We start from the raw sequence: 56,855 nt of genomic DNA, 5'->3' as shown, positions 1-56,855 counted from the left end.
CCGCGCTCGATTCGAAGTGGATCGGTTACACCCCAATAATTATCATTCGCATCAAAGAGCAGTCGATTATACCCTGAGACCTGCACGATCACTTTGGTGTGTGGCCATCCAAAGAAATTATTTTGGTTCATGTGGATATTGGGAATCCCGCCGTCCCCATAGTCACCTCTTACAGTCAGATCATTATAAGAGTCGATTGGATTCATAAAGGTATTATTTTTAACAAAAATTTCCCCTGGTCCATTCGCAACACTTAAGTCCGCCTTTTCACTAAAAAAGTTATATTCAATAGATGAGTTCAATTTTGATGAGGAAATAGAAATCGAGCCATTTTTGTATTGGTTATGGCGAAGGATGGCATTTTTGCCAATCGTCGTCACAAGAAACCCGCCATTGTACCTTGATTGACGATAATGGTCCGCATATTCAATCTGAACAAAACTTCCCTCAAAATTACTGCCTTGTACATACACATCCTGCAAACGGATGCGTTCTTGCTCGGTCCCAACCGCCTTCAATTGGCCGCGCACAGAAATCCATGACCCATTTTGACCAATCAACTCGACCCCCGGCTCCATCGTAAGGGTTACTCCCGAATTAATTTCTATCATACCCGTTTGATAATAGGGCGAGCCGTCTTTGGTCAACACTCGATCTTCACTAATCACGCCGGATATCGTGCTGCCGCTAGTAGCGGTTTCCGCGTGGTTCTTCATTGGGAACATTGTCAATAATAAAAGAGTAGATAGAAAGATTTGCAGAAATTTATTATAAAAAATCATCCGATTCTTCTCCATTAATAGATTTATCATATTTATTATCGTGGCTGACATCCCATATTTCAATATCTTATTTCCACTTTCTATTGGTAAAAACCAACAAAAAACCCCTGATTTTTTGGTGCCTGACACCGTATTGAGGGCGAATAATTGTCTTCCTGGTTTACTTATGTGGCCCGCTGAATTGTCCAGGTGGGTCTCTCTGAAAATTGAAGCATGGTCGGTGAGTTGGACAGTAAATAGGTATTCCCGCAAACACCCCCAACTAAAAATTAACTCAAAACAAAGAAAAACACCTAGCCGCCTAGGTGTAATCCCAAATCTATTTAAAAGTCCACATGGTGGTGCCTGACACCAACCGATCCACCCTCCATTTACCGTACCAACTCAAATACCTTCTTCACTTTCTTCACCGGCACCAGCGAACCGCCCCGGCCCTGGACGTTCTCGACCATCATCGCCACCATCAAACTTGGCAACTCTGTGTTGTAACCAATAAACCAGCCATTTTCCGTGCCCGTTTCGCCCTGTTTCTGTTTTATCTCCGCCGTCCCCGTTTTACCAGCCAACGGATACCCCAATATTTCGGCAGCATGGGCCGTTCCGCCAGTGTCACCAACGACCTTCCGTAAATCTGACGCAATGACGCCGGCGTGTTCAGGTGAAACGACCGCCTCTTTCAGCACCTGACCCTGCTGCTCATCCGCCAAAAGAATTGGCCTAATCATATTGCCATTGTTCACAAATGGCGTATACGTCGACAGCAAATGAACGATACTCATCTGAATCTGCCCTTGGCCATAACCAGAATCGGCCAGCGCAATATCCCGATCCAACGCACCAATCGTTGATTTTTCGAGCGGGAACGGAAACGCCAAATCTTCCTCAAAGTCAAATTTCTTCAGCCCATCCGCAAACGCATCCTTCTCCGTTTTCAACGCTGCCTGAGCAAAATAAATATTATCGGAGAACACCAATGCTTTTTCAAGATTAATCGGGCTTCCTCCATGGACCCGCGTCACAAAGTAGCCGCCCCACGATTTATCCTTTTGCCACTTCGACCCTAGAATCGGCACCGCCAGCTCCGGCGTGATCGCTCCGCTCGACAACGCCACCGCTGCCGTAATCGGCTTCATGACCGAACCCGGCGCATAGGCCTGTTTAAACCGCGTTGAGAGCGGCTGTTGCTTATTATCCTGCAGCGCCTTCCACTCAGCCGCCGAGAAGCCAAGCATCGCTTGATTCGGGTCAAACGACGGCGTGCTGACAAGCGCCAGCGTTTCACCCGTCATAGGGTTGATGGCCGCACCCGTGCCGGCTTCCTTGCCAAGTTCATCAAAAATCGCCGCCTGAACATCCGCATCGATCGTCAGCTTGATATTTTTCCCATCTTCGACCGGTTTTTCAGCAAGCACCTCGGCTTCACCATTCTTCTTTTTAATCGTAATCTTCACACCGGGCTTCCCTTTTAACTGCTCGTCATAGACTTGCTCGAGCCCTCTTTTTCCAATCATATCATTGCTCGTGTACCCTTTATCCTTCAATTTTTCCAACTCATCCGCCGTAATCGCACCCACATAACCAATCAGATGCGCCGCAGCCTGATCATACGGATAAATCCGTGCCTCCACCTTCCTCGTCTGCACTGGCTCGAGCGCAATCAACTGGGCAATCCGCTCCTCATCCTGCATCGACACCCGCTTCAACGGCACAAACAACTCCGGCTTAACCCAGCTCGCCGTAATCGCCTTCTTGATTTGATCCGGGCTCATTTTTAACAGAGAGGCTAACGGTTCCAACACTTGGTCCGTCACCTTCCCCGCAACCACCCCAACCTCGTACACCTGACCATTCACCGCCAGCCCGATGTCATTGCGATCAAGAATCTCCCCTCTTTGCGGCGCATCCGTACTAATCCCGATCTTATCGCCTTCCTGCAATTTTGGAAAAATGAACTCAGTATTCCAGTCTACATACCAATTCTTCTTGTCGTCTCTTTCTTCTTTTTGCAACTTAGCCTTCTGGGTGAATTGAATAGACCCAGCAATGCTATTCATTTTGGCGTTAAAAGAATATTGGGCTTGCTCTTTTTCTGCCTGCTTATCCTCTTTCGGTTTTTTGAAGTCAATCTTGAAGTCAGTAATCTGAAGGTCTTTGTAGATTTTATGATAGCGGTTCGTAAATTCTTCTTTAGTGATTTTTTTCTTGGCATCCGTTGAAAGATAATCATACATCTGATCAAACTTCTGCTCATTCCACAAAGCTATGTACTTAGAAAATCGATCCTGTGGCGTCGGTTCCTTACTACAGCCAGCCAAAGCTACCCCAAACAGCAGCATCACCAGCATGGTCCCTACCAACTTCTTCAAGCAAATCCCTCCCTTAATATGAATGGTGTCAGGCACCACAAAAAGACACTTCTAGTAATTTGTCCGCGGTAAGCGGACACTAACCGGGTGTCAGGCACCAATATTATTAATTATACCGTTAATATACATAAAATGGGTAATTGTGAAAATAAGGACAAAAAAAAGAGGAAAGAATTCCCCTTCCCCTTTGTAACGATATTATGAATTTGTATTTTTTGTAGAAGTAGATGATTCTTCGTCCACATTTGTTTCTTGGTCGGAAGAGTTTGCTGGGTCTTCAATCTTTTGTTGTTCTTCCTTCATTTGTGGAGTCTCTACTGATTCGCTTGCTTTATCATTCGAAAGTTCTGCTTCCTGTAACGTGCTTAACGATTTGTTAAAATAGTTAGTGGGATTTACAGCAATTCCATCTTTACGAATTTCAAAATGTACATGTGTTCCAGCTTTTTCATTGAACAAGCTTTGTCCAGCCGTGGCAAGAACTTGTCCCTGCTTTACTTCGTCGCCAACCTTGATCTTTATGTCTTTTACGGATTGATATTGTGTTACAATACCTTTGTCGTGTTCCACTTCAATGACATTCCCAAGGACTGCATCTTCATCAACTCGTGTGACCGTACCGCTTAATGCTGCAACGACATTAAAGGACTCATCATCTTTCATGGTAACGTCGATTCCAGTGTTTGGTTGGTAGGTATTGTTATAAAATACCAATGCCGCTTCCTGGTCTTCTGTTTTTCCATTGAAATCATAGAATTTCGTTTTAACGACGGCTGCATCCGCATTTTCCACTGGCATTTTGAAGTTTTCAAGTGTTTTGCTAACTTCAATCGCTGGTTCTTGGTTCTTTTTACCGGCAATATCAGTGGATTTGTAATCGTATTTGTCTGTCGCACTGTTGCTCGATTGATACCATAGTACTGCGGTCAGAATGAGTGCTGCACTTGCAATATAGATGGCTGGAAATACCCAACGCTTTTTGAAAAAGCGTTTTACGCTGGAACTTTGAGAAGATCGTTTGTTTTCTTCCTCTCTCATTTTCATCACCTCAGCAATCATTCTGAACAGATAAGTAGAATTATATACACGAGCGAAAAAAATTTTTTTGAACTTATTTTTTAACAGTGTTTATGTTTTTATGCATGAAGGGTGAAAAATTATTTTAAAAGTGTTTTTACGATATAGGAGGAAATTTTCATGAAAATCATAAAATGGGTGTGGCGGGTGCTCCCGTTTGCCTATATGGCGGCCATTTGGATTATGTCGAGTCTGCCAGCGGATCATTTTGTAAAGCTGCCCGATTCCCAAGTCGACCACTTTATAAAGGAATCGTTGCATTTAATAGAGTTCGCGATTTTGTATGTTTTGCTCGTGCTAGCGATGTTAACTCGCCGCCACGCCTTCACACCGGCGTTGAATATAGCCTGCGCAGTCTTCGCTGCCCTCTACGGCATTAGCGACGAAATCCACCAATCATTCTATTCCTATCGCTCTTCATCGCTATTTGACCTTGTAAAAGACTTCACAGGGATCTTGGTTTGTTTTTATTTTATCAGAGGGGCATTGTTTAAAGGGAAGTTTACGCGGCTTAGGAAGGTACTGGGGCGTGTGTAGCCATTGCAACTTTTGCGGTGGTTATTTTTGATTGTTTGGTGGTTGATGATAGACCCGGTTTCTATATGTTCCTGTAAAAGGTAATTTCATTGAGGTTAAGAATTTACTTGCGATACTAGTCGAATCAATTTGAAGGAGCTCCCGCAGCTCCGCATTCGTGATTGAAGGCTTTACCAGCAGAAAATAATCGTTGATTGTTGGTATATGGGCGGTTTTGGATTTCAGTTTACATTTTGGACAGCACCATGTTCCATGGTGTAAGTTCATAGGTACATAGATACAGATGGGACATTTTACGCCCGGGAGGAGTTCTGATGGAGATAGGTTGAATTGTTTAAGAATATCTGGATTTTCGGGAGTGTGTTTTGCGAGGAGAAGCCGTTTTATTCTTTTCATCTCTTTACAATCTAATTTCTCCTGCTTATTAAAATTTGCAATTTGATCTATTTTGTCTATTAAATCCTCACTATTGCAAATATGCCGAGTGATCTGTTCGTTTCCCGAGGATGATGTGATCGTGGTTTTTTCATTACTGTTTACAACAATATAATGAATTGGTATTTCCGTACAATTATGCTCTTTTAGCCATCCTTTCAGTTTCTTCGCCTGGAGCTTTGCTTGTAATACAGGGTTTTTGATTCTTTCCTCATTCCCGTTCTTTTTACAAGTAGTCTGGTTAAAGTCTTTTTCAAATTTCAACTCCCCGCTAATATTTTTCACTTCAAGAACTAAGGCAAATGCTGAACAAAGGATTAAGTAATCAATTTGAAAATAGTAACCATGATATAATAGTCGTATACCGTGGAAAATGTAGTATTTTTCATCGGGAAGCATGCTTAGGTGAAAGACCAGGGACTTTTCCCCCCGATAGCCAGCCATCCTACTTTTATATTCCGCCACTACTTCAGGATAAATCGGATGGTTGTATGGCAGCCTCCCGCCTTGAAGGAGAACTTCTAGTTTCTGGATTCTTAATGACATCGTGCACTCTTTACAAAACAAACGCATCATTCCTTTCCTTTTTTTTCTATATTTCTTTTCTTCCTCCTCAAATTCCTGCAAAAATCGACACTACTTTGAAAATTATTTCTTCCTTTTTTTCGAAAAACTGGTTTACTGTCGACTTTGAAAAGTTTACTGTCCGGTCCAAGGATTTACTGTCGACTTTCTAACCTTTACTGTCCACTTTCCAAGGTTTACTGTCCACTTTCCCACTATTACTGTCGAACCACATCAAAACCACAAAAATTTCCAATTTCCCTTCTAACCCAAGCTCCTTTATTTAGAAGGAACACTTTTTAAAGCTATTTTCCTTTTCGTAAATCCTATTTAATTACACTTTTTAGAAAAAGCTTTCGATTACTGTCCACTTTGAACAGTTTACTGTCCGGTTCCAAGGATTTACTGTCCACTTTCTAACCTTTACTGTCCACTTCCCTAGGTTTACTTTCCACTTTCCCTCTTTTACTGTCGAACCCACCCAACCTCAACTCCTCCCACCTAAAATCCCATCAAAAAAAGCCAGGCATCTTCCCAACCCAGCCTGGCTCCCCACATATTCACTTCTTCGCAGTAACCGTTTCTAGCATTTGATCCGCCGACGTAATCTCGACTCCCTGATAATAATGCTTCACAATTTCCTTATAATTCTTCCCTTCCATTGCCATTCCGTTAGCCCCGTATTGGCTCATTCCGACGCCATGACCGAATCCCTTGGTGGTAATCACAATATTATCGCCCTTACGCTTCCAGGCAAAGTCAGATGACCGCAGATTCAGTTTATCGCGGATATCGCGCCCGCTCAAAACCTTTCCATTAAATTCAACCTTGCCGACACGTTTCCCCTCTGTCCGGTCGACAATTTTTCCAATCGTTGACCCCGAACCGAGCTTCACTCCAAGCCGCGCTTCAAACTGATGAACCGTCATTACCTTTTGACTGTTAAATTTCGGGGAATTTTTATCCCATGGACTGGATACACTTCTTAAGTATGGGATGTTGCCTGCCCAATAATCTTCCGAGTTTTCCGTATAACCATTACTAGTGGAGAAGAACAATGCATCAATCGGCTCACCATCATAGGCCAAAATTTGCCCAGCCGTTGCTCGAACAGCATTTAAAACCTTCTTCCTTTTCGCGTCGTACTCCATTCCCCATTCCCTTCTTAGTTCATCATCATTCATGTAAACCTGATGGATTTGGGTGTCCGTTACCTGCGCACCTTTAGGGACGCCGAGCGTATCCTTACTTAATAACCTTTTCACGATATATGTTCTCGCTGTTAGTGCCTGGGCCTTTAGGGCTTCTTCCTTAAACTCTGTCGGCATCTCAGCTGATACCACACCAACGAGGTAATCTTCTAATTGTACATTCTCAATTTGGGATTTTGAGGTACGGAACACCGCAACTTCGACGGCCGGATCGGAAGAAGTGGGCACCGCTTTGGTTTCTTTGGCCGGGGTCTTGGTTAAATCCTCCCCTAACTTTCCACTCGCCCGATGCTCATCCGAGAACGGTAACACGAGAACTGCGGGAATAATTAATGTCAAGGCAATGAGGACTGCTGCTAGTACGACGAAAGGTTTGATTTTTTTCATGATAGTGCCTCCAGTTTGCAAATTCACAACCCCGCCTACAGCACAGGCGGGTTGCGTCTCAATTAATACATATGGAGGTGGACAAGCATTTATTACGGTTTTTTTATATAAATAATGAACCTGGTGTCAGGCACTGCTCGTGGACAAATGTCTTTCCATGGTGTCAGGCACCATCCAAACACAAATGTCCACACTACACGTACACTCACACCACACGCACCATACGCGCGCCACGCCACGATTCCCGTAAAATATAAAAAAGGCCCTGATTCTACATCAGGGCCCGTTGTTTTGAGTTTGTTCAACTTTATAGTTAAGATTTGGTCCTAGGCTAGACATATCTGTCCCACCAAATCCGTGCTAAGCTTCCTACTAGAAGAAACTAAGCGTTCATGTCCGATACGTAGTCTTGGACTTCTGTGAATATTTCGTCTGCTTCAGTAATACGCTCGATGTCGGCTCCCAGGCTTGCTAGCTTGCCGTGGAAGTCCACGTAGCCGCGGTCTAAGTGTTTCAACTCGGTCACGCGTGTCATGCCTTCAGAAACCAAACCAGTCAAAATTAATGCGGCAGCGGCACGTAGATCTGTTGCAGATACTTCCGCACCTTGTAAATTGGAAGAACCATTTAAAATAACAGAACGGCCTTCAATTTTGATGTCGGCATTCATGCGGCGGAATTCCTCAACATGCATAAAACGGTTTTCGAACACAGTTTCTGTAATCATCGAGGTGCCGTTTGCGCGAAGCAATAACGCCATCATTTGTGATTGCATATCGGTTGGGAAACCTGGATGCGGCATCGTTTTGATGTCGACAGCCTTCAAACGATCGGTTCCGATGACACGAACACCATCTTCTTCCTCACGGATTGTGATACCCATTTCAACCATTTTTGCAATCAAAGAAGATAAATGTTCAGGAACTGCGCCCTTTACCAATACATTTCCGCCTGTAATCGCGGCAGCTACCATAAAGGTTCCCGCTTCGATTCGGTCAGGAATAATATGGTGTTCTGCGCCAAATAACACGTCCACACCTTCAATACGAAGGGTCCCAGTGCCAGCGCCGCGAACCTTAGCGCCCATTTTATTCAAGAAGTTTGCAAGGTCAACGATTTCTGGTTCTTTTGCCACGTTCTCAATAATGGTCGTACCAACCGCAAGAGTTGCAGCCATCATAATGTTTTCGGTAGCCCCAACACTTGGGAAATCCAAATAAATCTTTGCACCTTTTAAGCGGCCATTAACCTCCGCTTCAATAAAACCGTTTCCTACCTTAACTGACGCTCCCATGGCCTCAAAGCCTTTGAGATGCTGATCGATAGGACGGGATCCAATAGCACAGCCACCCGGCAGGGCCACACGTGCACGGCCATTTCGAGCGAGTAATGATCCCATGACAAGCACAGACGCGCGCATCTTTCGAACATATTCGAACGGCGCCTCATCCTTTAACACTCTGGATGCATCTACTACGACTGTATTGTTTTCAAACGACACTTCAGCGTTTAAGTTGCGTAAAACTTCATTAATTGTGTATACATCGGAGAGTGTAGGTACATCACGAATTACACTTTTTCCGTCACTTGCTAATAATGTTGCAGCGAGTACAGGCAAGACAGCATTTTTTGCGCCTTCTACTTTAACAGTTCCATCAAGCCTTTTTCCGCCGCGGACGATAATCTTTTCCAAGAGTATTCCCCTCCGCGTCCATTTTCTCTATATTAATATTCAATCGTAATGATTGGTGTGCCAACTACGATGGTAGTCTTACCGCCCAATCCTTCGGAGCGTATGCCAATTTGTAAATTCATGTTATCTCTTTGATCATCTATGGAGCCTTTAAACATCGGCGAGTTCGCCGAAACAGACATGAATGTCTCCTCTTTTAACGCTTCGATTTCTTTTGCCTTAAATACGGACAGCAAATGATTCGCTGTCTTGGGTAAAGCCGTATCCATCTTATCACCGACCGTACCTTTCATACAAGAGAAAATTGTTGGTTTCCCTCGAAATATGTCAGACAGCCTAGATTTAAATTGACGGGTCGTGAAATAGGCCTCGGTAGACTTGTTCCACTCTTTACCACTGATACTATATACTATATACGCATTAACCGGTTGTTTTGTGTGGGTTGCCATCATTTGAAGCTTTTCTATGCGGTGTTTAGTCGTTGGAGATACTGCCGTTACTTCCCACTTTTCGCTGGTACTTTTTACAGACCATTCCCAATCAGGAAACTTCGTTTGAAGCTCTTTAGCATATTCCTTAACTTCCTGCTCACTTTTTAGGCCATCCAAATGCTCTCTTGCATAAAAAGTCCAATCATCGAGCAAAATATCTTCGGCTTGTAAAATAGAGCCGATTTTCGTTAAGTCCATTTCTTTTTGAAAAATAGAGCAGATTCCGCCACCGTTTGCTTCAGTTTGGTTCCCAATAACAACCAGGATTAAACTGATGATTGTTATCACGCTCAAAAGGATCTTACGATTTCTCTTCATCTCTACTCCCCCTCATTACCATTGTTACCATGTAGAGGAGTAGCATACTTGGGAAATGTCGTCACTTTTAGACAAGTTCCAAACTTTATGACAATTCATTTAGTTATTTTTCCACATAAAGACGATTGTACTCAATTTATTAACAAATTGGAACATGTACGAAGACCTAAATTTTTACCAATTGTATATTTTGCATGATCAAAGGTAGTTGTCTAGACCATTGGAGATAATCTAGGAAAAAGTTACTAACAGATGATCCGACGAAAATTGCTAATAATATGTAAAGTAAGCGCGCCTGAAATACATGGTTGGGTTTCAGCAATTTTTCTAAACGGATTGCTTGTAGGGCCCACCAGGAAATCGTTATAAAGATTAAATGAGACAGGATACTTAACACGGCAATTTGCCCAAAATCATTTATCACTCGGTAACCTCCTTTTTTCACACAATGTTTATTCTATCACAAAGAAGGTCAGAAAAGTTTCCTTTTGTATCCATTTTTAAAAAATAAACACATTTTCTATCTTTAAAAAAAAATTCACCTTCCTAATGACTCGATTCGAAGGCGAATTTTTATTGCTTTATCTGGTCTCTTGATACGACCTCGGTTTCTAATACCGTACAAAAATACATAAACCACGCACTTACCATTAATTTACCTGATTCCAAACCCTGCCTAGATTTAATGGGACATATACTTTCTCGCCCTGTATTTCCTTGTGTATGATCGGATTTTCAAAATTCGAATCCCAACTATGATCTACTCTAACTTTGCGCCGGGCTCTGATGTTTCCTCCAAAAAAATCACCTAAGTTCACTCTTGAAAATTTCATCCACCTTACCCCTTTCTTCATATGATAAGGGATAGGAAACAAAAGGAAAGTTCCTTTTTGTTTCCTATCATTATACTAACCTAGTAAAACTGTGTTACTTTTATTTTGCAGCGACCACCAATACGCGTCCCCTGTCCAATTCTTTTTCAAATTGTTGTGCTTCTGTATCGGTTAATCCTAAGGATTCCATTTTAGAGCGTAGTTCGTCCCCGCGTGAGCGAAAAACATTTGCGATTGAATCAAAGACGCCTTGCTCGTTTACCCCAATTTCATTGGTATCCAGTGCATCTGACAAATCTTCTGAACGTTCTTTGCCGTGGGCCAATAAGTAGACCTCATCTTTTTCGAACCCTTGATTTAAAAATTGTTCAATTTCCTTTTTTGCTTGAAGTCCATTTTCTACTATTTTTACTTGTGTCATTTTAACTTCCTCCTCAATTTTTAATGTGTGACCATCTTGATTTTGTAAGTAAGTTGAAATGCATCTTGTTGTTCTATTTGATATATAACCCTTTTTAAAAAGTTGAAACCTTTTTTATGAAAATTAGCTGTTCTCCCTAACGATTTTCCCGTCAGTTAAGACGATGAATTGCCGTGCAGGTACTGGAGCTCATCCGCTGTTTGAATGCGTTTATCTCCTCTTTCATCTTCCTTCGGCGTGGAAAATGACTGATCTCCCTGACGACTTGGGATGGTCTCGTCCTCCAGTTTTTCTTGCGCTTCCACAGTTCGTTTCGCATAAGGAAGGGCTTCAAGTCTGTCATAAGGGATATCCTCACCTGTTTCGACACAAACTCCATATGTTCCATTAGTGATCCGTTCTAACGCCTCATTCACTTCTTCGAGGCGACATTTTGCATTTTCAATTAACAGCATTTGTTTTTCTCTTTCCTCTAATTCAGTGGCGGTATCAGCAAAATGATTGTCATAGCTGGTTAACTCCCCAAAATCTTCAAACGTTAATGGCGGGTTGGACTCTAACATTTCGATTGTTTCGTTTTTGATTTTGATTAATTTATCTTTTAAAAAAAGCAGATCTTTCTCTGACAACATGTTTTTCCCTCCCTTTCTTTTCTTAATGGTACATACCCTTTAACGCGAAATTCTAAAACTATAGCGGATAGAATTTTTTTACCAAAAAAGGTTTGTCCATTGAAATAACGGGTACTTACATTAGTAGATTCACATTAAAATTTGAAAGGGATGAATTTTCATGGGATTTATTTGGTCTTTAATTATCGGAGGAATCATCGGGTGGTTAGGTGGTCTTGTCATTGGACGTGATATACCTGGAGGTGTAATTGGAAATATCATCGCCGGATTTATTGGTGCTTTTCTCGGATCGTTCCTATTAGGAGATTGGGGACCTGAAGTGGGCGGTTTTTATCTTATTCCAGCCATCATAGGAGCCATTATTCTCACACTAATCGTTGGCTTCATTTTTAAAAGTATGAGACATACAGCATAATTATAATTGGATAACTTTCACTCAAGAGGCTGCTAATCATGCAGTCTCTTTTTATGTAGCATTTTTTAGACAAAGGAAAACACCTTAAAACAATAAGGTGCTTTCCTTTGTGATTCTTATTTTAAAATAGCAACTATTCCTCGGCTTGTTCAGAATGAGCCCAAACCGAGACACTGCCACCGTTAACAAAGAAGGTGGCAAATCCATCTTCTTCAATTATAATATGATCCTCTCTCGTTCCTGTTAGGTCGACCCATACTTCTCCAGCCCGCTCTTCTCCGACAAACATTCTTTTTTCGCCCTTATCCTGATTGGAAATGAGGACGGCGCAGCCTGAAGACTCCATTTCCTCAAGCCCCAGACGAACCCATCCAATCAGATGGGGGTCATCGAAATAATCCTCTTGTTCACCATAGGCTTTATGGTAACGAGCATAAAGGAGCGGATCCATCGCTGCCTGTTTCCCTTTGATTGGTTCTTCTCCCCCAATGCCAAAATAATCTCCGTAAAATATACATGGCTGTCCATCTTGGCGAAGCAGGATAAGCGCATAAGCACTCTGCTTAAACCAATCCTCCACCCATGATTCAAGGGCTTCGTTTGGTTGGGTATCATGATTGTCCACAAAAGTGACCGCATGTTCTGGATTCACATTCACTAATGTATCATCGAAAATCGTTGTCAGATCAAAATCAGCACCCGCTTTAGACGCTTCATGTAATTTATAATGAAGCGGAACATCAAATAAATTCAGTTTGAAATCAACATTTTCCAAAAATGTTTGGCATGCTTCAAGTTCCGGGACCCAAAACTCACCTAGAACATAAAACTCTTCTCCTCGCTCCTGCCTTACATTATCTACAAAACTTTTAATAAAATGATAATCAATATGTTTAATCGCATCTAAACGGTAACCATTGCATTGTAAAGTATCGGCTAGCCAGTTCCCCCACTGGATCATTTCCTCTTGCACATCTGGATGATTGAAGTCAATATTAGCAAACATTAAATAGTCGTAATTTCCAAATTCATCATCGACATGGTCATTCCACTTTTTACCCTCCCCTACAATCCGAAAAATCCCGGTTTTATCTGTCATTGCGTCGTAGTCTATTCCATTAAAATGTTCAAATCCCCAGTTGAAATTAGAGTACTTGTCCTTTCGATTTGGGAAGGTGAATTTCGTATACCCCTCTATTTCAAACGGCTCAGAAATATCTTCAGTTCGGTCATCCTGGTCCACTTCAATGACTTGAAAAACCTCTGTTTCATCTGCTCCCCCTTTATGATTCATGACCACATCCACATAGACATCCATCCCGCTTTCATGACATGCGGCAATCGAATCCAGCAATTCTTGCTTCGTCCCATATTTCGTGCGGACCGTCCCTTTTTGATCAAATTCACCTAGATCATACAGATCATATACACCATATCCTTGGTCTTCTCCTGATTGACCCTTTGTTACCGGTGGAATCCAAACCGAATCGATTCCTTTCCTTTTCAGTTCGGGAGCCAACTCCTTCAGGCGGTTCCAATGCGAACCATCTGGCTCTACATTCCATTCAAAAAATTGCATCATCGTATGATTTCTCTCCATGAGTGTTTTCCCCTTTTATGATTTTTTCTTCTATTGATTGTTCTTTTCTAAGCTTCCATAAACGATAAGTATGATGGACAATCACCTTCAGAACTGCATACACTGGAACGGCTAGGATTAACCCGAGAACGCCTCCCATACTTCCAGCTGCAAGTAACAACGAAATAATAGTGAGAGGATGAATTTCTAGCTTTCTTCCCATCACCTGTGGTGAGATAATATGCCCTTCAATTTGTTGGACAACCACCATTACGATAAGAACTTTTACGACCATCATCGGTGAATCTAAAATCCCAATAATTAAGGCAGGGATGATTGCAATTATCGGACCGAGAAATGGGATTACATTTGTTAACATGGCGACAATGGCAACAAGAAGCGAATAGTCGAGGCCGATCATTAAATAACCGATGAAAAGCATTGTCCCTAGACAAAAACTGACAAAAATTTGTCCATGAATATAGGAGCTGAGTGCCTCATCCAAATCAGCTAAAATCTTTCGTCCATTTTTCTCCTGCCCTGCTGGTAATATACGAAGAATCAGCCGGGGGGCCTTTTCTCCTTCTTTTAACATATAAAATAAAATAAACGGGACAGTGACAAAGACTGTCACAATCCGTGCCATCATACCGATAAAATTCATAATATTTGATCCAATAACGGCGAGACCCGAGGGTACATTTTTGGAAATAGAATCGGTGCCCTTTTCAAAATTAAAACTTTTATTGTCATATAAACGGTGGACCCATTCATTATCTTGAAGTTCCGTTAATTTCTCCTTGATCGACTCGATAAAAGCAGGTGTAGTATCAATTAAACTATTGATTTGCTTCTGCAAAATCGGTCCAACAAAAAAGACTAATAAACTTATCATGGCAGCTGCCATTAAATAAATCAGGAGGATGGAAAGTGCCCTTGGAACCTTTTTCAATTGAAGAAAATTCACCAGAGGGCGAAATAAGTAATATAATACCCCTGCAATCAAAAAAGGAAAAAAGAGAGTTTGGACTAGTATACCAATGGGCCGAAAAACAAAATTGATTTTCATCCCTACAAATATAATTAAGAAAATAAGCAAAAGTCCGCAGCCCACTCGAAACGCTTTCGTTACCGGCATGTCATCCCCCCGTTCTATTAGATTTTCAAAAAAGCCTTTCATTATAAAATTCCCGAAAATAGACGAGCAAATGATTCTTTTGCCTTTTCAGTAAATCCTCTTTTGTAAAATTCGACTGGGCGAATTCTCAGGCAATCCTCTAGGTCTTCCTCATAATGGGCCACTAGGTCTTGGATGGAATCTGTGCCTATTAAAAATAAATTCACTTCAAAGTTGAGACGAAAACTGCGCATATCCATATTGGCTGTTCCAATTGTGGCAAGGTCCCCATCAACAATCATCACCTTTTTATGGAGGAACCCTTTTTGGTACGCATAAATTTCAATTCCAGAACGCAGAAGTTCAGGTAAATACGACCGTGAAGCATATTGGGTGAGAAAACCGTCATTGGTGTCAGGCACCATGATTCGTATTTGAATCCCTTTTTTGGCAGCAATCCTTAGTGCTGTTCGAATTGCTTGATTAGGGACAAAATACGGCGATGCAATCCAAATCGATTTTGTTGCACATGAGATCAACGCATAATAATGATCACTCATCCGTTCGGTTTCGGGGCCGGTGGCGACGACATGAACCAAACCATCTCCAGCGGCAGGTATGGGTTTCATATAGCGTTCGTCCATAACCAACATTTCCCCACTAACATACCTCCAATCTAATAGAAAAACGGCATGCAATGTTTGGACAGCTTCCCCTTCCAGGACGACATGTGTATCACACCAAAATCCGATTTCCTCGTCTTCACCAAGATATTCGACCCCAATGTTCAGTCCGCCGACAAATCCTACCTTCCCGTCAATGACAACGATTTTTCGATGATTACGGAAGTTAAACTTTTGATTATAAAGGCCGCTTTTAATTGGCAAAAAAGGATGGACCATGATTCCGGCCTCCTTCATTTTTTTAATAGCAGCACCTGAAAGTGTGATACTTCCCATCGCGTCATACATAAGGCGAACTTCTACTCCTTCTTGCACTTTCTTGATTAAGATGTCGATGATCTCACTGCCTAATCGGTCATCTCGGAAAATATAGTATTCCATATGGATAAAATCGTTTGCTTTCTTAAGCGCACTTTTCATTTCTCGAAAAGTTTCCTCGCCATTTTTTAATATTTTTGTCTTCGTGTTGGTATTCGTTGGTGTGCAGGTCGCCCGATCCAAATAGTGAGCGAAATGATGCTGGTGATGATTAAGCTGCGAAAACTCGACTTTCTGTTTTTCCCTACTAATTGTTTCAAACACTTCACGATCTTTGATGCGCTTACTTTTAAAGAGGTAGCCTTTTAAAAATAATTGCCCGGAATAGACATAGATGATATATCCGAGTACCGGTAAAAACACTAATATATGTATCCACAAAAGCGTGTTTTGCGCCGTCCGATTTTCGAGCATCAAGGAAAACACTGTAATCAAGATAATTACGCCGTAGAATGCCATTGATATCATTTTCGGCAGGAAAGGAACGTCTGTAAAAAACACCAAATATGCTAGAGCAATCATCATAATGACAAAAACAAATTCCATTCTCCGTTTTTTCATAACGTTGTTCTCCCCCATAATTTAATTAGATACCCTTATGGGGTAATACCCGATTTATACGAAGATTAATCCTGCTCCTAAAAAAAAGATGCCCGCCCCCCGCAATTGAGGGAACAGTCACCTACGCCTTTCGATAAACTTTCTTGGAAAAATTTATTATATGGTTTCAAACGATGTAGTACGGGGTATGGAATAGATATCAACACTATTCCACTAAACGGAGGTAATGAAGATGGCAAAGGTAAAAGATAAAAATAGTTTAGTAACAGAGACTCTCAACACACAGGTAGCTAATTTCTCAGTTCTTTATATGAAGCTGCACCACTACCACTGGTATGTAAAAGGTGAAAATTTCTTCACCCTGCATCCTAAATTTGAAGAATTGTATAAGGAGTCGGCACTCCATCTTGATACCATCGCTGAAAGAATGCTGTCACTAGGCAATTTACCAACGGCGACACTAAAGGAGCAATTACAGGTCTCTTCCATCAAGGAAGCCACAGGCGACGAAAATGCCGCGGGAATGATCCAGACACTGGCTGATGATTTTAACACCGTCTGCACCGAGCTTACAGATGGAATCACCTTAGCCGAGGACAACGATGATCAACCTACGGCCGATCTGTTCATTGCGATTCGCACGTCCTTAGAAAAGCACCGATGGATGCTCGAAGCCTATCTGGCAGAATAAATAGAAAAGCGTAAGCGCCTTGCTCAGGGGCGACAGGCATAAGACGAGCCGGCGAGAAGGTTGCTCTTTAACCTTCTTGACGGATTGGCTTATGACCCCGAGCCCCTAGGCGCTGAAGCTAGACAGTTATCTATGTTCAAAAAGTTTCTTATCTTTTAAAAAGGGTGTCAGCTTTACAGCTGATGCCCTTTTTCTCTCTCACAGGCACTGTGAACGAAAAAAACAAAACACGTATCCAAAAACGGTTGGATACGTGTTTTGTTACGCTTATAATAGTAGGTTACAAGAGTTGACCGATAATATAGGTTAAGTCATCATTCCGTGTTTTGGTATACATTTTTAAATGATTCGACATCTCCTCAATCGATCGAATACTTGATAATAAATGTTTAATGGCGGGAATATAAATCCCGTCCGTATGCATAATAAACTTCGCATCTTTTTCATACGTAAACGTTTCAATTCCATATTTTTGCGGCTTTCCAGATAAATATCCATAGACAGGGACTGGATTGAAAAATTGACCTGAGGGCGAATAAAGAACAAAGCGAATGTTTCCTACGGAGCTATAAGTAATTTTTTTAAGTAAAAAGTCTACCTTAAAAAGAGATACGGTTGCACCTCTTTTATCCTTAAGGACTTTATTACAATAATCGATTAATACATCGACCTCTTCATAATGGTATTGTTCTACCACTTCCCGAATCGCGTTAGACGAGGCATGTGCGTATATCCCGCTTCCCAAACCGTCCGCAACGGCACAAATGAAGTAATTATCCGTTGTCTTAATAAAAAAACTATCGCCGTTACACACATTACCTTCCTTTTGAATCTGATACACTAAGGTTTGAATATATTGATTTGATTCAAGTTCAAGCATTTGTTACTCCTGTATTGGCATCCTCTTTGTTTAGTGCCTGTCGTAATTTTTGAATCGCCTTTTTTTGAAGTCGAGATACATGCATCTGAGAAATCCCCAAAGACTCTCCTGTTTCTTTCTGACTCTTATTATCGATAAATGTATAACGGAGAATTTCTATTTCACGTTCTGATAGAACATGCAGAACACTCTCAAGCAAGAGCCTTTGGTCGACTCTTTTGAAACCATCGTCATGCGATCCGATGGTGTCGAGTATTGTAACCGTGCTGCCGTCTGAGCCCGTCTCAATCGAACGATCCACAGATACAGCTTGATAACTTTTACCCATCTCCATTGCTTCTAATACTTCTTCTTCCGAAACGTCCAAATGCTCGGCAATTTCATGGATCTTTGGTGACCTTTGATGTTTATTGGTCAGTTCATCGACAACTGTCTTTATTTTCGTCCATAATTCCTTTACCCGCCTCGGGACATGGACTCCCCATGTTTTATCCCTTAAGTAACGTTTGATTTCTCCAATAACGGTCGGTATTAAAAATGTTTCAAAGGATGATCCAAGTTCCGGATCATATCTTCGTATTGCACCCAATAGACCGACGATTCCTATTTGCATGAGATCCTCATGAAAGTTTCCGCCTTTTGAATATTTCATCACAAGGCTTCCGACTAGCGGAGTATAGTGGTCTACTAATATTTCTTGAGCTGACTTACTCTCATTTAGCTGAAAGTCTTTGATTAGGGCGTTGATTTCTTCCTTAGTTCTCTTCATAGTTTGAAATGGTTGTGTCATGATTTACACGCTCCCCACTTAAATACTTCACCATGAAGACCGTAACTCCGGAATGATCAAATACATGGACTTCATCCATAAGCGTTTCCATCAAATATAGACCCAACCCTCCCTCCACTAGTTGGTCGGTTGTAGTTGAGGCGGAATATGGGCCTAGTTTGTCCCTTGTCTGTTCAAAATTAAAACTCTCTCCATTATCAGTGATCATAATTTCTAGTTTATTTTCATAAATTCCAAATCCAACAATTGTTTCTCCGCCGGCGTTATCTTTGTAAGCATGTTGAACGGCATTCGTACATGCCTCACTGACGGCAATCTTTAAATCTTCAATCTCCTCATATGCGTATCCCATTCTGCTGGCAATTCCTGATAACGTTAATCGGATTACCCCTACATATTCCGGCTTAGCAGGCATTTTCACTTCAATGTAGTCAACTAATTGTTTCATTGTACCCCACCTCTGAGTTCGTAGAAATATCAATGATATTACTTAAACCTGTAATTTGAAAGAGCCGTTCCAAGCGATCCGACAAGTCCACGAGCTTTAATTCACCATCATTTTTCATTATTAGTTTGAATAAACCAATAAATACACCTAGGCCAGTACTATCAATATATGACACATCTTTTAAACTGACGATCAGTGATTGGTTTTGCTCTTCAGCGAGTGGTAATAATTCCTCTCGTAGCTTTGGTGCAGTGTATGCATCTATTTCTCCTGCAACAAAAACGAATGTCTTCCTATTATTTTGGTGTTTATCAACTTTTAAATCCATTCATTATCACCTCAGGAATTTAATCTATTTTTATGTACTTACCCGCACCCATGGAAGATTAAACCTTTCTTCGAAAAATAATTAGCGTAAAATCATCATTCATTTCAAAGTTCTGCATCTTTTCCAAATCTCGATAAATTTGTTCAACCATTTCTTGAGCGGTTAATTGCTTATATTTTTGAATTAAGTCAGTTATCACCGAACGTTCGATAAAACCATCTTCTGTTCTTACTTCCGTCACTCCATCCGATAATAAGACAATCATATCCCCGGGTTCGACTTGTTTTTGATACTGCTCATATGTAAAGTTCTGGTCCACGCCTAATACTAGACCTTTTGTCACGAGATCCTCAAATGAATTCGTAACGGAATGATAATAGAATCCTTGTTCATGCCCTGCTGCACCATAGGTAAAGGAATGGTTAACTGTATCGTACATCCCATAGAACATGGTAATAAACATACCTTCATCGAGATTATCTTCTACGACTCTATTTATACTTTCTAAAACAAAGTGAGGACTTTTCCTAGACTCTGGTAAACTATCGATTGCATACTTGATCATCGACATACAAATGGCTGCAGGTATTCCTTTACCAATTACATCTGCAACGGCTATATGAATACTTTGCCCCTCTTGAATAAAGTGATAAAAATCCCCATTCATTTGTTTGGCAGGAATACTTGTTGCCCCAATATCTAACTCGTCCATTTGAGGAATAGATGTTTCTAGTAAATTTTCTTGAATGCTTGCTGCAATCTCAATTTCTGATTTTATTTCCAGCTGTTGATCCCGCATGCATTGATGCTCCTGGTAGGCTAAGCCATAGTCTATCATCACCTCTAAAAGAAAATCAAAGGACAATAAGACCTCTTTTTGAATATCCGGAAAAATTTCTTTCAACGCTTCACTATGTAAACTGACAATTTCCTCAGGAGAAATTTGCTGTAAAATCGATTTTCTACTAAATAGTTGTGCTTGGTACAAAGCTTTTTCGGATGATTCTTTCAGATAACTGCGAAGCAAATGCCGATACCTTGATTTGAAAATTTCCATAGCAAGCATCCTCCTAACGAGTCCATTTTACCGTCTTAATAATTGTACCTTCCTCTAGTGAAGAGGTAATATCAAATTCATCCATTAAGCGCTTAACCCCCGGTAATCCCGCTCCTAACCCACCTGATGTGGAATATCCATCTTCCATCACTTTTCTAATATCCTGAATTCCTGGTCCATTATCAGCAGCGATCACCTTTATCCCACGTTTATCACGTCCATCTATGCGTTCAATCCGTATTTCACCTTGCCCTGCATATAAATAAATATTACGTGCAAGCTCAGAAATCGCTGTCGTGATTCTTGCCTGGTCAACTGTACCAAATTCAAGCTCCTTGGCAATATTTCTTCCTAGTTGCCTAGCTGCAACGATATCCCATTCGTTAAAAATTTTCACATAGGATTCGTTCTCCATGCTTTCTCCCCCAACTCCCGTTGTAGTGTTTCTAACCCCTTTTCTAAATCTAGTGCTGTAAGCACCTCTTGAAGATGGATTCCTAGTTCAACTAATGTAATGGCTACAGCTGGTTGGATGCCCGTTAAAACTACTTTTGCCCCCATCAGTTTGGACATACTAATAACATCGCCTAGTACTTTTGCAATAAACGAATCAATCACATCTATAGACGTTAAATCGATGACGACACCATTCGATCCTGTTTCATGGATTTTATGAAGCAAATCTTCTTGAAATTGTATTGCCGTTTGATCATCAAGTTCCCACTGAATAGAAATAAGCAGGCAGTTATATAACTTTAGTATAGGTATTCTAGCGACCATTATTATTCCTCCGTTGATATGACCTTTCGATTCGTCATTTCCAAGGCAGCCTCAATTCCTTTTTGTAAGCTATTTTTGGTGATGACTTGAGTTAAATTAATTCCTAAATTAACGATTGTTTGTGCAATCTCTGGACGAATCCCAACGATTAAACATTTTGCTCCTACTAATCTTACGGCTTCGGATGCCTGAATAATATGGTGGGCAACCATCGTGTCTACGACAGGAACTCCTGTGATATCAATTAAGACAACTTGGGCGTGATGCTTAACAACCCCTTGTAATAAATTTTCCATAATCGACTTTGCTCTTTCTGTGTCAATGGTTCCAACTAACGGCATGATCGTAATATTATCAAAAATCGGGATAAGCGGTGCAGATAGCTCTTGAAGCGCAATTTTTTGTAAGGATACAGTTCTTTGCCAAGTTTCCGCATACTGATTAAACACTGCAACGTTGATCGGACTAATCCATTTGTCATAATCCAAAATAAATTCAACTTGTTCTTTTTCTGAAGTCTTATCTGCCATGGGAAAGAAAACAATTTTTCCAAATTCACTTAAACTGTCCATAATAAAACCTAATGTCCAGCCGAGTTGAACTATTTTTTGAGTAAATTCAATTATCTTGCTTTCACTATTTTTCTGTTGATTGGTAGAACTATTAATTAGTAAATTTATATAATCATTACAAATATTGATATAGACTTTCTCTGATATCACATTAGCTGCTCTTTGTTCATCCATAAGGATTAGTTTTTCTGACCACTCTTTTAAAATTTGCTCCCGGTTTGTTTGAATATATTCTACTATTTGATTTGCTTTTTTCATCATTTCCCACCTAAACTTTTCTTCGCTATTCGAAGAATTACTTATTATGTAACATTATACCAATTTATGCTAGCTAAATAATGAATAAAATAGCATAGGTTCATAGCCCTAATATCTTTGATGTTTCAAATGAAGAAAAAGGGGTACACACAAGGTAGAACTAAATTTCAGGGAATATGGGTTTGTTGTTAATTGACCTAAACTCATTTTTTCAAATAGGAGGAGACGCAATGGATAAAGAGAAAATGCTCCAACAGTTTAAGGATTATGGATTTGAACAAGTGGAGTATTTAGGGAACTCCACGTTTCGATTGCATATCATGAGTGATGTGACAGGAGCTTCCTACCCACTGTACGTAAAAACAGCCACTTCTGAAAAAGGCGGTATGTTCGTTCATTTTGAGGAAGCCGACTTTGAAGAAAATGACACCGTCCCGCTCCAGGTCCGTAGTGCAGCACTCGATATGCTGAAAGAATTAAAGCTATTATCCGTACCCCCATCAGTAGAAAAAAACAATAATGGCTCTATGGCACGGGATTTAGGCGAAATGAAGAAACTCGGCAAGGAAATGAGCCATATGAAAACCGGTACTCAGCAACTGGAAGAAGAAAATCTGATTCCTGATCCGCTCCAATAGCAGCAACATCCTCGTAACGGTCCTCTATAGGGGGCCGTTACTTTTGTTTGGACAATCACATGAAAGAAACGAGGCCTGGCACAAGTCGAATTTAAAACGCGAACATGACGAGTGATTATTCACTCGTCATATCCTTATTATTCAATTATATTTTTATAGTTCCTTACAAGTTAGGCCGACTTATAGGTTCGATTTTGTTTCCTGATTGTTAGAATTGGCGTTCTTATCCTTTTTCTCAGTCTCTTGATAAGGTTCTTGCCTATAATTCTTGGAATTGAGATCGTCCCCAGGCTGTCTCATCTCTTGAGCGTTGTAATTTCTAGACTCAGCCTCTCTTCCTGGCTGTCTTATCTCTTGATTGAAATTCCTAGAATCGCCCTCTCTATCTGGCTGCCTCATTTCTTCATTAAACTGCCTAGAATTGGATTCGTCACTTTGCGGATTTTCAAATTCCTGATATGCATCTTGTTCGGGTTTCTTAAAAGTAGTATCATCTTTACGGCCTGCTTCTTCCCTACTGATTGTCTCACTAGTATTCTTTGCCATTTGATTTTCCTCCTTTTAATTTTTAAAATTTTACTTCAGGTTAACTTGTAACCTTAATTATGTTGTACCACCCTTTGTAGGAACCTAAACTCTTTTTGATAGATTTGTTACTTCTGAACTATCTATCATCTATCGAAATCCTTTTCTATCAAGGCAATCATTCCATTATTTAAAAAACGATCCTTTCTTTTTCCCTCTTAATAGGTCACCTGTCCAGCCATTAAATTTCAAAAATCCATAAAGCAGGATGGTTGAGACTCCAATTAGAATGACGGACATCGTATAGCCGAACTTCCATTCTAGTTCCGGCATATGCTTGAAATTCATCCCCCATAATGACCCAAACGCCATGACTGGGGTAAAGATCGTTGTGATGACCGTTAAGGTTTTCATAATTTCATTTCCACGATGGGAGGAGATGACTTCCTCCAAATTAATGATTGAATCAAGCTCATGTTCATATTCATTGAGCAATTCAACCGCCCGGTCAATCCGTTTACACGTCGTCTTAAAAATATCTCCCGTGCTTACCTCATTTAGATTGATCTCCTCTATCCCCATTTTTAACTCTTTTATCGGGATTAATAGATTCTTCCAGACTAATAGTTCATGCCTTTGCGTATAGATTTTTTCAAGAATACTCGTTTCATTTCGTTTCCGCACACTCCAGATTAGTGTTTTTAACGCATCTTCAAATTGATCGATCTCATACAACATTTCATTCATAAGTTCTCCCAAAAAAATTAAAAAGCCATCAACCGGGTTTTCCGTTCGATCAATGAGCCTGAGAAGGTCCTCCGTATGGATATGTTTAAAGGAAGACAGCCTAAGATCAACTGTAATCAACTGTTCCGTACTAACATAAAAATGAAAGATTTTATAATCTAGTTCCTCTTCAAAATTTTGCTGATAAATAAGTGAACCGGTCACAACCTTACTTCCATTATCAAGTGTTTTAATCCGTAAGAAGTTTGTTTTATGTTCCTGCAGCTGTTCCAGCCATCCGGTGCTCCCGCAGTTAACATTTTCAATAATTGGTCCTATTCGTTCCCTGTCGTTTTTGTCAAATTGATACCACTTCCATTTGTTCGGTCCGATAGTTTTCTCCATAGACTCTCCTTTTGATAAAAGTTTTCCTAATTAAATCCCCTAATTTTTAATAAATGAAACATTAAAAATAGGTTTTAAATGTAAGGAAACGGGTATGAAAGGATAAATAGAACTTAGTTGAAATGAAGTCCTATTTTAAGAGATTGTTAAAATCTAAAGGAGGTCTTGATATGAAACGAGTTTTGCCTATTACATCATTGGTTGTGGTTGGAATGGGGGCATCTGCAGCGATGTGGTTATCTTCTAAACCAAACAGAGTAAAAGCAGAAAGTGTCTTAAGAGACTGGAAACGTAAAATTAAACCTTCTCCTTTTGATAAAAGTGAAACACTCCCGATTGAAAAAGGAGGACACCCACACCCACATGATCTAGAAGACAATAATATGGTCAGCGAAGGGGCTATGTATTCGGTTCAATTTTTTAATGAGAAAATGCAGTGATAATCGGTTGGGGCACGTTACTGCCCCAGCTAATTTTTTGACCATTTGAGGTGGCAAAATGAATTTATTTTTTTTACTCATCTATTTCATCATCATTACAGCCGTTATCGAAATTTACGTGGTTTTATTTCGGTTAACAGGGCTCAAATTGGAGATTTCAAGGTTTCAGGTCATATCTTTAATGACAGGCACTGGCTTTACTACAGGAGAATCCGAGCTTATTTTAGGTCATCCCATTCGAAGAAAACTTGCCACTTTCCTGATCCTGTTTGGAGCCTTCTCTCTTGCAGTGATTATTTCATCAATTAGCAATTTCCTTTCTGACGATCTTAGAATGAATCACATTTTATTTGTAGCAGGTGGTGTCCTGCTAGTCTTTGGGGTATTAAAGCTGGCATGCATCCAGAAATTATTATCGAAATTATTTCATAAAAAAATGAAACAGAATATTGAGCTTGGTGATTTGCCCATCCGGGACGTATTTTTAACAGACAAGGAAGATTATCTACTAAAACTGCATATCTATAAAGACTCCTCTCTCGCTTTCAAAACGATAAATCAAATAATAATCGAGCATGATCAGTTAGACTTCGTTGCCCTATTCATCAAAAGAGGTGAATTGAAGATTAGAAGAAACATCTACAACGAAAAAATCCATGAAGGAGATCAGCTGTTTTTATTTGGAGAAAAAGAGGTCATCACCGAGTATTTTAAAGATGATATGAACATCATGGAGGAAAATTTAAAGAATCAGCATCATACTTCGTTAACTAGGCAGTTTAGTTGAACAAAACACTTTAGGACAAAGGACATAATGTGCAGCATAAAAAGCAAATAGAACAAAAAAATCATCCCGGAGGACCTCAGGGATGAACTTTTTATGTTCTTATCTTTTTTTTTTCAAAAAAAAATGTTTCGTTGTTCCACAAAGCGGGTATTGATACTTGGCAGGGTGTAATTTAACAGCTATTGGAAAGGTATAATCTTTTGCGAAGCTTTGAAATAACATTTTTTACATAAAGAGGAGGAATAAACTTTGAATAACTTTTATGACACTAAAAATATTTCGGCTTATATTATCGAAAACAAAGAAGAATTTCAGAATAAGCTGTTATCCGAGGCTGTCAATGTTGCCTCTAATATTGAGCGTATTTTACAAGCTGGAAATATTGATCTTTTGAAAAACGCTCAAAGGCTAGTTCTTTACGTTGTGGAAAATAGAACAGATGAACTTATTGCTTTTGCTAATGAAGAAGGAGTGGCTTGGGCGAGACATTCTTTAACTCTGGCGTTCAAACTAGAATGGGTACATGCCATCAGACGTACCTTATGGCATTTCATAAAACTTTATGATCAATTAAATGAGAAAGGCAATTATATTGAAGATTTTTTCGAATTGGAACATAAGGTTAATGATGGGATTGATGAATTTCTAAACACCTTTTTCATCAGCTATTCACATTTTAAAGATGAATTAATTCTTTCACAAAGGAAATTAGTTGAACATCTCTCGGTTCCCATCATACCAGTTAGCACAACTGTAGCTGTATTGCCGTTGATTGGTACGTTTGATTCTTATCGAATGGATATTATTGAAGAAAAAGTTTTAACGGATATATCAAGGTTAAGGATTCTGACATTGATTATTGACCTTTCGGGAATATCGGACATGGACGAAGGTACCATTTCTCATTTTCAAAGAGTATTGATTGGTGTAACGTTGATGGGTGCTAAATCAATCATAACTGGATTACGCCCTGAACTTGTAAGAAGAATGGTTAATTTTGGAATTGACCTTCACAGTTATACAGAGACAAAAGCAACGTTACAGCAAACATTAAATGAACATCTTGTTGTTTAAGACTCACAGGATTTAGAATGAAATAATTAGAAGAGCTTGGATATTCCAAGCCTTCTTTTGTTTTAAATCTTTTTTACTTCTAAATTCGAAATGTGATAACCACTGATTGTGTGGACTTTGAACAGATATCCTTCTTGTACAACTTCACTTCCTTTTTGGGAGTCAAGGTTTTGTGATAGAAACCAGCCGCCAATTGTAATTATTCCTGCAGTCGCTAAGTTCGTACCGAGTAAATCATTTACGTCCTCTATTAATAGTTTTGCATCTACTAAATAATGGTTCTCCTTGATCTTTTGAATCTCTGCCACTTCATCCGCATCAAATTCATCTCTAACTTCTCCGACGATTTCCTCAATAATATCTTCAACCGTAACCAAACCAGAAGTCCCACCGTATTCATCTATTAGGATGGCCATATGGGTACGTTCTTTTTGCATTTTCACCAATAAGTCATGAATGGGAATGGTCTCGATCACGTAAATAACAGGATTGATATAGGATTTTACCTTCAACTCTTCCGTATTACCTTTATTCATTATTTTTGCTGTTAAGAGTGCTTTAACGTTTATGATTCCGATGATATTATCTATATCACCGTCCATTACTGGATATCGAGTATAATTTTCGCTTTTCACCCTCTTAATAACTTCATTAATCGTGTCGTCCACCGTAAGGCTGCTAATCTCCGTGCGAGGGACCATGATTTCTTTTGCCAATCTCTCATCAAATTCAAAAATATTGTTTACATATCGTAATTCATTCTGATTAATCTCGCCGCTCTTATAGCTTTCTAACAAGAGGATCCGCAGCTCTTCTTCAGAATGAGCTGATTCCTGTTCGGATGCTGGATTTAAGCCAAATAGACCGGCCAGCATACGGGCAGAGCCATTTAATAGCCAGATAAACGGAAACATGATTTTGTTAAACCATATGATTGGCCGTGAGAAGAAAAGTGTTACAATCTCCGCTTTTTGAATTGCTACTGTTTTAGGCGCCAATTCACCAATTACTACATGTAAAAAGGTAACTGAGGCAAAGGCAAGCCCAAAGGATAAAATATGTGTAACAGATTCATTTAGGTTGAGTACCGTTAACAATGGGTGCAGCAGCCTTTCTACCGTTGGTTCTCCTAACCATCCCAGCCCGAGTGCCGTTACTGTGATTCCCAGTTGGCAGGTTGAAAGGTATTCATCGAGATGTGATACTACCTTTTTAGCTGCTACAGCACCCTTCTTTCCTTCCGCAATCAATTGATCAATCCTAGAGGGGCGTACTTTTACGATGGCAAATTCGATTGCGACAAAAAATCCAGTAAGTGCGATTAATAGTGTGATTAAAAGTAAATTTATTATCATCAAGAGAAGTTTCACTCCCTCTCTTTTATTAAAAATAACAATCCGAAATCATCTGAGTTTCGGATTGTTATTCGTGCGATCAGGTAACAACCTGTCCCTTTTTCTTAAATCTTTTATTCTACTATTTTCTTGTCTATTTTATTATCTAGCTTACCTAAATATTTCGTGGCAAATTCCTTTCCTCCTAGACCGAAGGCGAGGCCGAATGCTAATGCTACTCCACCTAATACGAGAATAAAGGCAGCATTTACGATGGAATGAGCAACCCCAAGCTGGTCTAATGCCATAAAGACAGTAACTGCAAAGATTGCATATTTCCCAACAGCTGCAAGTGTCCGCGAGTAGCTGTTCTTTAAAATGTTTTGTAAAATACGTTCTACTAAATGACCTAAATATAATCCAACTCCTAAAATAACTAGTGCAGCGAATAACATCGGTAAATAAGCAATCACGCCTGTTGCAAGAGTCACTAAGAACTCTAAGTGGACAATTTGTAATGCTTCCACTGTAAATAATAAAACAATCACTATTTTTGCGAGCATACCAACGATTTGTGAAAGATTGTACTTGGATTGCTCTGGATTTAATGAGCCAATGCCCATATGGTGAAATAAATTATTAAATCGTAAGCGCCAAAGCATTTGAGTAACCATTTTTTCGACCCATTTTCCAAGCCATAAGCCCACCAATATTAAGATTACCGCAACAGCGATGTTTGGAATGAGGGAGAGCACATGATGAAGCATCGTTATGGCCGGGTCGGAAATTCCTTTTAGGTCGAGTTTTTCTAGGGCTGTAATAATCGTCGGAATTAAGATTAAGATAAACACAATATTGCCAATCATACTTGAAAGTGTGGTTCCCTCACCTGTCGGGCTCAACCCAAACCGTTGACCAATTCTCTCTGTACCAATACTTCTTAAAAAGTTGGTTAGAATATCACGGACAATTTTAGCAATAAGCCAGCCGACAAAGACAATCAGTGCGGCAGCAAATAACTTGGGTATAAAGGCAAGCAACGTTGATAGGGTGTTTGCGAAAGGTTCAGAAACACCTTCCATTTGCAATGCATCTAAGACTCCTGGTAAAAATAGTAAGAAAACAAAATAGAAAAGAGCTTTTGCGATACTGTTTACCTTACTTACAGCATCCGCTGGATTATTTGTCATCTTCCATTTGACTAAAAGACGTTCAAAATGAAACATTGCAGAGGCCTTTTTAAAGAGCATACGAACGAGTGAGGCAACTGCCCAAGCTAGTAGTAATATTAGAGCAGCTTTTAAAACGTTCGGAATCGCTGCTGTAATGATTGATAACATTTGAACCAGTGGTGTGGCAATCAAGCTTAAGTTCAGCATATTAAAAAAGATAATCCACACAAACACTAGTAAAATATAATAAACAATTTTTCCAATAATCACTTCAGAGGAGTATTTTCTCTTTTCAAAGTTTGAAAAAAGCTTATCATCAAAGCGTGTTTTCTTTAAAATGGCCTCGACACCTTTTCCGATACTCTTTGCAATCAGCCAGCCAACCAATAATACAAGCAGGGCAAACAGCAAGTTCGGAAGCTGATTAAAATAAGAGTACCAACCCGTCATCATTTGATTCATATCCATCGTATCGATCTCCTTTTCCTAATTTTTCAGTTTTGTTATGATACTTTTTTTGTCGCAACAATGACCAGACGCCCCATGTCTAATTCTCCTTCAAATTGCTGGGCTTCAAAATAAGATAATCCTAAAGATTCCATGTTGGAGCGTAGTTCATCCCCACGAGAACGAAATACATTTGCCAATGATTCAAAGACACCCTGATCATATACCTCCATACCATTTGTATCAGTTGCATCTGTTAGATCCATTGAACGGTCTTTGTCGTGGGCCAATATGTAGACCTCCTCTTTTGTGAAACCCTGATTTAAAAATTGAACCACTGACTTTTTTGCTTGAACCTCATTTTCTACTATTTTCACTTGCTTCATTTTTACTACCTCCTAGAGTTGTAGAATCATAATAAACAGCTTCAACTTATTTACGTAAGTAAGTTTTCTATTGGATATATAACCCTAATAAAAGAAATGAAACCTTATTTTTTTACTAGTTGGTTCATACTCCATCAATAAAAAAATTTTTCAAATGGGAATCAGAGGCATTAAAAAAAGGGCCTTTAATTGAAAGAAAACGATTTTTTATTCTGGTATGGATCATCCATACCCTACTCTCGAAAAAAATGAGGTTTCGTATTTTATACAGTGGGAATATAACCAATATGCAAACGAAAGGGGCTGAAAGGTATGAGTTTAATAGCAAATCCAATAACCATATTGGCACCATTAACCTCCCACGTTTACTTATTGGATGAGATTTCATTGCTTAACAGCAGATAGCGCAGCTCTTGGCACTTCTAAAAGATACTTACCGTTCCATTAGAAGGAGGAATCAGCAATGACTAGGAATTGGAAGAAAAAATTATTAGTTGGTGGAATGGCTGCTTCCCTTACATTCGGCGGATTAGCCGGTTGTGGAGATGGAGTCGACCAAGATAATGGCATTAGTGATGGACAACAAAAAGATGCCGTAGATAATGATACACAGAAGGAAGCAAACGGAACGATGAAGGACGCGAAGGCGAACATGAAAGAAGCTATGAATAATGTAGAGAAAAAATTAGAAGATAACGGTGTTGGTGATGGAGTAGATCAAGATAATGGTATTAGCGATGGTGAAAAGAAAGATGAACTAGATAATAAAAATCCATAAGAACAAATACTAGGAGGGTAAACAATATGAATAAGGATAAATTGTCAGGTAATGTAGATCAAGTAAAAGGTGAGGCTAAAGAGCAATGGGGTCATTTAACAGATAATGATTCAAAGGTAGCAGAAGGAAAAATGGATAAAGCAAAAGGCAAAGTAAAAGAAGGCGTTGGCGAAGTAAAAGATAAACTATCAAGATAGTAAACATTCACATTGGCAGCCTATTGATGATACTACTATATTCATTTTTTATAAAACATCCAAATTTTAAATAAGAGGAGGAGTAAAATGAACAAACATGAAAAAAACATTGTAGGTGTTTATCAATCCGAACAAGAGGCTATTGCCGCAATTGAGGATCTTGTAAAATGGGGATACGATAAGTCAGAAATCAGTGTAATCGGTAAAGATCACAATCACGTTGATTACGTTACCGAAGAAACAGGCACTGCAGTCGAAGATACCGCAGCAACAGGTGCGATTACAGGTGGGGCACTTGGTGGAGCAACAGGATTATTAGCTGGACTTGGCGCTCTTGCCATACCAGGTATTGGTCCGATAGTTGCCGCAGGTCCTATTGCCGCAAGCATAATGGGTGCATTAACAGGTGCAGGTTTAGGAGGTTTAACTGGAGCACTAATCGGACTTGGAATTCCAGACGATGAAGCAAAGTATTATGGGGAGTCCGTTGAAGAAGGTAAGATCTTAGTCCTGGTCAAGAAACGAGAAGACTCTGCCCATAATATGATCGACAGTGAAGAAGAGATTCCTTTAGACGTGGAACCAACACCTGATCATGAGGAAAACCGATTCAATACGATTAGAAATCGAAACCCTGCCTTGAGTAACAAATATTAAGTAAATAATAGATACAAAAAAAGAAGAGGTTCCCCCACCTCTTCTTCTTCATATTCATATAAAACCCCTTTAAATTAACCGGCCGCCTTCCCCCAAGCAGCCTAACTCTCCCTTAACAACTAGCTGAAAAAGTCTGCTAAGATATCAAGGTTATTTTGCATAAAATCTAAAGCGATATTCGGCATCACACCAAACAGCACCGACCCAACCACAGCAACAATCAAGACCACAATAATTCCGAATGGAAGATTGAACTTGCTGTCATCACTTGCCGGACGGAAGAACATTTGCGTCATCACGCCGAAATAGTAGAAATACGAAACGACCGTCGTCGCAATCATAATCGACGCAAGCACATAATGCGGTGTACCATAAAATGCCCCGATAAAGATGTTTAATTTTCCAATGAAACCAGCTGTACCCGGGAAACCTGCCAACGAAACAAGCAGTAAGCCCATCACGACTGCAAGCACCGGCGAGCGGCGATACAATCCAGCAAAATCAGCAATCTTCGTTGAACCTGTTTTTTCGCTAACCACCTGGATGACCGCAAACGCGCCAAGGTTCATGAACAAGTAAGCGAGCAAGTAGAACCAGATCGAATAAAACATATTCGAGCTTAAAGATGTTAACGCCACTAAAATATAGCCGGCATGAGCGATACTTGAGTAAGCAAACATCCGTTTTATGTTCGACTGCTTCAAAGCAATCACGTTACCAATAATCATGGTTGCCCCAGCGATAAAGGCGATATAGTCCTGCATCTCTAGCAAAATCGGCATTTGTGGATTTCCAACCGATGCGGCTGAACCAAATACTGTTAACAAAATGCGGAGCACAATCACAAAGCCCGCTGTCTTCGAAACCACACTTAGAAAAGCGGTAACTGGTGTTGGCGCCCCTTGGTAAACATCAGGTGCCCACATATGGAACGGAGCCGCACCCAATTTAAAGGCTAATCCAACAAAAACCATCAAAAATGCCAAGGTTAACAAGTACGCTTGCTGGCTATCCGTAACCGTGGACAACCGGCCGGCAATGTCGAGCAAGTTGGTTGAGCCTGTTAAGCCATAGATATAGCTCATCCCAAACAACGTAATCGCCGTCGAAATTCCGCCATTGATGACGTATTTCATCGCTGATTCATTAGACTCTAAATGATACTTGCGGATCCCCGCTAAAATATAAGAAGAAACAGTTAACAATTCCAAGCCGATAAACAGCGTAATTAGATCGCCGCTGGATGTCATAATCATCGCACCGAGCAAGGCCGATAAGAATAAGTAATAAAACTCGCCGCGATATTCTTCCAAGCCGTCTTTCGGCTCATAGCTGACGGCCAAGAACATGACTAAACCTGCACCCGCAAGCAGCAATAATTTAAAGGCCATCGCGAAACTATCTAAGCGGAACGAATTCTCCAAAATCGACGTCACTGGTCCGCCGACCATGCCAAGCACAGAAACGATCGCTGCAAAAATGGCCGCAATCCCGATCCAGCCGAGAATTTTTCGATCCATATTTTTCGGCATAAATAAATCTAAAAGTGTAAGAAGTGCAGATACACCAAGGATGATGAACTCTGGCGTCATGGCACTCCAATTCATTTGCTGCAAGGTCTCAAGACTCATCCTTCATCACCCTCCTATCCCTAGCATGATCGTTTCAAGTGTAGTTTGTAGCGGTGCGCTGAGGACACTTGGGAAAACACCAATTAAAACGATTAACAACATCAAAATAACCACCGGCACGAATTCCACGCCTTTTAGATCAAGGACGCCGGTAAATTCACGATGTGACTTGCCGTACGTAATCCCTAACACCGCGCGAAGCAAGTAAGCCGCCGTCATGATAATCCCGATCGTACCGACTGCGGCAATCCACGGCATTTCTTTGAAAAGACCGAGGAACGCCATAAACTCACTGACAAATCCAGACATCCCTGGCAAGCCAAGCGACGCCATCCCTGCAGCCAACAAGAAGCCCGCTGCAATCGGCATGCCCTTCGCCATTCCGCCCAGATTCTCGATCAGCGATGTATCGGTGCGTTCATAAAGGATGCCCACCAAGAAGAACAACAGCGCGGAAATCAATCCGTGCGAAATCACTTGGAAAATCGCCCCCTGAACCCCAGCCTCATTCATCGCCGCAAGTCCGATTAACACAATACCCATATGAGAAATGGATGAATAAGCCAAAACCATTTTAAAGTCTGTTTGAATGAACGCTAGGAACGCCCCGTATAGGAGGTTAATCACTCCAAGGACAGCAATCAGGACGCTCAGTGTCTTAAATTGCTCGGGAAAAATCCCCATTCCAAAACGAATTAATCCGTACGCACCGATTTTCAGGAGAATCCCTGAGTGGATCATAACAACAGATGGCGGCGCTTGAACGTGTACCTTCAGCATCCAGCTGTGTAATGGGAAAATCGGTAATTTTACACCAAACGCAATCAATAAGGAAATGAACAAGCCAAGCTTCAAGTCGCCAGACAGCGGCGCATTTTGATCGGCCATTATTTGGACTAACGCATCAATGTTTGTTGTCCCTGTTTTTGCAAACAGAATCATAATCACTATAAGCAGTACGGCTGACCCTAAGCCGTTATAAATTAAGAAGCTGTAAGCTGCCTTTTCTTTTTCAAAATAACCCCATTTTCCGATTAAGAAGAAGGTCGGGATTAAAGTGATTTCAAAGAAGATGAAGAACAGAATTAAGTTTTCGGCGGTAAATACGCCGAGCATTCCGATTTCTAACAGAAGGAAGAGCATGAAATAGCCTTTCCATTCCTTTTTCACAAACTTTGCCGCCGCAATCGCTGACAGCGTCGCTACGACCGCTGTGAGGACGACCAACAAGAGTTGAAAACCGCTCAAGGCAAGTTCATAGTACACCGAGAAAACTGGCTCTTCGACGCCGCTTATGCCGCGGAACTGAATCCACGGGACGGATACGGTAAAGTCCGCCAAATCCTTGCCAAATTGATAATGAAGATAGGCCGCTAGGGCCAACAGTAAGGCCGGCAGTGTGGCTAGGAAGCCAACCGCTTTAATCGCTTTTTCCGCCGTTTTAGGCATGATAGCCAAAACGATGATACCTAGTAAAGGGGAGAATACTAGGATTGAAAGAACAGATGTTAAATTCATCGTAAGTACCCCCCAGTTAATGCAAAGATGACAACGAGTACCGCTAGCCCAATAAAGGCGACCGCGCCGTACGTTTGAACCTGTCCGGTTTGCAGCTTCGAACCTGCTGCCCCAAGACCTTGGACAATCCCAACCACACCCTTGACGATTCCGCCGACAAGGAAGACATCAATGAAACGTAAGAAATAGCTTAGTCCTTTGGTGAATGCGACGATCGTCAGTTGATAGAACTCGTCGACGTAATATTTGTTCGTTAAAATCGTGTGTAATGTATCCCCTGTGCCGCTTAACCAGTTGCGGGCCACAGTCCGCTTGCTGTACATCAGGTATGCAAGGTAAATTCCCGCTAAGGAAACAACCGTTGCAGCAATCATGATCCAGCTTGGACCTTCGACGTGACCATGGTGCGCGAGCGCTTCGTTGCCATCAACAAGCCAGTCGCCAAGGAACGTTCCAAACCAAGGTGTATTGACATAACCGGCAACAATCGCCAGCACTCCAAGGAGAATCATCGGGTAAGTCATGTTGGCTGGTGATTCATGCACATGCTTTTGTTCTCCGCGTGCTTCACCGGTAAATACCATGAAGAACAAGCGGAACATATAGAAAGCTGTCATAAATGCGGCCGCAAGTGCGAGTAAGAAGAGGAATGGATGTCCGCCTTCCCAGGCCGCAACTAAAATTTCATCTTTGGAGAAGAATCCGGAAAGCCCTGGGACACCGCTGATCGCGAGTGTACCGATTAAGAATAGCGGTCCGGTTAGTTTGAGCTTTTTCCAAAGTCCGCCCATTTCTTCGATGTTCTGAGTATGTACCGCATGAATGACGGAGCCGGCTGCTAAGAATAATAGCGCCTTGAAGAATGCGTGTGTCATCAGGTGGAATACCCCAGCAACATAACCGGCAGACCCTAAGGCAAGCATCATGTAGCCAAGCTGTGAGACCGTTGAATACGCGAGGACGCGTTTGATATCGGTTTGCACAAGACCAATGCTTGCCGCAAAAATCGCGGTAAACGCACCAATCACGGCGATCGTAAGGAGCGCTGTTTTGCTTGCTGCGAACAGTGGAAATAGTGCCGCTACCAAATAAACCCCGGCCGCTACCATCGTCGCCGCGTGGATTAAGGCCGAAACAGGCGTCGGACCTTCCATCGCATCCGGAAGCCAGGTGTGAAGCGGGAACTGACCCGACTTACCAACCGCCCCGATGAAAATAAGGATGGCAGTTAAGGTGATCATGGTGCCTGACACCGCACCAGCATCAACGGCAGCGAAAATTTCACTATATTCAAAGCTTTTGGTTTCCCAGAATAGCAGAATCATGCCGATAAATAAGCCTACGTCCCCGATCCGGGTCATAATAAACGCTTTTTTCGCGGCCGCCTTCGCTTCGTCCTTGTAAAAATAAAAACCGATTAATAGGAAGGAACCGACACCGACAAGCTCCCAGAAAATATAGGTTTGCAGCAAGTTTGGTGAAATCACCAGACCAAGCATTGCAAACGTAAAGAGTCCTAAATAGGCATAGAATACTGGAAACCGCTCGTCCCCTTGCATATAACCTTTGGAGTAGGTATGTACTAAGAAACTTACGAGCGATACGATAAACAGCATTAATGCATTTAATTGATTCACTTCAAAGCCCGCTGTTAGATGCATATCTCCTATCGTGAGCCAGTCAAATTTCGTAACATAGGTTGGCTCAGAAAAGCGCTCGAATAATACCAAAATCGAGTAGACAAGCGAAGCCAATGTGAGCAGAATCCCCACATACGCACTCGCCTCCTTCAGTCGCTTCCCGAAAAGAAGAAGGATCAAAAACGATAATAGCGGGAAAAGCGGTATGAGCCATGCATTCTCCATCATTATCACTATCCCCTTAGACACGGGCGGTAGCTGTCACCACCCGAGTTTTGTCGAAAGTTATTTTTATCTGGTGCCTGACACCCTTCGTGGACAAATCCGCATAAATGTCCGCGTACAGTGGACAACTCAACACAAAGTTGCATCGTCCGTCCACCGTGGACAAAATGACGAAGTGTCTTTTCGTGGTGCCTGACACCCAATTTTTTTTAGTTTTTCATTGTGTCCATTTCGTCGATGTTGACGGTCTTTTTGGCGCGGTAGAGTGAGATTAATATGGCTAGACCGACAGCTGCTTCGGCTGCTGCGACGCTGATCGCGAACAGGGCGAAGATTTGGCCCGTAATGGACGGCGCCATTCCATATTTGCTGAAGGTTACGAGATTAATATTGACCGCGTTCAGCATTAATTCAATCGAAATCAGGACAATCACGGTGTTTCTTTTGGTAAGTGCACCGTATAAACCGATGCAAAACAAGATCAGTGCAAGTGCCAGGAAGGCTGAAGCGGGAACAGAACTCATTGGTCGTCCGCCTCCTTCTTCTCATTTTTCGCTAAGATAATCGAACCGACAAGGGCCACTAATAGTAAAACAGACGTTAACTCAAACGGAATGATGTATTTTGAGTAAAGTGCTTTACCGATTTGCATCGTGTTGTTTTCATGCAAGGTGGTCGGAACCTGTTCGATATTGAAATTGTATATGCCAAGGTAAACAGCAAATGCAAAGCCGAGAATCCCTAAAAAGACGAGGATTTTTCTCCATTTGCCTGTTTGAGGTTCATGTTCATCATTATGCTTTGTTAACATGATTCCAAACAGCATGATGATGGTAATCGCACCTGAATAGATTAAGATTTGCACGGCTGCCACAAATTCTGCTGACAGCAGCACGTAAATTCCAGCGATTGCCACAAAGGTGAAGATCAGTGAAACGACCATATGAACCACCTTGGTAAGGTTTAAAAGAAGCACACCGCCGATAATGGCGACAAGTGCGAGTCCCATAAAAGCGAGGAATTCGCCGGAAAAGGTCATGGTTTATTCACCTGCCGTATGTTTTCATCGTTTTCATCTAACCATTCTAGGTTTTTAAATAACATGTCACGGCTGTATTCAGCGAGCTCGAAGTTATTGGTCATGATAATCGCTTCGGTCGGGCATACCTCCGTACATAAGTCACAAAGGATGCAAATTTCAAAGTTAATATCATAGGTATCAATGATTTTCCCTTTTTTCGTTGGGTCCGGATGCTTTTTACCCGTTAAATTAATACAATCCGTCGGACAGATGTTCATGCACTGATTACAAACAATACACTTTTCCGGATAAAACTTTTGAATACCGCGGAACCGGTCTGGCAGTGGAAGCGGCTTGTTTGGATAATCATACGTAACCTTTTCTTTGGTCAAGTTTTTTAGGGTATATTTCAAGCCTTTTACTAATCCAAGCACGTTTTTCACCCCTTTTACATTTTAAAGATGGTTTCCTTTATTTACGCTGTTAAACTTGGCTGTTGATTTGCGCTCCAGGTGCTCCAATCAACTTGGTTATAAAAATCAATACTGACCTTTAACACAGCTTTTTTTTAAAAGAATAATGATTTAACTAATGCTGTTAAGAATATGTTTGCTAGTGCGATTGGCAACAGTACTTTCCAGCCAAATTCCATGAGTTTGTCGGCGCGGAAACGTGGTAGCGTTGCCCGCAGCCAGATGTATACAAAGACGACGACGCTGAATTTAAGTGCAAACCAGACGGCGCCTGGGATGAAGTCCAGGAAGCTGATTGGTGCCAGCCAGCCGCCAAGGAAGACGACGGTAATGAGTGCGGACATTGCGAATAAATACACATATTCAGCGAGCATAAAGAAGGCCCAGCGGAATCCGGAATATTCTACGTGATATCCAGCGACTAGTTCGTTTTCCGATTCCGGCAGGTCAAATGGTGTCCGGTTTAATTCGGCGATTGATGCAATGAAAAAGACGATGAAGCCGATTGGCTGTAAAAGTACGAACCAGCCATGTTTTTGTGCTTCAACGATATCATTTAGGTTTAAACTTCCTGATAAAAGGATGACGCCTAGGACGGACATGACTAACGGGATTTCGTAAGAAATCATTTGGGCTGAAGCACGCATACCTCCTAAGAGGGCGTACTTGTTATTTGATGCCCAGCCGCCAAGGAGCATGCCAAAGGTGGTTAATCCGCTAACGGCAATATAATAGAGTAATCCGACACCAATGTCAGCAAACTGAAAGGCGTCTGTGAACGGCATCGTCGCTAAGACCATAAAGGATGGCGCGAAGGCGATGACTGGTGCAATGATAAATAATGGCTTGTCGGCTGCCTTTGGAATAATATCCTCTTTTAGTAACAGTTTGAGGACGTCTGCGACAGTTTGTAATAGTCCCCATTTACCGCCGACCTGGTTTGGACCATGGCGCAGCTGCATGTAGCCTAAGACTTTCCGCTCTGCTAAAATTCCGTAGGTAACAAATCCTAATACGATTAAAAGCAAGACAGCGCCGAGTAAAAAGAAAATTCCAAAGTTAGCCCAACCTGGACTTGACTGGAGCAATTCTTCTATCATTAGCCGTCAACCTCCCCAAGGACAATATCAACTGCCCCTAAAATAGCAATCATGTTTGCAATGTTTTCACCCTTTAATAATTTCGGGAGAATTTGCAGGTTATAGAAGGATGGTCTTCTAAACTTTAAGCGGTACGGCTCTTTTTTGCCGTCGCTATAAATATAGCAGCCAATCTCTCCACGCGGTGATTCAATGCGGACGTAGGCTTCGCCTTTAGGTGCCTTAATGATTTTCGGCACTTTCGCCATAATTGGACCTTCACCAGGGAATTGTTCCACGGCTTGTTCAAGAATTTTCAAGGATTCTTCAATCTCTGCAAGACGCAAATGGTAGCGAGCTAAGCAATCGCCGTCTTCTGAGGTTGGTACATCAAAGGTAAAACGGTTGTAAACGGAGTAAGGCTCATCTTTACGAAGATCCCATTTCACGCCTGTACTGCGCAGGTTTGGTCCGCTCAGTGAATATTGAAGCGCCTCTTCTTTTGTATACTTGCCGACGCCTTTGACCCGGTCGAGGAAGATTTCATTTCCGGACACAAGATCGTGATATCCTTTCAGCTGGCCGCGCAGGTATGGTACAAAGCTGCCTACTTTTTCAATCCAGCCTTCAGGTGCATCCCACTTCACACCACCAACGCGCATATAGTTGAAGGTCAAGCGGGCCCCTGATAATTCGTTGAGCATATTGATAATCATTTCGCGGTCACGGAAGGCATAGATGAACGGACTTGTTGCACCTAAGTCAAGGATATACGTACCCCAGGCGACAAGGTGGCTGGCAATCCGGTTCAATTCCATCGCAATCACGCGTAAGAAATCAGCTCGTTCAGGAATTTCAATCCCCATCATCGTTTCGACGGCATGACAGAGGATATAGTTATTGGTCATCGAGGACAAATAGTCCATTCGGTCGGTGTAAGGAATAATCTGCGTATATTGCAGGTCTTCTGCTAATTTTTCGGTCCCGCGGTGTAAGTACCCGATGACAGGTTTCGCTTCGGTAATGATTTCCCCATCAATTTTAACAACCAGCCGGAACACTCCGTGCGTACTTGGATGCTGAGGACCGACGTTTAATATCATTTCTTCTGTTCTGATCATTGGTTACACCTCCACGTCGTACGGCTCGTAATCTTTTCGCAGTGGATGGCCAACCCATTCTTCGCCTAGCAAAATGCGCCGTAAGTCTGGATGTCCTGGAAACTTGATTCCTAGTAAATCATAGGCTTCACATTCAGGCCATTCTGCGCCTGCCCAAAGTGGCTGCAAGGACTCGATTGTTGGTTCGCTGCGGTCAATCCTCACTTTTAGGGCGACGGACTGACGGTTTTTGTATGAGTATAAGTGAACATAAACTTCCATATGTGTTTCAAAGTCTGTCCCATGAAGCTCTGATAAATAATCGAATCCTAAGAGCTCATTGTATTTTAAAAATTGAGCTACTTTGTAATATGTATCACGCTTCGCCACAAGGGTTGGAACGTCCTTAGATAGTTTATTAATATAAGAATCTTCTAAAACATCCGGTCCCAGATGTTCGGTAATCACCTTCACATACTTATCGAGGTATGGCTGGTTTGGTGATGGCTTTGTTTCGGCTGCCGGTGCCGCTGTGGCATCCGTTTTTCCGCCTGCTGCGGCGGCTGCTTTCGCCTTGGCCGCTGCTACTGCTTTTGCCTTTGCTTTCGCCGCTGCAATCGCTTTAGCTTTTTCATCATCGCCGCCTGCTGCTGCTTCTGAGTCGGTTCCTGCTCCTGCTCCTGCCGCTTTTGCTTTCGCCGCAGCCGCTGCCTTTGCTTTGGCTGCTGCCACTGCTTTCGCCTTGGCCGCTGCTGCCGCTTTTGCCTTGGCATCGTCTCCTGCTGGGGCGTTATCGCCTTCACCAGTGTCGGCGTCGGCTGCTGGGGCTGATCCGCCAGCTAGTTCCATCGCTTTTTTCTTTGCTGCGGCCGCCGCTTTTGCTTTCGCTACCGCTGCTGCCTTTTTCTTTGCTAAGTCGTCACTGTCGTCTGAAGCAGAAGTTTCAGACGCTGGTGCTGGTGTTTCAACTGGCGCAGATTCCTCGGCTGGGGCTGTACCGCCAGCAAGCTCCATCGCTTTACGTTTCGCTGCTGCTGCTGCCTTCGCTTTCGCTACCGCCGCTGCCTTTTTCTTCGCTAGATCGTCGCCGTCATTTGCCGGTGCCGGAACTGACTCTGAAGCTTCGGCCTTTACTGGTTCCGCCGGTTTTTCCTCCTGCTTCGGAGTTGGTGAGGCTTCCCCTGCAGCCTTCGCCGCCCGTTTCGCCGCCGCTGCCGCTTTCGCCTTTTCAACAGCTTCCTTTTTTAACTGATCCAGATCTTTTTCCCCACTCATCGGTTAGATCACCTTCTTCCCAGTCTTCGCTTCATAGCGAATCTTTTCCTTTAATTTATTGATTCCATAAATTAAAGCGGCTGGGTTTGGAGGGCATCCAGGTATGTACACATCGACAGGAACGATTTGATCGACTCCCTTAACGACGGAATAAGACTTTACATACGGCCCACCTGCTGTCGCACAAGAACCCATCGCAATGACCCATTTCGGTTCAGGCATTTGGTCATACAATCTTCGTAAAATTGGCGCCATCTTCTTCGTCACCGTTCCAGACACAATCATACAATCGGACTGGCGTGGTGACGTACGGAAAAAGGAACCCGAACGATCCAAATCATAATTCGCTCCGCCTACACCCATCATCTCAATCGCACAACAAGCCAGACCAAATGTCACCGGGTAGATCGAACTGCTTCGAGCCCAAGCTTTAATTTGCTCTAGCGTAGTCATAAATACATTTCGCTGTAACTCGGCCATTTCTTGTTGTGAAATGCCATCTAATTTTAATTCCATCGTAGCACCTTCTTTTTCCAGGCATACACAAGGCCAATTAATAACATAATAACGAAAATCAACATCTCGATTAGTGCAAAAATCCCCAGTTTATCATAGGCCACCGCCCATGGATATAAAAACACGGTTTCTACATCAAAAATAACAAACATCAGGGCAAAAATATAATAGCGGACATTAAACTGAACACGGGAATCGTGAAAAGGCTCAATACCGCTCTCATATGTGGTATACTTCGCTTCGCTCGGTTTATGCGGACGCAGAAGCTTACCTAAATATAAAGCCACCACAGGCAGCAGCACCCCAAGACATAGGAACGCAAAGACGACCAGATAATTATTCTGATATACATTTAGAAGTTCCATGCCTATCCCCTCCAATGTTGTAAATTTTCATACTAATGAATATTGTAACCGAATTCATTATAGCATTGTTACAAACCCATGTCGACAAACCAAATTCATAAAAATTGGAATTCAATCCGCCGCGAAATTCCTGATTAAAAGGCTCTTGAGAGCTCGCTCTCAAAAGAGACTTTCAATCAGGAATTTTGCAAGCTTCAGCGATAGCTGAAGCGCAGGATGCGCTAGCATCCGGCGGGTAAAATTACAATTTACACCTGAACTAAGTCGTCGACATGAAGTCCCCTCCCCTGAGCGTTTGTGTGATCTCGCAGAAACACATCCTGAATTACTTCAGAGATGACGCAAGAGCGAACCCGCCACACTAGATTAAAAGGACATGCTTTAGCACACGTGATCTGGAGCGTAGCGGAAGATGACGTGCATAAAGGGTTCGCAAGAACCCCATAACCTACCTAATAATTCGACAACAACCCCTATTTAACAATAAAATGTGAACAATGTCAGTGAGTTTTGTCATTAAAAATACATCGAATATCTCTTTTTTAAAACAACTTATATTTTTCTAAAAAAGTAATAAACAAACCAAACAAAACTCAACCTCACATTAATGTAAACATGTCCCTCTACAATCATATTCACACCCAAACTTTTCATGCTTTATTCCGGAATTAGCTCCAGATTTAATAGCCCGTCGGGAGACTGGGTAGGTAACTTTTATTCCCTATATCTAGCGGACCACCTAATTCCAACCCCAACTCTTTAAAATTACCATTTTTAATAAAACCCCTCCCATTTAATTACCCGAAGTACAACTTAAATACCGCCACCTATCCAAAAAGTCAGTCGCAAGACTGGCTAGGGTATCTAATTTACTCTAATTATAGAAATAACTCTCCCTCAAAGGCCTTTCCAAATACCTCTTTCAATAAAACCAGACCTTCACTGTCCACTTCTCCCAGTTTACTGTCCACTCCCCTATAAACCCACAAAACAACCCAAAAAGTCAGTCGCAAGACTGGCTAGGTATCTAATTTACTAAAATTAAAGAAATACCCCTACCTCATAGGCTCTTCCAGATACCTCTTTTAATAAAACCTCATATTTACTATCCACTTCTACCCATTTACTGTCCACTTCCCTAATAATACTCTCCACTCCCCTATAAACCCTCAAACCACCCAACAAGCCAGTCGCAAGACTGGCTAAGTAACATTCTTTCTTCCCATCATGAATACGCTAAAATCCCCTCCCTCCACAACCATAACCACACATCCCCAAAAAACCACAAAAAAACCCCTCCATCGGCAAACTAATTGCCACCAAAGGGGTTCGACTTCTTTTTCAAAAACACTATATTCTTCTTTCCGATACGCCGAGGCGATTGATGGCACGCTGCAAGGCAAGCTCAGCACGTCTGAAATCGGTATGATCAGCTTGATGGTCTTTCAGACGCTGTTCTGCGCGTTCCTTCGCTCTTATGGCACGTTCAACATCAATTTCAGACGCAGTTTCCGCTGATTGGGCTAAGATAGTCACCTGATCAGGACGGACCTCTAAAATTCCACCGCTGACCGCGATAAATTCCGTTTTTCCGTCTTTTTTAAGACGTACGGAAGTAATTTCGAGCGGAGCCACCAACGGCATGTGGCCTGGGGAAATCCCCAAATCACCACTTGTTGCCTTGGTACTTACCATTTCCACATCTGAATCAAACACCGGGCCATCGGGAGTAACAATACTGACTCGAATCGTCTTCATTTTTTACCCTCCAGGCTCTGTTTAGACCTCTACACCCATGCGTTTCGCACTCTCAATAACATCCTCAATACGGCCAACGAGACGGAAAGCATCTTCTGGAAGGTGGTCATACTTACCTTCAAGAATCTCTTTGAAACCACGAACCGTTTCCTTAACAGGTACATAAGAACCTGGCTGGCCAGTAAACTGTTCAGCAACGTGGAAGTTTTGAGATAAGAATACTTGAATACGACGCGCACGTTGTACCGTTAACTTATCATCATCACTTAGTTCATCCATACCAAGGATCGCGATAATATCTTGTAACTCTTTATAACGTTGTAATGTTGATTGTACTTGGCGAGCTACATTATAGTGCTCCTCACCAACAATATCAGGTGACAATGCACGTGATGTTGAAGCCAAAGGATCCACCGCTGGGTAAATACCCATCTCAGAAAGCTTACGCTCAAGGTTTGTTGTTGCATCTAAGTGAGCGAATGTTGTAGCCGGAGCCGGATCCGTATAGTCATCGGCCGGTACATAAATCGCTTGGATCGATGTAACTGATCCTAAGTTTGTAGAAGTAATACGCTCTTGTAATTTACCCATCTCAGTAGCAAGAGTTGGCTGGTAACCTACCGCTGATGGCATACGGCCAAGTAGCGCGGAAACCTCAGAACCTGCTTGCGTGAAACGGAAAATGTTATCCATGAAGAAAAGAACGTCTTGTCCTTGCTCATCACGGAAATACTCAGACATAGTCAAACCAGTTAGAGCAACACGCATACGTGCGCCAGGCGGCTCGTTCATTTGTCCGAATACCATCGCAGTTTTCTTGATAACTCCTGAATCAGTCATCTCGTGGTAAAGGTCATTACCTTCACGAGTACGCTCACCAACACCGGCGAATACCGAAATACCACCGTGCTCTTGAGCGATATTATTGATCAATTCTTGGATTAATACGGTTTTACCTACACCCGCACCACCGAAAAGACCGATTTTTCCACCTTTAATATATGGTGCAAGAAGGTCTACTACCTTAATACCAGTTTCAAGAATTTCAACTTCAGTAGAAAGGTTTTCAAATGTTGGTGCTTCGCGGTGAATCGAATCACGGCGCTCACTTGCTGGAATCTCAGCCGCAAGGTCAATCGTTTCACCCAATACGTTAAATACACGACCAAGTGTTACATCACCAACTGGTACAGAAATCGGTTTACCAGTATCTTCAACTTCTATTCCACGAGTTAAACCATCTGTGGTAGACATCGCGATCGTACGAACTGTATCATCACCTAAATGAAGAGCTACTTCAAGGGTAATGTTGATATCAACTTCGGATGCATTACTCGATTTACTTGAAATTTTCAACGCATTATAAATCGCAGGCAGATGACCGCTTTCGAACTTAACGTCAACTACCGGACCCATAATCTGAAGAACGCGTCCTTTGCTCATCGTTTTCCCTCCTTACTTACTCTCTCGCAGAAACCATCACAAGCATTTTTATGAAAATGAACTCATTGTGGTCACGCGTCTTGTTCTATAATGAACAAAATGAGTGGGAACGGACATAGCATTCCCTGCTCAAAATCTAGTCAAACCCTCTACATCGGGTTCATTTTTAAAATAAAGGTTTTATTCAAGCGCTGCCGCACCGCCAACGATTTCCGTGATTTCCTGGGTGATCGCTGCTTGACGGGCACGGTTGAAAACTAGTGTATAGTGATTAATTAATTCTTTAGCATTATCAGTTGCATTTCTCATTGCCGTCATCCGAGCAGCATGCTCACTCGCTTTGCTGTCTAAGAGTGCTCCGTAGATCAAACTTTCAGCATATTGAGGCAGGAGAACTTCTAATATTTCTTCAGCAGACGGCTCAAATTCATAGGAAATGAGTTTGTTTGAAGTCGCTAAGTCCGATAACGGAAGGAGCTTCTTCTCCTGTACTTCCTGTGAAATGGCACTTACATAATGGCTGTAATAGACATATAATTCATCGAAAGTTCCATCGGTAAACATTCCAACCGTTGCACGGGTAATGTCTTGAATGTCAGCAAAGTTAGGCTGAGCTGGAATCCCAATCGATTCAAGGACCACATTCATGCCTCGTTTGACAAAAAAGTCACGTGCCATTCTTCCGATTGCAATGATCGCGAATTCATCATTCGATTTATGACGGCTTTGGATTGTTTGATAAACATGACGGAGAACGTTGCTGTTAAAACCGCCAGCAAGTCCGCTGTCAGAAGTCATAACAATATAACCGGTTTTCTTAACAGGTCGACTGGTCAGCATGGGATGATTTACTCCGCCTGAGCCAATTGCAATCGATGCCGTTACTTCTTGGATTTTTTCCATATAAGGTACAAATTGCTTTGCATTGACGACGGCACGATTCCACTTTGCAGCAGAGGTCATTTCCATTGCTTTGGTTATTTGACTCGTCTTTTTAGTTGAATTGATACGAGTTTTTATCTCACGTAATGAAGCCATAGGTTCTCACCACCCTTTTTCAAAGAATGTCTGGTTGGGCGTGCGGCCCGCCTTACGGGTGCCGCGCGCTCACCGTTCTAAATGTCAGACCCTATTATTCGGAAACTGCAAACGTCTTTTTGAAGGCGTTGATTGCAGAAGCCATATCGTCATCAGAAGGAAGGTCCTTCGTTTTTGTAATATGGTCTAACAACTCTTTGCGGTTGTGGTCTAACCAATTAAGGTATTCTGATTCAAAACGACGGACATCCTCTAATGGAATATCATCAAGGAAACCGCGTGTTAATGCGTAAAGGATTGCAACTTGCTTTTCAACTGAAAGTGGCTTGTGAAGATCTTGTTTCAGAACTTCAACCGTACGTGCACCACGATTAAGTTTCGCTTGGGTTGCTTTATCTAAGTCTGATCCAAACTGAGCAAATGCTTCTAATTCACGGTATGATGCAAGGTCAAGACGTAAGGTACCAGATACCTTTTTCATCGCCTTGATTTGTGCAGATCCACCTACACGCGATACGGAAAGACCCGCGTTGATCGCCGGACGAACACCGGAGAAGAATAAGTCAGATTGTAAGAAAATTTGTCCATCAGTAATTGAAATAACGTTTGTTGGGATATAAGCTGAAACGTCGCCTGCTTGCGTTTCAATGAACGGAAGCGCAGTGATTGAACCAGCACCAAGTGTATCGTTAATTTTTGCAGCACGCTCTAGTAAGCGGCTGTGCAAGTAGAAAACATCCCCTGGATAAGCTTCCCGACCTGGAGGACGACGAAGCAGCAAGGAAAGCTCACGGTAGGCAGCTGCTTGTTTAGAAAGATCATCATATACGATCAATACGTGTTTGCCAGCATACATAAACTCTTCAGCCATTGCCACGCCCGCATATGGAGCTAGGTAAAGCAATGGAGCCGGTTGTGATGCAGATGCAGTTACAACGATTGAGTATTCTAACGCACCGTATTTACGAAGCGTTTCAACCGCGTTACGAACGGTTGATTCTTTTTGTCCGATCGCAACATAGATACACACCATGTTTTGACCTTTTTGATTGATAATGGTATCAATCGCAACAGATGTTTTACCTGTTTGACGGTCACCGATGACTAACTCACGTTGACCACGTCCGATTGGCACTAGAGCGTCAATCGCTTTGATACCTGTTTGTAATGGCTCATGAACGGATTTACGAGCCATAACGCCTGGAGCAACTGCTTCTACTGGGCGTGTTTTTGTTGTATTGATTGGACCCATACCATCAACTGGTTGTCCAAGTGAGTTAACAACGCGTCCGATTAGTTCCTCACCAACTGGAACCTCCATGATGCGTCCTGTACGGCGAACCTCGTCACCTTCTTTGATTTCAGTGAAAGGTCCGAGAATGATAATACCAACGTTATTTGCTTCAAGGTTTTGTGCCATACCCATAACGCCGTTTGAAAATTCAACAAGTTCTCCAGCCATGACATTGTCGAGGCCATGAACACGTGCGATACCGTCACCGATTGAGATAACTGTACCGACATCAGTCACTTGAATTTCCGCCTGATAGTTTTCAATTTGCTTTTTTATCAGGGCACTAATTTCTTCAGCTTTGATGCTCATGAGTTTCACCCCTAATCTTTCGAATCTAGCTTAACAATTTACGTTCTAAACGATCGAGTTTTCCTCTTAATGACCCGTCATATATACGATTTCCAATGCGAAGGCGGATACCGCCAAGCAGATTGGAATCTACGATATTTTCAATTTTTAGGGACTTTTTGCCCACTTTTGCTGCAAATACAGACGAGATTGCTTCGCGTTCCGCATCCGTTAATTCACGGGTGCTGTACACTTTCGCTTCGGCAATGCCCATCTCATCATTTGCCAGCTCTAAAAATTCATTTGCCACGTCAACGATTTGGTCTTCACGGTGGCGGTCGATTAAGATCAACATGGTATTTAATACATTTACATTTACTGTTGCGAAAGATGACTTAATGATTTCTTTTTTCTCTTCAATTGAAAGCTTAGAAGAATTTAAGATATTTTTTAATTCAGGATTGTATTGTACAACTTCCTTCACTACACGAAGTTCTTCTTCAATAACTCCGAGCGTTTGAGTTTCTTTCGCAATTTGGAAAAGAGCCAACGCGTAGCGTTTTGCTACCATTGAGTTACTCATCGCTCTTCTCCTGCCTCTTTAATATATTCGTTAATGAGCTGCTCCTGATCTGCTGCAGTTAATTCTTTTTCAATTACTTTAGAAGCAATTAATACAGATAGAGAGGCAACCTGTTCGCGAATAGCGGCAACAGCTTTTTCTTTTTGCTGCTCAATTTCAAGCTTTGCTGCTTCTTTGACGCGTTCAGCTTCTGTACGAGATGCCGCAACGATTTCTTCACGTTGAAGTTCACCTTGCTTTTTGGCATTTTCAATTAAGTTTTGCGCATCATTACGTGCTTCTTTTAAAAGATTTCTTTGTTCTTGTAAAATCTTTTCTGCTTCTAAACGGCTGTTTTCTGCCGCACTAATTTCACTACCAATATGCTCTTCACGCGTCTTCATAATGCCCATTAATGGACCCCATGCAAACTTTTTGAGCAAGGCTAACAATACAAGAAAAACGATAAGCTGGAAGAAAATATCCCCAGTATTAATGTGGCCGCCGCCTTCAGCAGCAGTGGCTAATACTAAACTGTTTGTTAACACCCTCGGTTCACTCCTTTCAAGAGTTGCTTAACGATAGTAAAAACACATAAATGAATGGCGAGGATTTGTTGATCATCGCCATCTTGAATTTTCCTACTATTATCGGTTTAATACCATGAACGCGATAACTACACCGATAATCGGTAATGCTTCTACTAACGCAACCCCGATAAACATAGTTGTTTGAAGCAAACCACGATGTTCAGGTTGACGAGCGATACCTTCTACTGTACGACCTACGATAAGACCGTTACCAATACCTGCACCTACTGCTGCTAAACCGATTGCGATTGCTGCTGCTAAAACACCAATTGATCCTGTCATTACTTTTTTCCTCCTTAAATGTATAAAACATCAATTAATTTTTTATTTTGTTCATGAAAATGAACGGTGTATTATTAATGGTCGTGACTCACTTTATGAGCCAAGTAAACCATTGTTAACATTGTGAAAATATAAGCTTGAATCGTACCAACGAAAATAGAGAACCCTTGCCATACCAATGTTAGTGGGACAGCTGCAATGGTACCAACTATTCCTTGATGTGCTAAGCCTGTTGCTAATAGTGATAGAAGCAACTCACCCGCGTAAATGTTACCATATAGACGCAGACCAAGAGTCAGCGTATTGGCAAATTCTTCAATGATCTTCAATGGGAATAAGAATTTCATTGGACTGAAGAAACCTTCTGCATAACCTTTGACACCTTTTAGCTTGACGCCATAATAATGGGATAGTGCCAAAACCATAACTGCTAGTGTTAAAGTGATAATTGGATCGGCTGTTGGTGATTTCCACCATAGCTTTTCATCCACCACAATCGCAAATGGAAGACCTAACATATTGGATACAAAAACATACATAATTAATGTAATCCCAAGGATGTGGAATCTCCCGCCATCTTTCCAATCCATCGTGCTGTTGATGATCCCTTTAACAAAGTCCATTACCCATTCAAAAAAGTTTTGCATCCCTGTAGGTTTCATTGCCAGCTTTCGTGTGGAAAGGACAGCAATTAGGAAAACAATTAGACTTGCTACTGTGATCATCAGCATATTTGCGCCGTTAAACCAAAGGCCCATAAATTTAAACTCTGGAACCTCATGATGCATGTAAACTCACCTCGCTTCCGCTTCATTTATGTACATGCAATGCATGGTAAAAATAATCTATCATAATGACAATATAGGATGTCATTAATCCTATCACTAAACTAATCATATCGAATTGCTCTGGGTATCTTAATGCGATTAACGCAGCAATTCCCGCCACAGCCATCCTCGAGAGCGAACCTAACGACTTGGGTTTTTTGCCCTCTGTTACCTTTTTATCAAAGCTCTCCGTCTTTCTAACTAGTATCCAAAGATTCAGATAACTAAAGCATGTCCCAAGAATCAGCCCTAGAAATATGGTTTGGTACGAGGTGAAGCCCCAGCCTAGAACATAAATGGACAACAAGTAAAAAATCCATTTGCGCTGCCTGTTGAACATTACTCTGAAATCTGGCATAGTTATTTATCTCCTGAATAGAAATGGCGGATTGAAAGTAGCATGGAATAGGTACCCGCTCCAAGACCTATAAGCAGTCCGATTATTAAGAAAATTGGTTCGGTATCCCAATGCTGATCCAGCCATCTGCCTGAGAAAATACCTATTAGAATGGAACCTACTAATTGGGAGACAATTGCGGACATTAAAGCCATAGCTTGTAATGGGTTGCGGTTGTTTTTACTCATATAACACATCCTCACTCTGAGAGAATGTCAATCGGGCAAAAAGTAAAATCCAGAACCTAAATACTATCTTTAGATAGATTTATTTACATGAAAACCCTATCATTTACACCCTTAGTTAGCATACAATAGCACCCTGTCAATGTCAATGAAATTACGTGAATTATGCCACAAAGTATTTCCTATAGTATTTTCCAATTTGGAATTTACTCAACAATCTTATTGTAGAGCAAATTGTGAAGGAATTTTGTTCATTTTGTGTCTATTTTGTGAACAATTAGAATTATACTAATGGTACAATATTATGAACCTTTATTATGATTTTGTTAAAAAGACCATGTCTTGGTGTGAACAAGGTCTTTTCTTAAAATTACTATTTAGTCTTCTTTCCTCTCAATCGTGATCATCCGTTCAATATGATCCTCTTTACTGGCCTTTTTGGCAAAAACCTTTATTAAATAGGTCCCATCTGTTGGAAGCTGGTCGTCTGGGATGTCCTTGCGAATAAGTCCCTTTTTCACATTGGTAATCGTATCTAAATAGGCGACAAAACGATAATCCTCCGGGTTAAACAAGGCAATCCCAAATTCCTCCGCCCCGCCCGGTAAATACACCTCATAGCGGTACTGTCCTGGTTTGTCTCCTTCGGCAAAATCAAAGCCCATTACCCGTGGATAGTCCGGCTCCTCTAGAACATATAGATACGGAATGCGAACCGTTGCCCCGCCCGCCTGCAAGCGGAGGTACCCGTCGTGAATTTTCCCTTTAAACACCTGCGGGTCAACCGTTAACTCGACCGTTATGTCCTTGGTCTGCTGAGGTTCGAGCGTAAACGAAAGCGGCAGCCTCCATTCCAGTCCATCGACATACGGCGGGATATCAAACGAATAACGCTGGTCTTGCTGACTTGTATTTTCGACATGCAGAAAGGCTTTATGGACGTCACTCTGTTCCGTAAATTTCCCAAACCGGATACTGCTTGGTGTGACGAGTGTGGTGGCTTGGATCGCTTCGTCGACCTGGATTCTGCCTGCCCCCTGTTCAAAGGTGCGGTAGTAGGCGGGTTCACTACGTGTCCCAAGGGTTCGGTCAGTGTTGGCGGTGGTCCGACGCCCAGCTCCGTTCGGGATGGTCGCCGTACGGTCAACGCTATTAGACTTTGCGAGCGGTTTTGCCGTGTTCATCAGGGACGCTTTGATTTGTTCGGGCGTCCAGTCCGGATGGGCCTGCTTAATTAATGCACAGGCCCCAGCGACGTGCGGCGCCGCCATACTCGTCCCTTGGAGCGATAAATAGCCGCCTGGAATCGTCGAATTAATCGCTACCCCGGGCGCAACAATATCCGGTTTGATTTCCCAGGTTCCCGTCACCGGGCCCCGCGAGCTAAAGTCAGCGAGCCGGTCCGAATCCTCGCTGACCGTGACCCTTGCCGAGGTGGTTTGGCTTTTTAAGGCTTTTTGTAAAATAACCCCATCTTCCTTCGAGATGGCCCCAACTGGGATCGACATTTGCGTATCGAGGTTTCCCATGAAACGGCCGCCGCTCATATTGTTGTAGATGAGCACCGCTTTTGCCCCTGCCCGATTCGCATTTTCCGCTTTCTTTGAAAAAGTTAAAATCCCTCTTTTGATGAGGGCAATTTTCCCATCGACATTTTTCAATTCGTCTGGTCTGCCGATGCCACCATGAACAATGTCAGCGGAGCGGTCGAGCGACCACTTGGCTGAGCCTTCGAGCGGTTCAATCTGGAATTTATCCCGACTTCCTTCTATTAAAAGATAGGGTGTCCCCAAAGTTGGGGTCGATGCACCTACCGATATCGCTTTGGAGGCGGTCCCGGGTGAGCCAACACTCCAAACATTTGGCCCGGAATTACCAGATGCCGCCACGGCGACAATTCCGCGGTCGACCGCGCGGTTGAGCGCGAGGCTGATTGGCAGGTCGGGCCCGTTGATATCATTCCCAAGCGAGAGATTGACGACATCCACTTTATCCTTAATCGCCTGGTCAATCGCCGCGAGCACCTGCTCGGTGGTCCCGCCCCCGCCCGGCCCAAGCGCCCGGTACGCAACAATTTTTGCCTCCGGGGCAACGCCTTTTATTTTTCCATTGGCTGCAATAATGCCGGCCACATGGGTTCCGTGGATCGTCGCCTTCCCGAGCGCCAGCGTTTCCATCGGATCGCGGTCGTTGTCAACCAGGTCACGGCCGCCGGCATAATTGCGCTTGAGGTCGGGATGGGTGTAATCGACGCCCGTATCAATGACCCCGACCGTTACCCCCTTTCCCGTCAGCCGTTCATTTTTTTCATCAAAAAAACTGCGGACTTCTTCCCCACCAATAATTTTGACGCTTTCCTCGGTTTCGGCTTGGTAGGTAATAACCGGCGAGACGTTTTTGATTTGTTTATGGCTGCGGCCGATTTCGGCAAGTGTTTCTGCACTGCCTTCGACCGAGAATCCATCAAGCGCATGGTGGAAAACACGGCGCAGCTTAACGCCTTTATAAGGTTTCATGAGTTGCTGGATTTCCTGGTCGGTGTGTGGTTTGTCTAGGATTATAATGGCTGTTGTCTCCTGCGTGCTTTTGGTGATCGAAGGATGGATGAGTATTTTCGGAGTTTGAAAAGCTAGCAGTAACGCGAGTAGAAGTTTCATCGATAGATTTCCCCTTTTTCCATATCGTTTTCTTAGAGGGGCGAAAGTATGCACGACTATTTTGGGAAACGGGAATCGGGTAGTTCCTATTTACCTGGTGGGAACTATGTATGCTTTGATTTCCTATTTACTTGGTTGGAATCGTGTATGCGTTGATTTCCTTTTCATCGAGCGGGCACAGGAGTTGATTTTTCGGAAGTGCGTATTTTGTTCCTCGTTTAGAGCCATTAGACGTGAGGTTAAGCGCCCTTAGTTGTTTCCCTGCTACAAAGGTGGATTTAATATGTGTAAACTCAGCAAACTGCTTCCTTGTAATCGTCGGTCCAATCAAGAGAAAATAATCATCTACAGTTGGAAGATGAGCCGTTTTTGAGATTAACAGGCAATTAGGACAGTGCCAATTTGCTGAATAATAATCCATCTTGACGGTTTGACACTTAGGACATAACACTCCAGTTATAATGTCGTCTTTTGAGAATTTGTAAGTTTGGAGAATATTAGGAATAGGAGTTTGATGGTGGGCTAAAAGGAGGTCCACTAATTGGCTGATTTTTCTTTTGCTAAACACGGGTTTTTGATACTTCATTTCAAGCACTTCCAGTTTGTCCAGAAGTGACTCGGCATAAATCAACTCATTGAAAATTTGCTGATTGTCAGCGGTTGTTTCCACTTTAGTCGTCGGTTTACTGATGATTACCACTTTTTCAATTGGCAAACCCTGCATTTGCATCTTTCTGAGCCAATTTACAAATTGCAGTTTCTGCCTTTTCACCTGAAGAATTGGATTCGAAATGCCCTCTTCTTCATTATTAAATTCCTTGGTTACATGATTGGTTTCCTTGTTAAAAATCAATTTCTTTGATAGATTTTTGACTTCTGCCATGAAGATAAACCTCTTTGAAAGGATCACTAAATCAATTTGGAATGCCTTCTTGTCAGTTAGCCGCAGGCCATGAAAAATGTAATATTGATCTTCGGGCAAAAGCGAAAGATAGTAGCTGCATTCCCTCTCTCCATAGTATCCCTTCAGCCACGATCTTAAATCTCGTTCGACGGTTGGCCTGATTGGATGATTTTTCGATACCCTTCGGAGTATCGCCATACATTGGTAAGCTTGAATTGGTAACTTCAGTTCTAAAACGACCATTTACATCACCTCTTTATCTATATTCAGTGGTAATTTCTATTAAAAGATTAGATATCCTCCTTAAAAATTAAGCCAATTATATCTTATTAGTGAAATATAGTCTTTTTGCCGTTTATTTTTTAAGTCTATTTCGGTTCTTGTTATCGTTTTATGTTCTTTATTCAAGTTCAAAAATGTTCTCGTTGGAGTTTTGTGCCATTTCTCGGTGGTTTTGTGCCATTTTGGGCCGGTTTTGTGCCGATTTCTAGAGTTTTGTGCCATTTTCAAGGTGTTTTGTGTTATTAGACATTTTTTTCCAAAAATGAGCTCTTTTTTTAAAAAATAAATTGGTTCCACAGTATGGATTTTCTCTTATTTCGAGAAATATATCGGGTTCCAAAAGGGATTTTGTATTTTTCGAAAACAATTTGGGTTCCAGTATGGATTTTCTCTTTTTTTAAGAAAAATAATTGGAGTTCCAAAACCGATTTTTATTTCCCCAAAAAAACAATTAAGGCTCCCAATCTCATTATTTTTTCCAAAAAACAATGACTTATTTTTAATAAAGCTAACAAAAAAAAGCCGAATACTCTCGACTTTTTTTCAAACGGTATCTTATTTCGTTCCAAACAACCGATCTCCTGCATCACCAAGGCCTGGGACGATGTAGCCGTGGTCATTTAATTTCTCATCTAATGCAGCAATATAAATATCCACGTCCGGGTGGGCTGACTTTACTGCTTCCACGCCTTCTGGTGCCGCAATTAAACACATAAATTTGATATGTTTCGCGCCGCGCTTCTTCAAGGAGCGAATTGCTTCAATCGCCGAACCGCCTGTTGCGAGCATCGGATCAACCACAATGAAATCACGCTCTTCTACATCGCTTGGCAGCTTAATATAATACTCAACCGGAAGCAATGTTTCAGGGTCGCGGTATAAACCGATATGGCCCACTTTCGCAGCTGGGATTAATTTTAAGATGCCATCAACCATTCCGATTCCTGCACGCAAAATGGGCACAATCCCAATTTTCTTTCCGGATAATACCTTAGATTTCGCTGGGCAGACAGGTGTTTCGATATCGATATCCTCAAGCTGCATATCTCTGGTAATTTCAAACGCCATCAGCGTCGCGACTTCATCGACAAGCTCGCGGAACTCCTTTGTTCCTGTGTTTTTATCACGTATGTAAGTTAGTTTATGTTGAATGAGTGGATGGTCGAAAACGAATACCTTGGCCATAATCATCGCTCCTTATTTTAAATTATAAACACTTCGTCTCATTTTACAGAAAAATAAGGCAATGAGCAAATAGAAATCAGCACTTTCAACTAGTTAGATTTTTCAAAAAAAATCGGCCCACGATAGGCCGATTCTCTGTTGCTAAAATAAGAAAGTATAAGTTTTTGAACCTAGACAACTGTCTAGCTCCAGTGCCCTAGCGGCTAGTGTCCTTCGCTCTCCAACCTACGATAAGTCAAGCACGAATGCACCTTCGGCTCTTCGTGTTTCCTTTATCTCAGTTGGAGCGCTCCAGGCCATACGCCGCTGAACAGGGCGCTTGCGCTTTTCTTATTAATATTCTGGATAAAGAGTAAATTTGCTTGTTAATGCTTCGACACGACCTTGCGCTTCTTCAAGTTTCGCCGCATCTTCATGGTTTTTCAAGGTAAACGCGATAATTGAAGCGATCTCGTCCATATCCGCTTCAACAAAACCACGGCTTGTCACTGCTGCAGTACCGATGCGGATACCGCTTGTTACAAACGGAC

Annotated in this window: 63 protein-coding genes (2 of these 63 running past the window's edge); 10 read left to right on the top strand and 53 right to left on the bottom strand. The window is 41.9% G+C overall.

The genetic code is table 11. The annotated features are described in order from the left end of the window. The 3 genes from COE25_RS09440 to spoIIQ all read right to left on the bottom strand — a co-directional run. Nucleotides 1-782, bottom strand: the 5' portion of a protein-coding gene (locus tag COE25_RS09440; RefSeq protein ID WP_098932421.1) for an Ig-like domain-containing protein. Its footprint begins 2,059 nt before the window's first position; 782 of the gene's 2,841 nt are visible here — the first part of the coding sequence; the start codon lies at nt 780-782; its stop codon lies beyond the left edge, outside the window. Between the two features lie 371 nt (nt 783-1,153). After that, nucleotides 1,154-3,148: a penicillin-binding transpeptidase domain-containing protein gene (locus COE25_RS09435; protein WP_098932420.1), complete on the bottom strand. Its 1,995-nt coding sequence runs from the start codon at nt 3,146-3,148 to the stop codon at nt 1,154-1,156. 198 nt (nt 3,149-3,346) lie between these two features. Further along, nucleotides 3,347-4,186 carry a stage II sporulation protein SpoIIQ gene (spoIIQ, locus tag COE25_RS09430; RefSeq protein ID WP_088090152.1) on the bottom strand — a complete coding sequence of 280 codons (840 nt, stop codon included), beginning with the start codon at nt 4,184-4,186 and terminating at the stop codon, nt 3,347-3,349. Between the two features lie 159 nt (nt 4,187-4,345). On the opposite strand from spoIIQ, the gene COE25_RS09425 reads away from it, so the two are divergent. Beyond that, nucleotides 4,346-4,762: a VanZ family protein gene (locus COE25_RS09425; RefSeq protein ID WP_088090153.1), complete on the top strand. Its 417-nt coding sequence runs from the start codon at nt 4,346-4,348 to the stop codon at nt 4,760-4,762. A gap of 21 nt (nt 4,763-4,783) precedes the next feature. On the opposite strand, the gene COE25_RS09420 is transcribed toward COE25_RS09425, so the two are convergent. The 9 genes from COE25_RS09420 to COE25_RS09385 all read right to left on the bottom strand — a co-directional run bounded on the left by COE25_RS09420 (nt 4,784) and on the right by COE25_RS09385 (nt 11,747). Continuing rightward, nucleotides 4,784-5,743: a nuclease-related domain-containing protein gene (locus COE25_RS09420; RefSeq protein ID WP_180247467.1), complete on the bottom strand. Its 960-nt coding sequence runs from the start codon at nt 5,741-5,743 to the stop codon at nt 4,784-4,786. A gap of 361 nt (nt 5,744-6,104) precedes the next feature. Then, complete coding sequence (locus tag COE25_RS30650) at nt 6,105-6,242, bottom strand: hypothetical protein (protein ID WP_180247466.1); 138 nt, start codon at nt 6,240-6,242, stop codon at nt 6,105-6,107. A 79-nt stretch (nt 6,243-6,321) separates the two neighbouring features. Further along, nucleotides 6,322-7,359, bottom strand: coding sequence for a stage II sporulation protein D (spoIID, locus tag COE25_RS09415; protein ID WP_098932418.1), 1,038 nt, complete (start codon nt 7,357-7,359; stop codon nt 6,322-6,324). Between the two features lie 382 nt (nt 7,360-7,741). Beyond that, nucleotides 7,742-9,052: a UDP-N-acetylglucosamine 1-carboxyvinyltransferase gene (gene murA / locus COE25_RS09410; protein ID WP_088090156.1), complete on the bottom strand. Its 1,311-nt coding sequence runs from the start codon at nt 9,050-9,052 to the stop codon at nt 7,742-7,744. A 32-nt stretch (nt 9,053-9,084) separates the two neighbouring features. Further along, on the bottom strand, nt 9,085-9,861 hold the full coding sequence (locus COE25_RS09405) for a YwmB family TATA-box binding protein (protein WP_098932417.1): 777 nt from the start codon (nt 9,859-9,861) through the stop codon (nt 9,085-9,087). 166 nt (nt 9,862-10,027) lie between these two features. Continuing rightward, nucleotides 10,028-10,285, bottom strand: coding sequence for a DUF1146 family protein (locus tag COE25_RS09400; RefSeq protein ID WP_088090158.1), 258 nt, complete (start codon nt 10,283-10,285; stop codon nt 10,028-10,030). 226 nt (nt 10,286-10,511) lie between these two features. After that, the gene (locus COE25_RS09395) at nt 10,512-10,694 is read right to left on the bottom strand and encodes a hypothetical protein (protein ID WP_098932416.1); all 183 of its coding nucleotides are present in this window, start codon (nt 10,692-10,694) and stop codon (nt 10,512-10,514) included. A 100-nt stretch (nt 10,695-10,794) separates the two neighbouring features. Continuing rightward, nucleotides 10,795-11,115 (bottom strand): YflT domain-containing protein, encoded by a 321-nt coding sequence (locus COE25_RS09390; protein WP_088090160.1) that lies wholly within the window; start codon nt 11,113-11,115, stop codon nt 10,795-10,797. Nucleotides 11,116-11,270: 155 nt separating this feature from the next. Beyond that, complete coding sequence (locus COE25_RS09385) at nt 11,271-11,747, bottom strand: TraR/DksA C4-type zinc finger protein (protein WP_098932415.1); 477 nt, start codon at nt 11,745-11,747, stop codon at nt 11,271-11,273. A 160-nt stretch (nt 11,748-11,907) separates the two neighbouring features. Between COE25_RS09385 and COE25_RS09380 the strand changes: the two genes are divergently transcribed. Beyond that, the gene (locus COE25_RS09380) at nt 11,908-12,162 is read left to right on the top strand and encodes a GlsB/YeaQ/YmgE family stress response membrane protein (RefSeq protein ID WP_088090162.1); all 255 of its coding nucleotides are present in this window, start codon (nt 11,908-11,910) and stop codon (nt 12,160-12,162) included. A gap of 133 nt (nt 12,163-12,295) precedes the next feature. Here the strand turns inward: COE25_RS09380 and COE25_RS09375 are convergent, their stop codons facing one another. Genes COE25_RS09375 through cls form a run of 3 tightly spaced genes read right to left on the bottom strand, consistent with a single transcriptional unit; the run spans nt 12,296 to nt 16,420 of the window. Next, on the bottom strand, nt 12,296-13,762 hold the full coding sequence (locus COE25_RS09375) for an alpha-amylase (RefSeq protein ID WP_098932414.1): 1,467 nt from the start codon (nt 13,760-13,762) through the stop codon (nt 12,296-12,298). After that, on the bottom strand, nt 13,728-14,879 hold the full coding sequence (locus tag COE25_RS09370) for an AI-2E family transporter (protein ID WP_098932525.1): 1,152 nt from the start codon (nt 14,877-14,879) through the stop codon (nt 13,728-13,730). The genes COE25_RS09375 and COE25_RS09370 overlap by 35 nt, the downstream gene beginning before the upstream one ends. Before the next feature lie 41 nt (nt 14,880-14,920). Then, nucleotides 14,921-16,420, bottom strand: a complete 1,500-nt coding sequence (gene cls, locus COE25_RS09365) for a cardiolipin synthase (protein WP_098932413.1) — start codon at nt 16,418-16,420, stop codon at nt 14,921-14,923. A 232-nt stretch (nt 16,421-16,652) separates the two neighbouring features. Between cls and COE25_RS09360 the strand changes: the two genes are divergently transcribed. After that, a complete protein-coding gene (locus tag COE25_RS09360; protein WP_098932412.1) occupies nt 16,653-17,111 on the top strand; it encodes a Dps family protein in 459 nt (152 codons plus the stop codon). A 280-nt stretch (nt 17,112-17,391) separates the two neighbouring features. Here COE25_RS09360 and COE25_RS09355 read toward each other — a convergent pair whose 3' ends face one another. From COE25_RS09355 to COE25_RS09320, 8 genes are read right to left on the bottom strand one after another with little or no spacing between them, the layout of a single operon-like run. Continuing rightward, nucleotides 17,392-17,991: a PP2C family serine/threonine-protein phosphatase gene (locus tag COE25_RS09355; RefSeq protein WP_088090166.1), complete on the bottom strand. Its 600-nt coding sequence runs from the start codon at nt 17,989-17,991 to the stop codon at nt 17,392-17,394. Then, a complete protein-coding gene (gene sigB / locus COE25_RS09350) occupies nt 17,984-18,781 on the bottom strand; it encodes an RNA polymerase sigma factor SigB (RefSeq protein ID WP_098932411.1) in 798 nt (265 codons plus the stop codon). Before sigB ends, COE25_RS09355 begins: the two co-directional genes overlap by 8 nt. After that, a complete protein-coding gene (rsbW, locus tag COE25_RS09345; RefSeq protein ID WP_098932410.1) occupies nt 18,747-19,229 on the bottom strand; it encodes an anti-sigma B factor RsbW in 483 nt (160 codons plus the stop codon). Before rsbW ends, sigB begins: the two co-directional genes overlap by 35 nt. After that, complete coding sequence (locus COE25_RS09340; protein WP_098932409.1) at nt 19,213-19,557, bottom strand: anti-sigma factor antagonist; 345 nt, start codon at nt 19,555-19,557, stop codon at nt 19,213-19,215. Before COE25_RS09340 ends, rsbW begins: the two co-directional genes overlap by 17 nt. 58 nt (nt 19,558-19,615) lie before the next feature. Beyond that, on the bottom strand, nt 19,616-20,614 hold the full coding sequence (locus COE25_RS09335; RefSeq protein ID WP_373605347.1) for a PP2C family protein-serine/threonine phosphatase: 999 nt from the start codon (nt 20,612-20,614) through the stop codon (nt 19,616-19,618). A gap of 13 nt (nt 20,615-20,627) precedes the next feature. Then, nucleotides 20,628-21,029 (bottom strand): anti-sigma regulatory factor, encoded by a 402-nt coding sequence (locus tag COE25_RS09330; RefSeq protein ID WP_098932407.1) that lies wholly within the window; start codon nt 21,027-21,029, stop codon nt 20,628-20,630. Then, nucleotides 21,008-21,394: an STAS domain-containing protein gene (locus COE25_RS09325; RefSeq protein ID WP_373408518.1), complete on the bottom strand. Its 387-nt coding sequence runs from the start codon at nt 21,392-21,394 to the stop codon at nt 21,008-21,010. The genes COE25_RS09330 and COE25_RS09325 overlap by 22 nt, the downstream gene beginning before the upstream one ends. Nucleotides 21,395-21,396: 2 nt before the next feature. Then, the gene (locus COE25_RS09320; protein WP_098932406.1) at nt 21,397-22,224 is read right to left on the bottom strand and encodes an STAS domain-containing protein; all 828 of its coding nucleotides are present in this window, start codon (nt 22,222-22,224) and stop codon (nt 21,397-21,399) included. A gap of 230 nt (nt 22,225-22,454) precedes the next feature. Between COE25_RS09320 and COE25_RS09315 the strand changes: the two genes are divergently transcribed. After that, a complete protein-coding gene (locus tag COE25_RS09315; RefSeq protein WP_098932405.1) occupies nt 22,455-22,862 on the top strand; it encodes a hypothetical protein in 408 nt (135 codons plus the stop codon). A 180-nt stretch (nt 22,863-23,042) separates the two neighbouring features. Here the strand turns inward: COE25_RS09315 and COE25_RS09310 are convergent, their stop codons facing one another. Together COE25_RS09310 and COE25_RS09305 are read right to left on the bottom strand one after the other, a co-directional pair. Beyond that, nucleotides 23,043-23,408 carry a hypothetical protein gene (locus tag COE25_RS09310; protein ID WP_088090175.1) on the bottom strand — a complete coding sequence of 122 codons (366 nt, stop codon included), beginning with the start codon at nt 23,406-23,408 and terminating at the stop codon, nt 23,043-23,045. Between the two features lie 165 nt (nt 23,409-23,573). Further along, a complete protein-coding gene (locus COE25_RS09305; protein WP_098932404.1) occupies nt 23,574-24,518 on the bottom strand; it encodes a magnesium transporter CorA family protein in 945 nt (314 codons plus the stop codon). 170 nt (nt 24,519-24,688) lie between these two features. On the opposite strand from COE25_RS09305, the gene COE25_RS09300 reads away from it, so the two are divergent. The 3 genes from COE25_RS09300 (at nt 24,689) to COE25_RS09290 (ending at nt 26,819) form a co-directional block, all read left to right on the top strand. Further along, entirely contained in the window at nt 24,689-24,958 is a 270-nt protein-coding gene (locus COE25_RS09300; protein WP_098932403.1) for a hypothetical protein, read from the top strand. A 58-nt stretch (nt 24,959-25,016) separates the two neighbouring features. Next, a complete protein-coding gene (locus COE25_RS09295) occupies nt 25,017-25,745 on the top strand; it encodes a hypothetical protein (protein ID WP_098932402.1) in 729 nt (242 codons plus the stop codon). A 249-nt stretch (nt 25,746-25,994) separates the two neighbouring features. Further along, on the top strand, nt 25,995-26,819 hold the full coding sequence (locus COE25_RS09290; protein ID WP_098932401.1) for an STAS domain-containing protein: 825 nt from the start codon (nt 25,995-25,997) through the stop codon (nt 26,817-26,819). Nucleotides 26,820-26,881: 62 nt separating this feature from the next. On the opposite strand, the gene COE25_RS09285 is transcribed toward COE25_RS09290, so the two are convergent. The 3 genes from COE25_RS09285 to COE25_RS09275 all read right to left on the bottom strand — a co-directional run bounded on the left by COE25_RS09285 (nt 26,882) and on the right by COE25_RS09275 (nt 30,158). Next, the gene (locus tag COE25_RS09285) at nt 26,882-28,177 is read right to left on the bottom strand and encodes a hemolysin family protein (RefSeq protein WP_098932400.1); all 1,296 of its coding nucleotides are present in this window, start codon (nt 28,175-28,177) and stop codon (nt 26,882-26,884) included. Between the two features lie 110 nt (nt 28,178-28,287). Further along, the gene (locus COE25_RS09280) at nt 28,288-29,793 is read right to left on the bottom strand and encodes a mechanosensitive ion channel (protein ID WP_098932399.1); all 1,506 of its coding nucleotides are present in this window, start codon (nt 29,791-29,793) and stop codon (nt 28,288-28,290) included. A gap of 35 nt (nt 29,794-29,828) precedes the next feature. Further along, a complete protein-coding gene (locus COE25_RS09275) occupies nt 29,829-30,158 on the bottom strand; it encodes a YflT domain-containing protein (RefSeq protein WP_098932398.1) in 330 nt (109 codons plus the stop codon). Between the two features lie 463 nt (nt 30,159-30,621). On the opposite strand from COE25_RS09275, the gene COE25_RS09270 reads away from it, so the two are divergent. The 3 genes from COE25_RS09270 to COE25_RS09260 all read left to right on the top strand — a co-directional run bounded on the left by COE25_RS09270 (nt 30,622) and on the right by COE25_RS09260 (nt 31,790). Beyond that, nucleotides 30,622-30,936, top strand: coding sequence for a hypothetical protein (locus tag COE25_RS09270; protein WP_098932397.1), 315 nt, complete (start codon nt 30,622-30,624; stop codon nt 30,934-30,936). Nucleotides 30,937-30,962: 26 nt separating this feature from the next. After that, entirely contained in the window at nt 30,963-31,133 is a 171-nt protein-coding gene (locus COE25_RS09265; RefSeq protein ID WP_098932396.1) for a CsbD family protein, read from the top strand. An 87-nt stretch (nt 31,134-31,220) separates the two neighbouring features. Continuing rightward, a complete protein-coding gene (locus COE25_RS09260; protein ID WP_098932395.1) occupies nt 31,221-31,790 on the top strand; it encodes a general stress protein in 570 nt (189 codons plus the stop codon). Nucleotides 31,791-31,909: 119 nt separating this feature from the next. On the opposite strand, the gene nuoN is transcribed toward COE25_RS09260, so the two are convergent. The 25 genes from nuoN to glyA all read right to left on the bottom strand — a co-directional run. After that, nucleotides 31,910-33,421 (bottom strand): NADH-quinone oxidoreductase subunit NuoN, encoded by a 1,512-nt coding sequence (gene nuoN / locus COE25_RS09255; protein WP_088090186.1) that lies wholly within the window; start codon nt 33,419-33,421, stop codon nt 31,910-31,912. A gap of 6 nt (nt 33,422-33,427) precedes the next feature. Next, nucleotides 33,428-34,939: an NADH-quinone oxidoreductase subunit M gene (locus COE25_RS09250; protein ID WP_098932394.1), complete on the bottom strand. Its 1,512-nt coding sequence runs from the start codon at nt 34,937-34,939 to the stop codon at nt 33,428-33,430. Beyond that, complete coding sequence (gene nuoL, locus COE25_RS09245) at nt 34,936-36,807, bottom strand: NADH-quinone oxidoreductase subunit L (RefSeq protein ID WP_098932393.1); 1,872 nt, start codon at nt 36,805-36,807, stop codon at nt 34,936-34,938. Before nuoL ends, COE25_RS09250 begins: the two co-directional genes overlap by 4 nt. Before the next feature lie 206 nt (nt 36,808-37,013). Further along, nucleotides 37,014-37,328, bottom strand: coding sequence for an NADH-quinone oxidoreductase subunit NuoK (nuoK, locus tag COE25_RS09240; protein WP_098932392.1), 315 nt, complete (start codon nt 37,326-37,328; stop codon nt 37,014-37,016). Continuing rightward, the gene (locus tag COE25_RS09235) at nt 37,325-37,843 is read right to left on the bottom strand and encodes an NADH-quinone oxidoreductase subunit J (RefSeq protein WP_088090190.1); all 519 of its coding nucleotides are present in this window, start codon (nt 37,841-37,843) and stop codon (nt 37,325-37,327) included. The genes nuoK and COE25_RS09235 overlap by 4 nt, the downstream gene beginning before the upstream one ends. Further along, nucleotides 37,840-38,259: an NADH-quinone oxidoreductase subunit NuoI gene (nuoI, locus tag COE25_RS09230; RefSeq protein ID WP_098932391.1), complete on the bottom strand. Its 420-nt coding sequence runs from the start codon at nt 38,257-38,259 to the stop codon at nt 37,840-37,842. Before nuoI ends, COE25_RS09235 begins: the two co-directional genes overlap by 4 nt. A gap of 134 nt (nt 38,260-38,393) precedes the next feature. Beyond that, nucleotides 38,394-39,398, bottom strand: a complete 1,005-nt coding sequence (gene nuoH / locus COE25_RS09225; protein ID WP_088090192.1) for an NADH-quinone oxidoreductase subunit NuoH — start codon at nt 39,396-39,398, stop codon at nt 38,394-38,396. Beyond that, on the bottom strand, nt 39,398-40,498 hold the full coding sequence (locus COE25_RS09220) for an NADH-quinone oxidoreductase subunit D (RefSeq protein ID WP_098932390.1): 1,101 nt from the start codon (nt 40,496-40,498) through the stop codon (nt 39,398-39,400). Before COE25_RS09220 ends, nuoH begins: the two co-directional genes overlap by 1 nt. 3 nt (nt 40,499-40,501) lie before the next feature. Continuing rightward, nucleotides 40,502-41,752, bottom strand: coding sequence for an NADH-quinone oxidoreductase subunit C (locus COE25_RS09215; RefSeq protein ID WP_098932389.1), 1,251 nt, complete (start codon nt 41,750-41,752; stop codon nt 40,502-40,504). 3 nt (nt 41,753-41,755) lie between these two features. Then, nucleotides 41,756-42,268 (bottom strand): NuoB/complex I 20 kDa subunit family protein, encoded by a 513-nt coding sequence (locus COE25_RS09210; RefSeq protein WP_088090195.1) that lies wholly within the window; start codon nt 42,266-42,268, stop codon nt 41,756-41,758. Beyond that, nucleotides 42,259-42,633 carry an NADH-quinone oxidoreductase subunit A gene (locus tag COE25_RS09205; protein WP_088090196.1) on the bottom strand — a complete coding sequence of 125 codons (375 nt, stop codon included), beginning with the start codon at nt 42,631-42,633 and terminating at the stop codon, nt 42,259-42,261. Before COE25_RS09205 ends, COE25_RS09210 begins: the two co-directional genes overlap by 10 nt. A 1,350-nt stretch (nt 42,634-43,983) precedes the next feature. Then, complete coding sequence (locus COE25_RS09200) at nt 43,984-44,391, bottom strand: F0F1 ATP synthase subunit epsilon (RefSeq protein ID WP_098932388.1); 408 nt, start codon at nt 44,389-44,391, stop codon at nt 43,984-43,986. A gap of 21 nt (nt 44,392-44,412) precedes the next feature. Further along, nucleotides 44,413-45,834 carry a F0F1 ATP synthase subunit beta gene (atpD, locus tag COE25_RS09195; protein ID WP_088090198.1) on the bottom strand — a complete coding sequence of 474 codons (1,422 nt, stop codon included), beginning with the start codon at nt 45,832-45,834 and terminating at the stop codon, nt 44,413-44,415. Between the two features lie 180 nt (nt 45,835-46,014). Continuing rightward, on the bottom strand, nt 46,015-46,872 hold the full coding sequence (atpG, locus tag COE25_RS09190; RefSeq protein WP_088090199.1) for an ATP synthase F1 subunit gamma: 858 nt from the start codon (nt 46,870-46,872) through the stop codon (nt 46,015-46,017). Nucleotides 46,873-46,966: 94 nt separating this feature from the next. Next, nucleotides 46,967-48,475 carry a F0F1 ATP synthase subunit alpha gene (gene atpA / locus COE25_RS09185; RefSeq protein WP_088090200.1) on the bottom strand — a complete coding sequence of 503 codons (1,509 nt, stop codon included), beginning with the start codon at nt 48,473-48,475 and terminating at the stop codon, nt 46,967-46,969. A 25-nt stretch (nt 48,476-48,500) separates the two neighbouring features. Further along, complete coding sequence (locus COE25_RS09180; RefSeq protein ID WP_098932387.1) at nt 48,501-49,037, bottom strand: F0F1 ATP synthase subunit delta; 537 nt, start codon at nt 49,035-49,037, stop codon at nt 48,501-48,503. Beyond that, nucleotides 49,034-49,564, bottom strand: a complete 531-nt coding sequence (gene atpF, locus COE25_RS09175; protein WP_098932386.1) for a F0F1 ATP synthase subunit B — start codon at nt 49,562-49,564, stop codon at nt 49,034-49,036. The genes COE25_RS09180 and atpF overlap by 4 nt, the downstream gene beginning before the upstream one ends. Nucleotides 49,565-49,663: 99 nt before the next feature. After that, entirely contained in the window at nt 49,664-49,876 is a 213-nt protein-coding gene (atpE, locus tag COE25_RS09170; RefSeq protein WP_348982654.1) for a F0F1 ATP synthase subunit C, read from the bottom strand. Nucleotides 49,877-49,962: 86 nt separating this feature from the next. Beyond that, entirely contained in the window at nt 49,963-50,676 is a 714-nt protein-coding gene (atpB, locus tag COE25_RS09165) for a F0F1 ATP synthase subunit A (RefSeq protein ID WP_088090204.1), read from the bottom strand. 22 nt (nt 50,677-50,698) lie between these two features. Next, nucleotides 50,699-51,073, bottom strand: coding sequence for an ATP synthase subunit I (locus tag COE25_RS09160; RefSeq protein WP_088090205.1), 375 nt, complete (start codon nt 51,071-51,073; stop codon nt 50,699-50,701). A 2-nt stretch (nt 51,074-51,075) separates the two neighbouring features. Beyond that, nucleotides 51,076-51,300, bottom strand: coding sequence for an AtpZ/AtpI family protein (locus COE25_RS09155; RefSeq protein ID WP_098932385.1), 225 nt, complete (start codon nt 51,298-51,300; stop codon nt 51,076-51,078). A gap of 374 nt (nt 51,301-51,674) precedes the next feature. Beyond that, nucleotides 51,675-53,954, bottom strand: a complete 2,280-nt coding sequence (locus tag COE25_RS09150) for a S8 family serine peptidase (RefSeq protein ID WP_098932384.1) — start codon at nt 53,952-53,954, stop codon at nt 51,675-51,677. 127 nt (nt 53,955-54,081) lie between these two features. Next, a complete protein-coding gene (locus COE25_RS09145; RefSeq protein ID WP_098932383.1) occupies nt 54,082-55,101 on the bottom strand; it encodes a nuclease-related domain-containing protein in 1,020 nt (339 codons plus the stop codon). Nucleotides 55,102-55,695: 594 nt separating this feature from the next. Continuing rightward, the gene (gene upp / locus COE25_RS09135; RefSeq protein ID WP_088090210.1) at nt 55,696-56,325 is read right to left on the bottom strand and encodes a uracil phosphoribosyltransferase; all 630 of its coding nucleotides are present in this window, start codon (nt 56,323-56,325) and stop codon (nt 55,696-55,698) included. A gap of 333 nt (nt 56,326-56,658) precedes the next feature. Beyond that, nucleotides 56,659-56,855: the 3' end of a serine hydroxymethyltransferase gene (gene glyA, locus COE25_RS09130; RefSeq protein WP_098932381.1), read on the bottom strand. The gene runs 1,045 nt beyond the window's last position; the window shows 197 of its 1,242 coding nt (coding positions 1,046-1,242); its start codon lies beyond the right edge, outside the window; it ends in the stop codon at nt 56,659-56,661.

This window comes from Bacillus sp. AFS031507, assembly GCF_002584635.1.
In the GTDB taxonomy this organism is placed as follows: domain Bacteria; phylum Bacillota; class Bacilli; order Bacillales; family Cytobacillaceae; genus Neobacillus.
This window is presented reverse-complemented; position numbering and strand designations above follow the sequence as displayed.

What these genes read in the sequence shown, in the direction of transcription:
- COE25_RS09340 (WP_098932409.1), bottom strand. Translation starts at nt 19,557, where the DNA reads ATGGATTTAAAAGTTGATAAACACCAAAATAATAGGAAGACATTCGTT.
- COE25_RS09370 (WP_098932525.1), bottom strand. Translation starts at nt 14,879, where the DNA reads ATGCCGGTAACGAAAGCGTTTCGAGTGGGCTGCGGACTTTTGCTTATT.
- nuoN (WP_088090186.1), bottom strand. Translation starts at nt 33,421, where the DNA reads ATGAGTCTTGAGACCTTGCAGCAAATGAATTGGAGTGCCATGACGCCA.
- COE25_RS09270 (WP_098932397.1), top strand. Translation starts at nt 30,622, where the DNA reads ATGACTAGGAATTGGAAGAAAAAATTATTAGTTGGTGGAATGGCTGCT.
- COE25_RS09390 (WP_088090160.1), bottom strand. Translation starts at nt 11,115, where the DNA reads ATGACACAAGTAAAAATAGTAGAAAATGGACTTCAAGCAAAAAAGGAA.
- COE25_RS09380 (WP_088090162.1), top strand. Translation starts at nt 11,908, where the DNA reads ATGGGATTTATTTGGTCTTTAATTATCGGAGGAATCATCGGGTGGTTA.
- COE25_RS09145 (WP_098932383.1), bottom strand. Translation starts at nt 55,101, where the DNA reads ATGGTCGTTTTAGAACTGAAGTTACCAATTCAAGCTTACCAATGTATG.
- COE25_RS09200 (WP_098932388.1), bottom strand. Translation starts at nt 44,391, where the DNA reads ATGAAGACGATTCGAGTCAGTATTGTTACTCCCGATGGCCCGGTGTTT.
- COE25_RS09280 (WP_098932399.1), bottom strand. Translation starts at nt 29,793, where the DNA reads ATGGATATGAATCAAATGATGACGGGTTGGTACTCTTATTTTAATCAG.
- COE25_RS09355 (WP_088090166.1), bottom strand. Translation starts at nt 17,991, where the DNA reads ATGCTTGAACTTGAATCAAATCAATATATTCAAACCTTAGTGTATCAG.
- COE25_RS09395 (WP_098932416.1), bottom strand. Translation starts at nt 10,694, where the DNA reads ATGAAATTTTCAAGAGTGAACTTAGGTGATTTTTTTGGAGGAAACATC.
- COE25_RS09425 (WP_088090153.1), top strand. Translation starts at nt 4,346, where the DNA reads ATGAAAATCATAAAATGGGTGTGGCGGGTGCTCCCGTTTGCCTATATG.
- COE25_RS09215 (WP_098932389.1), bottom strand. Translation starts at nt 41,752, where the DNA reads ATGAGTGGGGAAAAAGATCTGGATCAGTTAAAAAAGGAAGCTGTTGAA.
- COE25_RS09250 (WP_098932394.1), bottom strand. Translation starts at nt 34,939, where the DNA reads ATGAATTTAACATCTGTTCTTTCAATCCTAGTATTCTCCCCTTTACTA.
- COE25_RS09325 (WP_373408518.1), bottom strand. Translation starts at nt 21,394, where the DNA reads ATGGTCGCTAGAATACCTATACTAAAGTTATATAACTGCCTGCTTATT.
- nuoK (WP_098932392.1), bottom strand. Translation starts at nt 37,328, where the DNA reads ATGAGTTCTGTTCCCGCTTCAGCCTTCCTGGCACTTGCACTGATCTTG.
- atpA (WP_088090200.1), bottom strand. Translation starts at nt 48,475, where the DNA reads ATGAGCATCAAAGCTGAAGAAATTAGTGCCCTGATAAAAAAGCAAATT.
- COE25_RS09405 (WP_098932417.1), bottom strand. Translation starts at nt 9,861, where the DNA reads ATGAAGAGAAATCGTAAGATCCTTTTGAGCGTGATAACAATCATCAGT.
- COE25_RS09180 (WP_098932387.1), bottom strand. Translation starts at nt 49,037, where the DNA reads ATGAGTAACTCAATGGTAGCAAAACGCTACGCGTTGGCTCTTTTCCAA.
- COE25_RS09265 (WP_098932396.1), top strand. Translation starts at nt 30,963, where the DNA reads ATGAATAAGGATAAATTGTCAGGTAATGTAGATCAAGTAAAAGGTGAG.
- sigB (WP_098932411.1), bottom strand. Translation starts at nt 18,781, where the DNA reads ATGACACAACCATTTCAAACTATGAAGAGAACTAAGGAAGAAATCAAC.
- COE25_RS09320 (WP_098932406.1), bottom strand. Translation starts at nt 22,224, where the DNA reads ATGAAAAAAGCAAATCAAATAGTAGAATATATTCAAACAAACCGGGAG.
- COE25_RS09360 (WP_098932412.1), top strand. Translation starts at nt 16,653, where the DNA reads ATGGCAAAGGTAAAAGATAAAAATAGTTTAGTAACAGAGACTCTCAAC.
- COE25_RS09220 (WP_098932390.1), bottom strand. Translation starts at nt 40,498, where the DNA reads ATGATCAGAACAGAAGAAATGATATTAAACGTCGGTCCTCAGCATCCA.
- COE25_RS09150 (WP_098932384.1), bottom strand. Translation starts at nt 53,954, where the DNA reads ATGAAACTTCTACTCGCGTTACTGCTAGCTTTTCAAACTCCGAAAATA.
- COE25_RS09335 (WP_373605347.1), bottom strand. Translation starts at nt 20,614, where the DNA reads ATGGAAATTTTCAAATCAAGGTATCGGCATTTGCTTCGCAGTTATCTG.
- COE25_RS09310 (WP_088090175.1), bottom strand. Translation starts at nt 23,408, where the DNA reads ATGGCAAAGAATACTAGTGAGACAATCAGTAGGGAAGAAGCAGGCCGT.
- nuoL (WP_098932393.1), bottom strand. Translation starts at nt 36,807, where the DNA reads ATGATGGAGAATGCATGGCTCATACCGCTTTTCCCGCTATTATCGTTT.
- COE25_RS09305 (WP_098932404.1), bottom strand. Translation starts at nt 24,518, where the DNA reads ATGGAGAAAACTATCGGACCGAACAAATGGAAGTGGTATCAATTTGAC.
- atpB (WP_088090204.1), bottom strand. Translation starts at nt 50,676, where the DNA reads ATGCATCATGAGGTTCCAGAGTTTAAATTTATGGGCCTTTGGTTTAAC.
- COE25_RS09205 (WP_088090196.1), bottom strand. Translation starts at nt 42,633, where the DNA reads ATGGAACTTCTAAATGTATATCAGAATAATTATCTGGTCGTCTTTGCG.
- COE25_RS09295 (WP_098932402.1), top strand. Translation starts at nt 25,017, where the DNA reads ATGAATTTATTTTTTTTACTCATCTATTTCATCATCATTACAGCCGTT.
- rsbW (WP_098932410.1), bottom strand. Translation starts at nt 19,229, where the DNA reads ATGAAACAATTAGTTGACTACATTGAAGTGAAAATGCCTGCTAAGCCG.
- COE25_RS09315 (WP_098932405.1), top strand. Translation starts at nt 22,455, where the DNA reads ATGGATAAAGAGAAAATGCTCCAACAGTTTAAGGATTATGGATTTGAA.
- COE25_RS09330 (WP_098932407.1), bottom strand. Translation starts at nt 21,029, where the DNA reads ATGGAGAACGAATCCTATGTGAAAATTTTTAACGAATGGGATATCGTT.
- cls (WP_098932413.1), bottom strand. Translation starts at nt 16,420, where the DNA reads ATGAAAAAACGGAGAATGGAATTTGTTTTTGTCATTATGATGATTGCT.
- COE25_RS09155 (WP_098932385.1), bottom strand. Translation starts at nt 51,300, where the DNA reads ATGAGTAAAAACAACCGCAACCCATTACAAGCTATGGCTTTAATGTCC.
- COE25_RS09275 (WP_098932398.1), bottom strand. Translation starts at nt 30,158, where the DNA reads ATGAAGCAAGTGAAAATAGTAGAAAATGAGGTTCAAGCAAAAAAGTCA.
- atpG (WP_088090199.1), bottom strand. Translation starts at nt 46,872, where the DNA reads ATGGCTTCATTACGTGAGATAAAAACTCGTATCAATTCAACTAAAAAG.
- COE25_RS09300 (WP_098932403.1), top strand. Translation starts at nt 24,689, where the DNA reads ATGAAACGAGTTTTGCCTATTACATCATTGGTTGTGGTTGGAATGGGG.
- COE25_RS09375 (WP_098932414.1), bottom strand. Translation starts at nt 13,762, where the DNA reads ATGGAGAGAAATCATACGATGATGCAATTTTTTGAATGGAATGTAGAG.
- COE25_RS09260 (WP_098932395.1), top strand. Translation starts at nt 31,221, where the DNA reads ATGAACAAACATGAAAAAAACATTGTAGGTGTTTATCAATCCGAACAA.
- COE25_RS09235 (WP_088090190.1), bottom strand. Translation starts at nt 37,843, where the DNA reads ATGACCTTTTCCGGCGAATTCCTCGCTTTTATGGGACTCGCACTTGTC.
- COE25_RS09160 (WP_088090205.1), bottom strand. Translation starts at nt 51,073, where the DNA reads ATGCCAGATTTCAGAGTAATGTTCAACAGGCAGCGCAAATGGATTTTT.
- COE25_RS09420 (WP_180247467.1), bottom strand. Translation starts at nt 5,743, where the DNA reads ATGTCATTAAGAATCCAGAAACTAGAAGTTCTCCTTCAAGGCGGGAGG.
- spoIID (WP_098932418.1), bottom strand. Translation starts at nt 7,359, where the DNA reads ATGAAAAAAATCAAACCTTTCGTCGTACTAGCAGCAGTCCTCATTGCC.
- nuoH (WP_088090192.1), bottom strand. Translation starts at nt 39,398, where the DNA reads ATGATAGAAGAATTGCTCCAGTCAAGTCCAGGTTGGGCTAACTTTGGA.
- COE25_RS09385 (WP_098932415.1), bottom strand. Translation starts at nt 11,747, where the DNA reads ATGTTGTCAGAGAAAGATCTGCTTTTTTTAAAAGATAAATTAATCAAA.
- upp (WP_088090210.1), bottom strand. Translation starts at nt 56,325, where the DNA reads ATGGCCAAGGTATTCGTTTTCGACCATCCACTCATTCAACATAAACTA.
- spoIIQ (WP_088090152.1), bottom strand. Translation starts at nt 4,186, where the DNA reads ATGAGAGAGGAAGAAAACAAACGATCTTCTCAAAGTTCCAGCGTAAAA.
- atpD (WP_088090198.1), bottom strand. Translation starts at nt 45,834, where the DNA reads ATGAGCAAAGGACGCGTTCTTCAGATTATGGGTCCGGTAGTTGACGTT.
- COE25_RS09210 (WP_088090195.1), bottom strand. Translation starts at nt 42,268, where the DNA reads ATGGAATTAAAATTAGATGGCATTTCACAACAAGAAATGGCCGAGTTA.